Annotated in this window: 47 protein-coding genes (2 of these 47 only partly in view); 30 read left to right on the forward strand and 17 right to left on the reverse strand. The window is 72.6% G+C overall.

The genetic code is table 11. The annotated features are described in order from the left end of the window. On the reverse strand, positions 1–1,058 hold the 5' portion of the coding sequence (locus tag ABZ862_RS02090; protein WP_360950679.1) for an Rv2578c family radical SAM protein. It extends 22 nt beyond the left edge of the window; the window shows 1,058 of its 1,080 coding nt (coding positions 1–1,058); it begins with the start codon at positions 1,056–1,058; its stop codon lies off the left edge, out of view. A gap of 179 nt (positions 1,059–1,237) precedes the next feature. Here ABZ862_RS02090 and ABZ862_RS02095 point away from each other — a divergent pair, with 179 nt between their 5' ends. The 9 genes from ABZ862_RS02095 to ABZ862_RS02135 all read left to right on the forward strand — a co-directional run bounded on the left by ABZ862_RS02095 (position 1,238) and on the right by ABZ862_RS02135 (position 11,509). Then, positions 1,238–1,681: an SRPBCC family protein gene (locus tag ABZ862_RS02095; RefSeq protein ID WP_360950682.1), complete on the forward strand. Its 444-nt coding sequence runs from the start codon at positions 1,238–1,240 to the stop codon at positions 1,679–1,681. Between the two features lie 144 nt (positions 1,682–1,825). Next, positions 1,826–4,321, forward strand: a complete 2,496-nt coding sequence (locus ABZ862_RS02100) for a SpoIIE family protein phosphatase (RefSeq protein ID WP_360950685.1) — start codon at positions 1,826–1,828, stop codon at positions 4,319–4,321. Positions 4,322–4,547: 226 nt separating this feature from the next. Next, entirely contained in the window at positions 4,548–5,273 is a 726-nt protein-coding gene (locus ABZ862_RS02105) for a class I SAM-dependent methyltransferase (protein WP_360950688.1), read from the forward strand. Between the two features lie 186 nt (positions 5,274–5,459). Then, positions 5,460–6,293 (forward strand): M55 family metallopeptidase, encoded by an 834-nt coding sequence (locus ABZ862_RS02110; RefSeq protein WP_360950691.1) that lies wholly within the window; start codon positions 5,460–5,462, stop codon positions 6,291–6,293. Next, a complete protein-coding gene (locus tag ABZ862_RS02115) occupies positions 6,286–7,590 on the forward strand; it encodes a M20/M25/M40 family metallo-hydrolase (protein WP_360950694.1) in 1,305 nt (434 codons plus the stop codon). Before ABZ862_RS02110 ends, ABZ862_RS02115 begins: the two co-directional genes overlap by 8 nt. A 17-nt stretch (positions 7,591–7,607) precedes the next feature. Beyond that, the gene (locus ABZ862_RS02120) at positions 7,608–9,605 is read left to right on the forward strand and encodes a prolyl oligopeptidase family serine peptidase (RefSeq protein WP_360950697.1); all 1,998 of its coding nucleotides are present in this window, start codon (positions 7,608–7,610) and stop codon (positions 9,603–9,605) included. Further along, complete coding sequence (locus ABZ862_RS02125; RefSeq protein WP_360950700.1) at positions 9,602–10,552, forward strand: LD-carboxypeptidase; 951 nt, start codon at positions 9,602–9,604, stop codon at positions 10,550–10,552. The genes ABZ862_RS02120 and ABZ862_RS02125 overlap by 4 nt, the downstream gene beginning before the upstream one ends. Before the next feature lie 127 nt (positions 10,553–10,679). Then, the gene (locus ABZ862_RS02130) at positions 10,680–10,931 is read left to right on the forward strand and encodes a DUF1049 domain-containing protein (protein ID WP_360950703.1); all 252 of its coding nucleotides are present in this window, start codon (positions 10,680–10,682) and stop codon (positions 10,929–10,931) included. 23 nt (positions 10,932–10,954) lie between these two features. After that, positions 10,955–11,509, forward strand: a complete 555-nt coding sequence (locus ABZ862_RS02135; RefSeq protein ID WP_360950706.1) for a GNAT family protein — start codon at positions 10,955–10,957, stop codon at positions 11,507–11,509. Between the two features lie 37 nt (positions 11,510–11,546). Here ABZ862_RS02135 and ABZ862_RS02140 read toward each other — a convergent pair whose 3' ends face one another. After that, positions 11,547–11,894 (reverse strand): VOC family protein, encoded by a 348-nt coding sequence (locus ABZ862_RS02140; protein ID WP_360950709.1) that lies wholly within the window; start codon positions 11,892–11,894, stop codon positions 11,547–11,549. Positions 11,895–12,164: 270 nt separating this feature from the next. Between ABZ862_RS02140 and ABZ862_RS02145 the strand changes: the two genes are divergently transcribed. Further along, on the forward strand, positions 12,165–12,884 hold the full coding sequence (locus tag ABZ862_RS02145) for a GvpL/GvpF family gas vesicle protein (RefSeq protein ID WP_360950712.1): 720 nt from the start codon (positions 12,165–12,167) through the stop codon (positions 12,882–12,884). A 52-nt stretch (positions 12,885–12,936) separates the two neighbouring features. On the opposite strand, the gene ABZ862_RS02150 is transcribed toward ABZ862_RS02145, so the two are convergent. Next, positions 12,937–13,758, reverse strand: coding sequence for a methyltransferase domain-containing protein (locus ABZ862_RS02150; RefSeq protein WP_360950715.1), 822 nt, complete (start codon positions 13,756–13,758; stop codon positions 12,937–12,939). A 125-nt stretch (positions 13,759–13,883) separates the two neighbouring features. Next, positions 13,884–15,389, reverse strand: a complete 1,506-nt coding sequence (locus tag ABZ862_RS02155) for a phosphatase PAP2 family protein (protein WP_360950718.1) — start codon at positions 15,387–15,389, stop codon at positions 13,884–13,886. A gap of 98 nt (positions 15,390–15,487) precedes the next feature. On the opposite strand from ABZ862_RS02155, the gene ABZ862_RS02160 reads away from it, so the two are divergent. The 3 genes from ABZ862_RS02160 (at position 15,488) to ABZ862_RS02170 (ending at position 18,303) form a co-directional block, all read left to right on the forward strand. Further along, a complete protein-coding gene (locus ABZ862_RS02160) occupies positions 15,488–16,180 on the forward strand; it encodes a histidine phosphatase family protein (RefSeq protein ID WP_360950721.1) in 693 nt (230 codons plus the stop codon). A 147-nt stretch (positions 16,181–16,327) separates the two neighbouring features. Next, positions 16,328–17,950, forward strand: coding sequence for an ATP-binding cassette domain-containing protein (locus ABZ862_RS02165; RefSeq protein ID WP_360950724.1), 1,623 nt, complete (start codon positions 16,328–16,330; stop codon positions 17,948–17,950). Positions 17,951–18,054: 104 nt separating this feature from the next. Continuing rightward, positions 18,055–18,303: a DUF6158 family protein gene (locus ABZ862_RS02170; protein WP_360950727.1), complete on the forward strand. Its 249-nt coding sequence runs from the start codon at positions 18,055–18,057 to the stop codon at positions 18,301–18,303. Positions 18,304–18,432: 129 nt separating this feature from the next. Here the strand turns inward: ABZ862_RS02170 and ABZ862_RS02175 are convergent, their stop codons facing one another. After that, positions 18,433–18,819 (reverse strand): DUF2795 domain-containing protein, encoded by a 387-nt coding sequence (locus ABZ862_RS02175; RefSeq protein WP_360950730.1) that lies wholly within the window; start codon positions 18,817–18,819, stop codon positions 18,433–18,435. Positions 18,820–19,024: 205 nt separating this feature from the next. Between ABZ862_RS02175 and ABZ862_RS02180 the strand changes: the two genes are divergently transcribed. From ABZ862_RS02180 to ABZ862_RS02200, 5 genes are all read left to right on the forward strand, one after another. Then, a complete protein-coding gene (locus ABZ862_RS02180; RefSeq protein ID WP_360950733.1) occupies positions 19,025–19,162 on the forward strand; it encodes a hypothetical protein in 138 nt (45 codons plus the stop codon). Between the two features lie 228 nt (positions 19,163–19,390). Then, on the forward strand, positions 19,391–20,194 hold the full coding sequence (locus ABZ862_RS02185; RefSeq protein WP_360950736.1) for an RNA polymerase sigma factor SigF: 804 nt from the start codon (positions 19,391–19,393) through the stop codon (positions 20,192–20,194). A 166-nt stretch (positions 20,195–20,360) separates the two neighbouring features. Further along, positions 20,361–21,488 carry a hypothetical protein gene (locus ABZ862_RS02190; protein ID WP_360950739.1) on the forward strand — a complete coding sequence of 376 codons (1,128 nt, stop codon included), beginning with the start codon at positions 20,361–20,363 and terminating at the stop codon, positions 21,486–21,488. A gap of 114 nt (positions 21,489–21,602) precedes the next feature. Then, on the forward strand, positions 21,603–22,850 hold the full coding sequence (locus tag ABZ862_RS02195; protein ID WP_360950742.1) for an aminotransferase class I/II-fold pyridoxal phosphate-dependent enzyme: 1,248 nt from the start codon (positions 21,603–21,605) through the stop codon (positions 22,848–22,850). Beyond that, entirely contained in the window at positions 22,847–24,031 is a 1,185-nt protein-coding gene (locus ABZ862_RS02200) for an MBL fold metallo-hydrolase (RefSeq protein ID WP_360950745.1), read from the forward strand. The genes ABZ862_RS02195 and ABZ862_RS02200 overlap by 4 nt, the downstream gene beginning before the upstream one ends. Before the next feature lie 44 nt (positions 24,032–24,075). Here the strand turns inward: ABZ862_RS02200 and ABZ862_RS02205 are convergent, their stop codons facing one another. Together ABZ862_RS02205 and ABZ862_RS02210 are read right to left on the reverse strand one after the other, a co-directional pair. Continuing rightward, positions 24,076–24,702 carry a VTT domain-containing protein gene (locus tag ABZ862_RS02205; protein WP_360951410.1) on the reverse strand — a complete coding sequence of 209 codons (627 nt, stop codon included), beginning with the start codon at positions 24,700–24,702 and terminating at the stop codon, positions 24,076–24,078. Positions 24,703–24,716: 14 nt separating this feature from the next. Further along, positions 24,717–25,490 carry an MBL fold metallo-hydrolase gene (locus ABZ862_RS02210; RefSeq protein WP_360950748.1) on the reverse strand — a complete coding sequence of 258 codons (774 nt, stop codon included), beginning with the start codon at positions 25,488–25,490 and terminating at the stop codon, positions 24,717–24,719. An 84-nt stretch (positions 25,491–25,574) separates the two neighbouring features. Between ABZ862_RS02210 and ABZ862_RS02215 the strand changes: the two genes are divergently transcribed. The 6 genes from ABZ862_RS02215 (at position 25,575) to dnaK (ending at position 33,773) form a co-directional block, all read left to right on the forward strand. Continuing rightward, on the forward strand, positions 25,575–26,021 hold the full coding sequence (locus ABZ862_RS02215) for a hypothetical protein (protein WP_360950751.1): 447 nt from the start codon (positions 25,575–25,577) through the stop codon (positions 26,019–26,021). 186 nt (positions 26,022–26,207) lie between these two features. Beyond that, positions 26,208–28,259 (forward strand): phage holin family protein, encoded by a 2,052-nt coding sequence (locus ABZ862_RS02220; protein ID WP_360950754.1) that lies wholly within the window; start codon positions 26,208–26,210, stop codon positions 28,257–28,259. Positions 28,260–28,364: 105 nt separating this feature from the next. Continuing rightward, complete coding sequence (locus ABZ862_RS02225) at positions 28,365–29,426, forward strand: MoxR family ATPase (protein WP_360950757.1); 1,062 nt, start codon at positions 28,365–28,367, stop codon at positions 29,424–29,426. Next, a complete protein-coding gene (locus tag ABZ862_RS02230) occupies positions 29,423–31,234 on the forward strand; it encodes a hypothetical protein (protein WP_360950760.1) in 1,812 nt (603 codons plus the stop codon). The genes ABZ862_RS02225 and ABZ862_RS02230 overlap by 4 nt, the downstream gene beginning before the upstream one ends. A 76-nt stretch (positions 31,235–31,310) precedes the next feature. After that, the gene (locus ABZ862_RS02235) at positions 31,311–31,736 is read left to right on the forward strand and encodes an OsmC family protein (protein ID WP_360950763.1); all 426 of its coding nucleotides are present in this window, start codon (positions 31,311–31,313) and stop codon (positions 31,734–31,736) included. Positions 31,737–31,880: 144 nt separating this feature from the next. Then, entirely contained in the window at positions 31,881–33,773 is a 1,893-nt protein-coding gene (dnaK, locus tag ABZ862_RS02240) for a molecular chaperone DnaK (RefSeq protein WP_360950766.1), read from the forward strand. A 104-nt stretch (positions 33,774–33,877) separates the two neighbouring features. On the opposite strand, the gene narI is transcribed toward dnaK, so the two are convergent. The 6 genes from narI to ABZ862_RS02270 all read right to left on the reverse strand — a co-directional run bounded on the left by narI (position 33,878) and on the right by ABZ862_RS02270 (position 42,344). Next, positions 33,878–34,600 (reverse strand): respiratory nitrate reductase subunit gamma, encoded by a 723-nt coding sequence (gene narI, locus ABZ862_RS02245; RefSeq protein ID WP_360950769.1) that lies wholly within the window; start codon positions 34,598–34,600, stop codon positions 33,878–33,880. Then, complete coding sequence (gene narJ, locus ABZ862_RS02250; protein WP_360950772.1) at positions 34,597–35,094, reverse strand: nitrate reductase molybdenum cofactor assembly chaperone; 498 nt, start codon at positions 35,092–35,094, stop codon at positions 34,597–34,599. Before narJ ends, narI begins: the two co-directional genes overlap by 4 nt. Next, entirely contained in the window at positions 35,094–36,689 is a 1,596-nt protein-coding gene (gene narH / locus ABZ862_RS02255) for a nitrate reductase subunit beta (RefSeq protein ID WP_360950774.1), read from the reverse strand. Before narH ends, narJ begins: the two co-directional genes overlap by 1 nt. Then, entirely contained in the window at positions 36,689–40,372 is a 3,684-nt protein-coding gene (locus ABZ862_RS02260) for a nitrate reductase subunit alpha (RefSeq protein WP_360950777.1), read from the reverse strand. The genes narH and ABZ862_RS02260 overlap by 1 nt, the downstream gene beginning before the upstream one ends. 169 nt (positions 40,373–40,541) lie before the next feature. Next, a complete protein-coding gene (locus tag ABZ862_RS02265; RefSeq protein ID WP_360950780.1) occupies positions 40,542–41,357 on the reverse strand; it encodes an SAM-dependent methyltransferase in 816 nt (271 codons plus the stop codon). Positions 41,358–41,480: 123 nt separating this feature from the next. Continuing rightward, the gene (locus tag ABZ862_RS02270; protein WP_360950783.1) at positions 41,481–42,344 is read right to left on the reverse strand and encodes a helix-turn-helix transcriptional regulator; all 864 of its coding nucleotides are present in this window, start codon (positions 42,342–42,344) and stop codon (positions 41,481–41,483) included. A gap of 289 nt (positions 42,345–42,633) precedes the next feature. On the opposite strand from ABZ862_RS02270, the gene ABZ862_RS02275 reads away from it, so the two are divergent. The 3 genes from ABZ862_RS02275 to ABZ862_RS02285 all read left to right on the forward strand — a co-directional run bounded on the left by ABZ862_RS02275 (position 42,634) and on the right by ABZ862_RS02285 (position 45,813). Next, on the forward strand, positions 42,634–42,939 hold the full coding sequence (locus tag ABZ862_RS02275) for a 4a-hydroxytetrahydrobiopterin dehydratase (protein ID WP_360950786.1): 306 nt from the start codon (positions 42,634–42,636) through the stop codon (positions 42,937–42,939). Between the two features lie 88 nt (positions 42,940–43,027). Beyond that, the gene (locus ABZ862_RS02280) at positions 43,028–43,840 is read left to right on the forward strand and encodes a class I SAM-dependent methyltransferase (protein ID WP_360950789.1); all 813 of its coding nucleotides are present in this window, start codon (positions 43,028–43,030) and stop codon (positions 43,838–43,840) included. A 149-nt stretch (positions 43,841–43,989) separates the two neighbouring features. Further along, positions 43,990–45,813, forward strand: coding sequence for a rhamnogalacturonan lyase (locus ABZ862_RS02285; protein WP_360951413.1), 1,824 nt, complete (start codon positions 43,990–43,992; stop codon positions 45,811–45,813). Between the two features lie 69 nt (positions 45,814–45,882). On the opposite strand, the gene ABZ862_RS02290 is transcribed toward ABZ862_RS02285, so the two are convergent. Further along, a complete protein-coding gene (locus ABZ862_RS02290; RefSeq protein WP_360950792.1) occupies positions 45,883–48,576 on the reverse strand; it encodes a cellulose binding domain-containing protein in 2,694 nt (897 codons plus the stop codon). A gap of 203 nt (positions 48,577–48,779) precedes the next feature. Continuing rightward, on the reverse strand, positions 48,780–51,704 hold the full coding sequence (locus ABZ862_RS02295) for a glycoside hydrolase family 48 protein (protein ID WP_360950795.1): 2,925 nt from the start codon (positions 51,702–51,704) through the stop codon (positions 48,780–48,782). Positions 51,705–51,978: 274 nt separating this feature from the next. Between ABZ862_RS02295 and ABZ862_RS02300 the strand changes: the two genes are divergently transcribed. From ABZ862_RS02300 to ABZ862_RS02310, 3 genes are all read left to right on the forward strand, one after another. After that, a complete protein-coding gene (locus tag ABZ862_RS02300) occupies positions 51,979–53,460 on the forward strand; it encodes a cellulase family glycosylhydrolase (RefSeq protein ID WP_360950798.1) in 1,482 nt (493 codons plus the stop codon). A 123-nt stretch (positions 53,461–53,583) separates the two neighbouring features. Beyond that, a complete protein-coding gene (locus ABZ862_RS02305) occupies positions 53,584–55,302 on the forward strand; it encodes a glycoside hydrolase family 6 protein (protein ID WP_360950801.1) in 1,719 nt (572 codons plus the stop codon). 198 nt (positions 55,303–55,500) lie between these two features. Then, entirely contained in the window at positions 55,501–56,433 is a 933-nt protein-coding gene (locus ABZ862_RS02310) for a class I SAM-dependent methyltransferase (RefSeq protein WP_360950804.1), read from the forward strand. Between the two features lie 158 nt (positions 56,434–56,591). On the opposite strand, the gene ABZ862_RS02315 is transcribed toward ABZ862_RS02310, so the two are convergent. Together ABZ862_RS02315 and ABZ862_RS02320 are read right to left on the reverse strand one after the other, a co-directional pair. Further along, positions 56,592–57,428, reverse strand: coding sequence for an aldo/keto reductase (locus ABZ862_RS02315; RefSeq protein WP_360950807.1), 837 nt, complete (start codon positions 57,426–57,428; stop codon positions 56,592–56,594). 136 nt (positions 57,429–57,564) lie between these two features. After that, a protein-coding gene (locus ABZ862_RS02320; RefSeq protein ID WP_360950809.1) for an AMP-dependent synthetase/ligase crosses the window boundary here: on the reverse strand, positions 57,565–57,671 show its final stretch. Its footprint extends 1,720 nt past the window's final position; the window shows 107 of its 1,827 coding nt (coding positions 1,721–1,827); its start codon lies beyond the right edge, outside the window; its stop codon occupies positions 57,565–57,567.

A 57,671-nucleotide genomic window follows, 5' to 3' on the forward strand; every position in this document is an offset into this window, starting at 1 on the left:
GATTCGGGCTTATCGGTTCCGTGGGACGCCGTGGGTGCCACGGGTCCCACCGGGTCGTCCGGCACCGGCCGCCGGGGCCGGCGGTGCAGTCCCGGGTGCGCGGGGCCGATGCCGTACTCCCGGGCCAGTTCGTGGACCTGACGGGTGATCCGGCGCTGGTACCACTTCGGGGCGTACGCGCCCTCCGCGTACAGCCGCTCGTAACGGCGCACCAGATGCGGGTGCTCCCGGTCCAGCCAGGCCGTGAACCACTCGCGCGCGCCGGGCCGCAGATGCAGTACCAGCGGGGTCACGGAGGTCGCGCCCGCCGCGGCGATCGCCCTCACCGTGGACCGCAGTTGCGCCGGGTCGTCGCCGAGGAAGGGGATCACCGGTGCCATCAGCACCCCGCAGCCGATGCCGTGCTCGCCCAGGGCCCGCACCACGTCCAGGCGGCGTTCGGGTGCGGGCGTGCCCGGTTCGACCGTGCGCCACAGCCGTTCGTCGGTGAAACCCACGGAGACCGAGATGCCGACGTCGGTGACGCGGGACGCCTGCACCAGCAGGTCCAGGTCGCGCAGGATCAGAGTGCCCTTGGTGAGGATCGAGAAGGGGTTCGCGTGGTCGCGCAGCGCGGCCAGGACGCCCGGCATCAGCCGGTAGCGGCCCTCCGCGCGCTGGTAGCAGTCGACATGGGTGCCCATCGCGATGTGCTCGCCCTGCCAGCGCGCCGAACCGAGCTGACGGCGCAGCAGCTCCGGCGCGTTCACCTTGACCACGATCTGGCTGTCGAAGCCGAGTCCGGTGTCGAGGTCGAGATAGCTGTGCGATCTGCGTGCGAAACAGTAGACGCACGCGTGCGTGCAGCCCCGGTAGGGGTTGACGGTCCACTCGAACGGCATACGGGAGGCGCCCGGCACCCGGTTGATGATCGAACGGGCCCGGATCTCGTGGAACGTGATCCCGTGGAACTCGGGCGTGTCGATCGTCCGGACGGTCACCGCGTCGGCGCCGAACAGTGCGGGATCGGCCGCCCTGCGGTGGTCGCCGGAGTCCGCTGTGAGGTTCTCCCAGCGCATGAGGCCTCCTCGGTAGCACTGCCCCGAGAATAGAACATTTGTTCCCTTGATCGTGCGCGTCCGTTTCCGACCGCCTCCGCGACCCGGTTCCGATCGCTTCGCGCACCCCGATTTGGGCCGCCGGGCACGGGGGTGATTGGCTTGACCGGCCCCCCGTAATCCAGCCGCAGGAGGAAGCGATGGCGCAGGTCGAGGCCACCACGGAACGGGTCGTCACGGCGGACGCGGAGAGCGTGTTCGACGCCCTGGCCGACTACAGCGGCACCCGCGCGAAACTGCTCCCCGAGCAGTTCAGCGAGTACGAGGTCCGCGAGGGCGGCGACGGCGAGGGCACCCTCGTCCACTGGCGGCTCCAGGCCACCAGCAAGCGGGTGCGCGACTGCCTCCTCGAGGTCAGCGAGCCCACCGACGGCGAACTCGTGGAGAAGGACCGCAACTCCTCCATGGTCACCACCTGGGTCGTCACCCCGGCCGGGGAGGGCCGGGCGCGGGTCGTGGTCACCACCACCTGGCAGGGCGCGGGCGGCATCGGCGGCTTCTTCGAGAGGACCTTCGCGCCCAAGGGCCTCGGCCGCATCTACGACGCCGTGCTCGGCAGGCTGGCCGCCGAGGTCGAGAAGTGACATCGTCCCCGGCCTGACGCGGGTGCGCTCCGGCGTGTGCGGCGGCATCAATTCCCGGATTGCCGCACATCGCGACCGGACGCACCCGTACGGTGGTGAGGACGGCAGATCTTGGGGCCGTCGTGGGGAGAGAGGGCCTGGGCCATGGACCGTGGCACCGAGCGGGACAGGTCTCCCGGCCGCCCGGCCGGTGACCGCGCTCCGGCGGGTGCCGTCGCGTCCGGCCGCATCCCGCTCGCCGTGGCCGTGGTCGACCGCGAGGGCCTCGTCTCCCACTGGAGCAGCGGCGCGGCCAGACTGTTCGGCGCGGGCAAGGAGGACGCCCTCGGCCGCCCCGTCGGTGATCTGCTGCCCGTGGTGGGAGCGCTCCCCGACGACGGGTTCACCCCCTACGGCACGTTCACCGCGTACGACGGACTCGGCCCCGATCTCGAGTCCTCCCTCGGCGGGCGGCTGTCCTACCCCTCCGCGGGCCGCGCCCGCCTCACCGTGCCCGGCCGGGGCCGTCTGGACGTGCTGTGGTGGGCGTACCCGCTGGTGGGTCCCGGCAGCGAACGGCTGCTCGTGCTCGCCGCCGACGCGGCCGCGCTGCGCCCCGCGGAATCCGGCGGGGCCACCCCGTACGAGCGCATCGCACCCGGCTTCGCCCTGCACACCGACTTCCCCGGCGCCGAGGACCTCGCCCGCAGACTGCCCGACATCCTGCCCAGCATGAGCGTCGGAGAGGCCGCCCGCATCGTCTCGCAGGTCCTCGAACTCGGCTATCCGGTACTGGAGTTCAGCCAGAACGACCGGGTGCCCGTCACTCCCGACTGGGGCGTGACCCGGCGCGTCGAACGCGCGGCGCGCCGCGCCCGCGCCGCCGCCCGGGGCCTTCCGCCGGCCGGGAACACCGCGGAGGCCGGAGACGGTGGGCACGGCGAGTACGGCGACCGGTACGACGACGCGGAGGACCTCGAGTTCGTCGCCGTCCGCGAACGCCTGGAGTTCCTCAACGAGGTCAGCGGCCGTATCGGCACCTCCCTGGACCTGTCGCGCACCATCGCCGAGGTCTGCCGGGCCGTCGTACCGCGGTTCACCGACGTCGCCGGCACCTATCTGCGCGAACAGGTGGTCGCCGGTGAGGGTTTCCCCGACGGCGTCCCCGACACCACCACCCTGTGGCACCGGGTGGCCGTCGAGCACACCGACGAACCCGGCCGCTGGGACGACGTCATCCCGGTCGGCGAGGCCATGCCGTTCCCCGCGCACACCCCGTTCTTCCGGTGCATGACCACCGGGGAGCCCGTCCTGGTGCCGCGGATCAGCGAACCGATGGCCCACGCCATCGCCTCGCAGTTCGAGAAACGCGACATCCGGCCGCTCATCAACGGCCGTTCGCTGCTGGTCGTCCCGCTCAAGGCACGTACCGTGGTGCTCGGCTTCATGGTGCTGCTGCGCCACCCGGGCCGTGTCGAGTTCAACGACATGGACCGCGTCACGGGCGCCGAACTCGCCGCCCGCGCGGGCCTCGTCCTCGACAACGCGCGCATGTACACCTACCAGGAGAGCGTCGCGGAGACCCTCCAGGACAGCATGCTGCCGCACATCCCGCCGCGCATGGCGGGCTGCGACATCGCCACCCGCTATCTGCCCGGCACGCTGCTCGGCCGGATCGGCGGCGACTGGTTCGACTCGGTGAAACTGCCCGGCGCCCGCACCGCCCTCGTCGTCGGCGACGTCATGGGTCACGGCCTCAACTCCGCTGCGATGATGGGCCAGTTGCGTACCGCCGTGCAGACCATGGCCGGGCTCGACCTGCCGCCCGCACAACTGCTGCGCAACCTCGACGACCTCGCCCAGCGCCTCGGCGACACCTACCTCGCCACCTGCCTCTACGCGGTCTACGACCCCATCGCCGGTGAACTCGTCATCGCCAACGCCGGGCACATCCCGCCGGTGCTGGTACGGGCCGCGGACGGCCGCAGCGAGCTGCTCGACCTGCCCACCGGCGCCCCGATCGGCGTCGGCGGAGTGCCCTTCGAGGCGGTACGGGTGCCGGTGGCGGCCGGTGACCGGCTGGTGATGTGCACCGACGGTCTGGTGGAGGTGCGCGGCGAGGACATCGGCGTCGGCCTCGCCACCCTCTGCGAGTCCGCGGCGCACCCGGCCGCCTCCATGGACGACGCCTGCGACACCATCATCCGCGCCCTGGGCACCCGCGGCGGCCGCAAGGACGACGTGGCGCTGCTGATGACCCGCCTCGGCGGCATCGACCCCGGCGACGTCGCCGAATGGCGTTTTCCCCTCGACCCCGCCGAGAGCCGGCGGGCCCGTGCCGTCGTCCGCGAACAGCTCCACGCCTGGCACCTCGCCCCGCTCGCCGACACCGCCGCACTGATGGTCAGCGAGCTCGTCACCAACGCCGTACGGCACTCCCACCGCCGCCCGGTCCAGCTGCGCCTGGTCCTCGCCGACACGCTGCTGTGCGAGGTGGACGACGACGACCACGAACTGCCCACCCTGCTCAGCGCCGGACCCGGTGACGAGGCCGGACGCGGGCTGCGCGTGGTCAGCACCCTGGCCCGCGAGTGGGGCAGCAGCAGGACCGGGGCGGGCAAGACCGTCTGGTTCGAGATGACACGGCCGCCGCGCCGCTGACACCCCGGGGCGGTCCGGGCAGCCCGGGGCGGTCCGGGGCAGCGCCGTGCGTTCGCGGCGCGTTCGCGGTGGGGCAGCGGGGCGCGCGGAGGGCGCAGGGAGCGTACACGTGTCGAATACGGCGTGAAGGTATGCGCCGCCTGCTTGTGAGTGTGCCCCGGGGCGCGATACACCGTACTGACCCGTCGTCTTTGACGGATCGGCGCCGCACCTGGGGGAGTTGGGCATGAGCGTGACGAGTCGGTACCGGGCCGCCTGGGAGGGGTTCTGGAGCGAGGCCCCCGAGGAGCAGGGGGCCGTCTTCTGGGACGCGGAGCCCACCCTCACCGCCGGACGCCATCTCGCCCTCTTCGAGCCGTACCTGACCCACCCCAACCTCCCGATGGTGGACCTGGGCTGCGGCAACGGCACCCAGACCCGCTTCCTCGCCGACCGTTTCCCGCACGTCGTCGGCGCCGACATCGCCGAGGCGGCCCTCGACCGCGCCCGCCGCGCCGACCCCGCCGCCCTGGCGGCGTACCGGACGCTGGACGCCGTGGACAAGGCGGCCGCCCAGAACCTCCACGCGGAACTCGGCGACTCCAACGTCTATATGCGCGGGGTGCTCCACCAGGCCGAGCCCGACGACCGCCAGCCCCTGATCGACACCGTCGCCACCCTGCTGGGCGACCGCGGCCGTGCTTTCCTGCTGGAGCTGTCCGAGCACGCCCGACCGGTCCTCGGCGACCTCGCCCGGCGCCCCGGCGGGCCCCCGTCCAAGATCGAACCGGTCTTCCGGCACGGCATAGCCCCCGGCGAGGTCACCGACGACGCCGTGCCCGAGTTCCTGCACTCCGCGGGGCTCGCCATTCTGGCCTCCGGCGAACTCTCCCTCATCACCACCGAGCGGGCGGCCGACGGCACCCGTGTCGAACTCCCGTCGAACTGGTGGGTCGCGGGGCGCACGGCCTGACGGAGGAGGCGCGCGTCCTGACGAAGGGGGCGCGCGGTACGACGGAGGGGCGCGCGTCCGGCAGCACGGGGCGGACGCGGGGGTGCCGCACTCCGGAGCGCGTGACCCGGTGGGGCGGCGGGGAGGGGCGGAGCGAAGGCTGTGCTTCGTAGCCGGTTGCCCCCGTACCGCGTACCGTGGCGAAGTATGAAGATCCTCATCAGTGCCGACATGGAGGGCGCCACCGGGGTGACCTGGCCCGGCGACGTGCTGCCGGGCACACCCCAGTGGGAGCGCTGCCGCTCGCTGTTCACCTCGGACGTCGACGCCGCCGTGCGCGGTTTCTTCGACGGCGGCGCGGACGACGTGCTGATCAACGAGGCGCACTGGTCGATGCGGAACCTGTTGCTCGAACGGCTGGACGAGCGGGCGCAGATGCTCACCGGGCGGCACAAGGCCCTGTCGATGGTCGAGGGCGTGCAGCACGGCGACGTGGACGGGGTCGCGTTCATCGGCTATCACGCGGGCGCCGGCATGGAGGGCGTCCTCGCCCACACCTACCTCGCCAACTCGGTCACCGGCGTCTGGGTCAACGGCGTGCGGGCCAGCGAGGGACTGCTCAACGCCCATGTCGTCGCGGAGTACGGGGTGCCCGTCGTCCTCGTCACCGGCGACGACGTGGCCTGCGAGGACGCCCTCGGCTACGCGCCCGGGGCCCGCAAGGTCGCCGTCAAGGACCATGTGTCGCGGTACGCCGCCGTGTGCCGTACGCCCGCCCGTACCGCCGCCGACATCCGGTCCGCCGCCAAGGAGGCCGCCGCGCTCGCCGTGCGGCACGAGCCGGTGCGCGGCGGCCCGTTCACCGTCGCCCTCGAGTTCGACGCCGAACACCTCGCGGACGCCGCCACCGTCGTCCCCGGCGTCGCGAGGACCGGGGAGCGCAAGGTCGCCTACACCAGCGGGACCATGTACGAGGGCATCCGCACCTTCAAAGCGGTCACCACGATCGCCTCGGCCGCCGTGGAGGAGCAGTATGGCTGACGAGCGGGCGCTGGACGAGGTCGTCCGGTTCACCTCCGAGCTGATCCGGATCGACACCACCAACCGCGGCGGCGGTGACTGCCGGGAACGCCCGGCGGCCGAGTACGCGGCCGAACGGCTCGCGGAGACCGGCCTCGAACCCGTCCTGCTGGAGCGCACCGAGGGCCGGACCAACGTCGTCGCGCGCATCGAGGGCAGCGACCCGTCCGCCGACGCGCTCCTGGTGCACGGTCATCTCGACGTGGTGCCCGCGCAGGCCGCCGACTGGACCGTCGACCCCTTCTCCGGGGAGGTCCGCGACGGTGTGGTGTGGGGGCGCGGCGCCGTCGACATGAAGAACATGGACGCGATGATCCTCGCCGTGGTGCGCGGCTGGGCCCGCGAGGGCTTCCGGCCCCGCCGGGACATCGTGGTCGCGTTCACCGCCGACGAGGAGGCCAGCGCCGTCGACGGCTCCGGGTTCCTCGCCGACCGGCACCCCGGGCTGTTCGAGGGCTGCACCGAGGGCATCAGCGAGTCCGGGGCGTTCACCTTCCACGACGGCACCGGACGGCAGCTCTACCCCGTCGCGGCCGGTGAACGCGGCACCGCCTGGCTGAAGCTGACCGCGCGCGGCCGCGCGGGGCACGGCTCCAAGGTCAACGGCGAGAACGCGGTCACCCGGCTCGCCGCCGCCGTCACCCGCATCGGCGAGTACGAGTGGCCGCTCCGGCTCACCCCGACCGTGCGGGCCGCGCTCACCGAACTCGCCGCGCTCTACGGCGTCGAGCCCGACCTGACCGATGTGGACGGCCTGCTGACGAAGCTCGGCCCGGCCGCCGGGCTGGTCGAGGCGACGGTCCGCAACAGCGCCAACCCGACCATGCTGGAAGCGGGTTACAAGGTCAACGTCATTCCCGGCGAGGCCGTCGCCTATGTGGACGGACGGTATCTCGCGGGCCACGAGGAGGAGTTCCGCACCACCCTCGACCGGCTGACCGGACCCGGCGTCGACTGGGAGTTCCACCACCGCGAAGTGGCCCTCCAGGCACCGCTGGACTCGCCGACCTACGCCGGACTGCGGGCCGCCGTCGAGGAGTTCGCACCCGAGGGGCACGTGGTGCCCTACTGCATGTCCGGCGGCACCGACGCCAAGCAGTTCTCCCGGCTCGGCATCACCGGCTACGGATTCGCCCCGCTGAAGCTCCCCGAGGGCTTCGACTACCAGGCCCTGTTCCACGGCGTCGACGAGCGGGTCCCGGTCGAGGCCCTGGAGTTCGGCGTCCGTGTCCTCGACCGGTTCCTGCGGACGGCCTAGACCCACAGGGGGAAGCAGTGCAGCAACTCGCGTACGGTTCCTGGCCCTCACCCATCGACGCGGCCCTCGCCGCCGCACACGACGGGTATCCCGAGTCCGTCGGCTTCGTGGGCGACGAGGTGTGGTGGACCGAGCCGCGCCCCGCCGAGGGCGGCAGACGCACCCTGGTCCGGCGGCACCCCGACGGCACGGAGGAGTCCGTGCTGCCCGCCCCGTGGAACGTGCGCACCCGGGTCGTCGAGTACGGCGGCACCCCCTGGGCCGGGACCGTCCGGGACGGTGAACCGCTCGTGGTGTTCACGAACTTCACCGACCAGCGCCTGTACCGGTTCACCCCGGGCGGCGAACCGGTACCGCTCACCCCCGTGTCGGCGGTGGGCGGCGGACTGCGCTGGGCCGAGCCGCAGATGATGCCGGAGCGCGGCGAGGTGTGGTGCGTGCTGGAGGAGTTCACCGGCGAGGGCCCGAGCGACGTACGGCGCGTGCCGGCCGCCGTACCCCTGGACGGCTCGGCCGCCGACGACCGTACCGCCGTACGCGAACTCGCCCCGCAGCGGCACCGGTTCGTGACCGGGCCACGGCTCTCGCCGGACGGGCGGCGGGCCGTCTGGCTGGGCTGGGACCATCCCCGGATGCCGTGGGACGGCACGGAACTGGTCCTCGCCGAGGTCGGCGAGGGCGGCGTCCTGCACGACCCGCACGTCGTCGCGGGCGGCGCGGAGGAGTCGGTCTGCCAGGCCGACTGGGCCGCCGACGGCGCGCTGCTGTACTCCAGCGACCGCAGCGGCTGGTGGAACCTGTACCGCGACGGCGAGCCCGTCTGCCCGCGCGAGGAGGAGTTCGGCGGGGCGCTCTGGAAGCTCGGCCAGCGCTGGTTCGCGCCGCTGGACAGCGGGCTCGTCGCCGTGGTGCACGGGCGGGGCGCGACCCGGCTCGGCATCCTCGACCCGGAGAACGGTGACGTCGTCGACGCGGCCGGCCCCTGGACCGAGTTCACCGCCACCCTCGCGGTGCGCGGCGAGCGGGTCGTCGGCGTCGGCGCCAGTCCGCGCAGCGGCTTCGAGGTCGTCGAGGTGGCGACCCCGGCGTCCGGGCCCGCGGGCGGCACGCTCGCCGGACCGGCCCGGGTGATCGGCGCCCGGCACACCGACCCCGTGGACCCCGCCCTCTACCCCGAGCCGCAGATCCGTACCTTCACCGGACCGGCCGGCCGGGAGATCCACGCGCACGTCTATCCGCCGCACAACCCCGGATACGTCGCGCCCGGCGGCGAACCGCCCCCGTTCGTGGTGTGGGCCCACGGCGGTCCCACCAGCCGGTCGCCGCTCGTACTCGACCTGGAGATCGCCTACTTCACCTCCCGGGGCATCGGCGTGGCCGAGGTCGACTACGGCGGCTCCACCGGCTACGGGCGGGAGTACCGCAACCGGCTGCGCGAGCAGTGGGGGGTCGTGGACGTCGAGGACTGCGCGGCCGTGGCGCTCGCGCTCGCCGACGAGGGCACCGCGGACCGGGCCCGGCTCGCCGTGCGTGGCGGCAGCGCGGGCGGCTGGACCGCCGCCGCCTCCCTCGTCGCCGGCGGCGTCTACGCCTGCGGGACCATCAGCTACCCCGTCCTGGACCTGGTCTCCTTCGCCTCCGGGGAGACCCACGACTTCGAGTCGCAGTACGTGGAGAGCCTGGTCGGGCCGCTCGACGAGGTCCTCGGCCGGTACGTCGAACGCTCGCCCGTCGAGCACGCCGACCGCGTCACCGTGCCCTTCCTGCTGCTCCAGGGCCTCGACGACGTGATCTGCCCGCCCACGCAGTGCAAGCGGTTCCTCGCCCGCCTCGCCGAAACCGGACGCCCGGTGCCGCACGCCTACCTCACCTTCGAGGGCGAGGGCCACGGCTTCCGCCGCGCGGACACCATGGTCCGCGCCCTGGAAGCCGAACTCTCGCTGTACACACAGGTGTTCGGGCTCAGTCAGCCCGGCCTGCCGGTACTGGAACTGACCGGGGGAAGCATCAGGTGAAGGACCGGACACCGCCCCGTGCACGGCCTCTCGTACGGCCGCCCCGGCTCGCCCCCGGTGCCCGGGTGGCCGTCGTGGCGCCCAGCGGCCCGGTCGCCGAGGAACGCCTGGCCGCCGGGCTCGACATCCTGCGCGGCTGGGACCTCGACCCCGTCGTGGCACCCCATGTGCTCGACCGGCACCCCCGGTTCGGCTATCTCGCGGGCACCGACGCGGACCGCGCCGCCGACCTCCAGAACGCCTGGTGCGACCCGGCGGTGGCCGCCGTCCTGTGCGCCCGGGGCGGCTACGGCGCGCAGCGCATGGCCGACCTGCTGGACTGGGACGCGATGCGGGCGGCCGGACCGAAGGTGTTCACCGGGTTCAGCGACGTCACGGTGCTGCACCAGGCGTTCGCCGCCCGCCTCGGCCTGGTCACCCTGTACGGGCCCGCGGCGGCCGGGGCCGACTTCGTCAAGAACGCCCGCGCCCAGGAACACCTCCGGGCCACCCTCTTCGACCCGGAGTCCGTGCGGGTCCTCACGGCCACCGGCGGCGGCGTCCTGGTACCGGGCCGGGCCAGGGGCGTCACCCTCGGCGGCTGCCTCAGCCTGCTCGCCGCCGAGATCGGCACCCCCTGCGGGACCGGCCCCGCCCGGGGCGGACTGCTGATGCTGGAGGACGTCCACGAGGCGCCCTACCGTCTGGACCGGACGATCACCCAGCTGCTGCGCGCGGGGCGCCTCGACGGCGTGAGCGGCATCGTCCTCGGTTCCTGGGACCGCTGCGGGCCCTACGAGGAACTCCGCCCGCTGCTGGCCGACCGGCTCGGCGGCCTCGGCGTGCCCGTCGCCGAGGAGTTCGGCTTCGGCCACTGCGAGGGCGCGCTGACCGTGCCGCTCGGGGCGGACGCCGTACTGGACGCGGAGGCGGGGACGCTGACCCTGGAGGAGCCCGCGCTGAGCTGAGGGCGCCCTCGGCGTGGCCCGGTCGCTTGCCCGGGTCGCGCCGTCCCGTGGCGTCACCCGGTCCCGTCGTCACCCGTTCGGAGCAGTACGCGGCGCGGAACGGGTCGGCACGGCTCATGCTGGGCGCATGAGCCCGAAGACCTCCGAGAGCCGCCGCACGGCAGGCGGGCAGGGCGGCGCGTGGCGGCGGGCGATGACGCCGGGCCGCGTCACCGTGCTCGTGCTCGCCGTCCTCGGCCTGATCTTCATCTTCGAGAACACCCAGAGCACCCGCATCCGGCTGCTGATCCCCGAGGTCACCATGCCGCTGTGGGCCGCGCTGCTCGCCACCGCGCTCATCGGCTTCCTGTGCGGCGGATATCTCATGAGGAGACGCTGACCGCGTCGGCGTAGGGTGATCCGATGCCGCACGTCACCGACCGTCATCTCGCCGAGGGACCCCGGGTGGGGATCCGGCCCATCACCTACGAGGACGGCGCCGAGTTCACCGCGCGCGCCCGGGAGAGCGAGGACCTGCACCGTCCCTGGCTGTTCCCGCCCCTGAGCTCCGACGCCTATCTGGCCTACGCCGGCCGGCTCATCGAGGACCGGACCAAGGCCGGCTTCCTGGTGTGCGAGAAGGACGACGGGGCCGTCGCCGGATTCATCAACATCAACAACATCGTCGAGGGCGCCTTCCGGTGCGGCGCGCTCGGCTACGGCGCCTTCGCGCACGCCGCCGGGCGCGGGCTGATGCGCGAGGGGCTGGACCTCGTCGTCGGGCACGCCTTCGGGCCGATGCGGCTGCACCGGCTGGAGATCAACGTGCAGCCGCTCAACACCGCGTCGATCGCCCTGGCCCGCGGCTGCGGCTTCCGGCTCGAGGGCTACTCGCCGGACATGCTCCACATCGACGGCGCCTGGCGCGACCACGAACGGTGGGCCCTCACCACGGAGATGCGGGCCACCGCGCGGTGACGTGCCGCGGGCCGCCCCGCACGGCGCGACCCGCGTGTCACACCTTCCGGTCCACGTACTCGTAGACCGTCCCGTCCGGGTGCATCGCCAGCAGATTGCGGCCCGCCGGGGTCCCGACCGGACCCGCGAGGACACGCGCGCCGAGTCCGGTGAGCACCCGGTGGGTCTCCTCGACGTCCTTCACGGCGATCGTCGCGGCCACCTTCCGCAGCACCTCCAGCTCCGCCTCCGGGCCGCTCATCAGCAGGAAGCAGCCGACGGCGGCCGCCTGCACCCCGCCGCGCTCGAAACGGAGGGCCGCGGTGCCCGCGAGCCGTTCGTAGAAGGAGACCGCGGTCTCCAGGTCCTCGACGCAGATCCGCAGCGTGGTTCCCAGAATCTCCATGCGGGCAAGCCTAGTGCCGCGGCAGGCAGCGTTTGCCCGTGAAGGAGCGGCGTCCGGTGCGTGCTCTCTGGGGGTCCCCCCTGCTCGAAGAGCTTGGGGGAGTGCCGGGCGTCGCGACGGGGCGAACGTTGCCTGCTGCGGCACTAGTTCGCATGCCGGGGCCGTGTGATCGTTTCGGCTGTCGGGGGCGGGGCACACGGCACGGGTGTCGTCCACCGGTGGACGGGTGTCCACTGGTGGGGGAGCGGACGCGGTGACGAGGAGGCGACGATGATCGGACTGCGGTACGTCTACGCGGTCTGCCGCCCGTTCGGCACGCCCCTCCAGGCCCAGCTGACCGGCCTGGCGGGCGCCCCGGCCGGGCTGCTGACCCATCACGGGCTGGTGGCCGTCGTCAGTACGGTGCCGGAGGCCGACTTCGCCGCCCGTCCGCTGCGCGCCCACCTCGCCGACCCGGCGTGGCGCGCCGCCGCCGAACGGGCCCACCGGGGCGTGATCGGCGCGCTCACCACCGTCACCACACCGCTGCCGCTGCGGCTCGGCACCGTCTTCCAGGACGACAGCGGCGTACGCACCATGATCGAGGCGCGCGAGGACGACTTCCGGCGCACGCTCGACCGGCTCGACGGACGGGTGGAGTGGGGTGTGAGGGCGTACGCCTGCCGGGCCGCGGACGGTCCCGGGGCCGCGCGGTCGTCCGCCGCCCGGCTGCACGAGGTGCTGTCCGCGCACGCCGAGGACGCCCGGCTGCGCCCCTGCGGGGCGGGAGACGTGCCCGGCCGGGACGGCAGGAGCGGTGCGCGCGTGCTCGACGCCGCCTATCTGGTCTCCCGCGCGCACGCCGAGGAGTTCGTGGAGCTCGTGGAGCGGGCCGGCGACGCCGTACCGGGACCGCCGGGGCAGGCGGGGCGGGCCGTGCTCGCGGCCGGGCTCCAGGTCGAGCTCAGCGGGCCCTCGGCGGCCTACTCCTTCGCCGGGGACTACCTGTGACCCGCCCGGCCCGCCCGGCCGGGCGCCCCCGGACTCCGCCGGGCCGGGCCGCTCAGCGGGGCTTGCGGCACAGCAGCTCGGCGTGCAGGACGCCGAACCAGCCGTCCGGCCGCTTCCCCCACTCCTGCCAGGCCTCCGCGATCGCCGCCAGCCGCTCCGGGGTCGTGTGCCCCGCCTCCGTGGCCCGCTCGGCGTACGACGAGGCCACCGTGCGCTCCGCCCACAGCCCGCTCCACCACTCCCGTTCCTCCCCGGTCGAGAAGGTCCAGGTGCTGGAGGTCGCCGTGATGTCGGTGAACCCCGCCGCCAGCGCCCAGGACTTCAGACGCCGGCCCGCGTCCGGCTCGCCGCCGTTGGCACGGGCCACCCGCCGGTACAGGTCCAGCCACTCGTCCATCCCGGGCACCTCGGGGTACCAGGTCATCGCCGCGTAGTCCGAGTCCCGTACGGCGACGAAGCCGCCCGGCCTGGTGACGCGCAGCATCTCGCGCAGCGCCTGCACGGGATCGCCGACGTGCTGGAGCACCTGATGGGCGTGGACCACGCAGAACGTGTCGTCCGGGAAGTCCAGGGCGTGCACGTCGGCGACCGCGAGATCGACGTTCTCCAGGCCCCGCTCGGCGGCCACGGCCCGCGCCTTCTCCAGCACGCCGGGCGCCCGGTCGACGCCGGTGACACGGCCCTCGGGTACCAGGGCCGCCAGATCGGCGGTGATGGTCCCCGGACCGCAGCCGATGTCCAGGATCTTCATGTGCGGCTTGAGCGAACCGAGCAGGTACGCGGCCGAGTTGGCGGCGGTGCGCCAGGTGTGCGACCGCAGCACCGACGCGTGGTGCCCGTGTGTGTAGACGGCGGTCTCCCGTGCTTCCGGCATGGCCGTGCCCCTTCTCGTCAGCCCCGCTGCGCGCCGCTCGCTGCCCGCGGCGTCGTCCGGGGACGACGCTACGCGCGAATGCCGGATGGTGAGACCCGTGTTCTGCCATCTGGACTGACGGCGTGTCAGCTCCGGTCTGCGGCGCCGGGCAGCGGACGGTAGACGGGCAGGGCCTCCGGTAGTTTGTCCAGCGTCACCTCGCCCTCCACCTCGGTGACCTCGCCGTCGTAGGCCAGCAGCGTGCCCGGCTCCACACCCTCCATGCGCAGCCGGCCGACCTGCACGGCGGCGTGCGCGGGGGAGCGGGTCAGCGGGCCCGCCAGGGCGGCGGCCAGCAGACGCAGCGCGGGCCGGCGTCCACCGTGCACCACCCGCACGTCGAGCACACCGTCCGCGAGATCGACCCGGCGGCCCGGCGCGAGACCCATCCGGTGGTAGGTGCCGTTGCCCGCGAACAGCAGCCACAACGGATGCCTGCGTCCCCCGAGTTCGGCCGTCAGCGGATGCCGGTCCGAGCGCACCACGCGCTGCACCGCCAGCAGCCCGGCGGGCCAGCCGCCGATCCGCGGCGACCAGCGGTCCCGCACCCGCACCAGTTCCGGATACACGCCCAGGCTGAGCGTGTTGAGGAACACGCCCTGCCGTCCACCGCTGCGGAACCGCCCCACGTCGACCCGTACCCCCTGCCCGTTCCGGACCGCCTCGGCGAGGCCGCGCGCGTCCTCGACGCCGAGGTCGTAGGCGAAGTGGTTGAACGTGCCGCCCGGCAGCACCGCCAGCGGCAGCCCGTGCCGCAGGGCCGCCGCGGCGGCCGCGTTCACCGTGCCGTCGCCGCCGCACACGCCGAGGACCACGGCGCGGGCGGCCGCCTTCTCGAGCGCGGCGCCCACCTCCTCGGCCGCGCACTCCACGATCTCCGCCCCGGGCAGCGCGTCGGCCAGCGCGCGGACCCGCTCGGAGGTGCCCGCGGCGGTGTTGGCGACCAGCACCAGACCCGTGCCGTCCGGCAGCGCCGGCAGCCCGGTACGGGGCCGGGCGGGCGGCGCCACCGGCTCCCGGGGCGGCACCAGGCCCCGTACGGCGAAGGCGGCGCCCACCCCCAGGGCCGCGCCGGCGATCACGTCGCTCGGGAAGTGCACGCCGGTGTAGACCCGGGACGCCGCCACCGAGAACGCCACCGGCGCCACCGCCGCGCCCCACGCCGGCGACTCCAGCGCGACCCCGGCCGCGAAGGCCGCCGCGGACGCGGCGTGACCGGAGGGGAACGACGTGGTCACGGGCCGGCGCGACAGGTGCCGGGCGGCCGGCACGTGATGCAGCAGCGGCCGGGGACGCCGTACGGAACGCTTGCCGAGCGTGTTGACGGTGAGGGAGGCCAGCCCCAGGGAGACGAGCCCGCGGGCGGCCGCCCGCCGGGCCCGCGGGGTGCGGGCCGCCGCCATCACGGCCGCCGTGGCGAACCACAGCTTCCCGTGGTTGGCGCTGCGGCTCAGGCGCGGCAGCACGGGACCGGCGCCGGGCCAGTGGCGCTCGGCGGCCAGCTGGAACAGCCGGCGGTCCAGGGCGAGCAGCCGGTCGCGCAGCGCGTGCCGGCCGGGCTTCGGGGCGGTGAGGTCGACGTCTGGGCTCATGCCGGGACGGGTACCCTGAACTCGCCGTGTCCCGACCTGCGGACCGGGTGAACGGCCCGACCGGTCCGACCCGCCCGACCGAAAGGAAGACCAGCCGCGTGCGCCTGCTCCTCATCCGCCACGGCCAGACCCCCGCGAACGTGGCGGGCCTGCTCGACACCGCCATACCCGGCGCCGGTCTGACCGAACTCGGCGAACGCCAGGCCGAGGCCCTGCCCGAGGCCCTGGCCGGCGAGGACATCGAGGCCGTCTACGCCTCCGTCCTCGTCCGCACCCGGCTCACCGCCGCCCCGCTGGCCGTCGCCCGCGGCCTCGACGTGATCGTGCGCGACGGCCTCCGCGAACTGTCCGCGGGCGACCTGGAGATGCTGCCCGGCGACTCGCCGCGCGGCGAGGAGTACATGCGCGTGGTGTTCGCCTGGGCGGCCGGGGACACCGAACTCAGGATGCCGGGCGGCGAGAGCGGCGCGGAGGCGCTGGCCCGCTACGACGCCGTGGTCGCCGAAGCCGCGGCGAGCGGGGCGGGGACGGTGGCGATGGTCAGCCACGGCGCGGCCATCCGGATGTGGACGGCGGTCCGCGCCGTCAACGTGGACGTGCCGTTCGCCGCGGGGCATCCCCTGCGGAACACCGGGGTGGTGGTCCTGGAGGGCTCGCCGTCCGACGGCTGGAAGGCCCTGAGCTGGGCGGACCAGACGGTCACCCCGTCCGGGGCCGGCGGTCCGACCGGTATGCCGCTGCCGGACTCGTCCCTCCGCCTCACCGGCTCCGCCGGGGACGACCCGAAGTAGCACCACCGGCCCGCGGCCCGCACCCGGGCGACGGCACACGGGAGGCATCTCCCGCCTCCACCCCCTTTCCCCCGGGGCCTCCGCTCCCCGCGCCCCGCCGGATAAGCGTTTGCCCTCGTCGGGCGTCTCGTCGCAGAATGCCTCGGCATGGGACATCTGGAAGCCGCGCACCTCGAGTACGACCTTCCCGACGGGAGGCCCCTGCTCGGGGACGTGTCCTTCCGGGTGGGGGAAGGTGCCGTCGTGGCGCTCGTCGGGCCCAACGGGGCGGGCAAGACGACCTTGCTGCGCCTGCTGGCCGGCGAGCTCAAGCCGCACGGCGGCACCGTCGCCGTGAGTGGCGGGCTCGGTGTGATGCGCCAGTTCGTGGGCTCCGTGCGCGACGAGACGACGACCGTGCGCGACCTGCTGGTCTCCGTCGCCCCGCCCCGCATCCGGGAGGCCGCCCTCGCCGTCGACCGGGCCGAGCACGGCATCATGACCGTCGACGACGAGGCCGCCCAGCTGCGCTACGCCCAGGCCCTCTCCGACTGGGCCGAGGCACGCGGCTACGAGGCCGAGACCCTGTGGGACATGTGCACCATGGCCGCGCTCGGCGTCCCCTATGAACGAGCCCAGTGGCGCGAGGTGCGCACCCTCTCCGGCGGCGAGCAGAAACGGCTGGTGCTGGAGGCCCTGCTGCGCGGCACCGACGCGGTCCTGCTGCTCGACGAGCCCGACAACTACCTCGACGTACCCGGCAAACGCTGGCTCGAGGAACGGCTGCGGGAGACCCGCAAGACCGTGCTGTTCGTCTCCCACGACCGTGAACTCCTCGCCCGCGCCGCCCAGAAGATCGTCTCCGTCGAGCCCTCACCGGCCGGCGCCGACGCCTGGGTGCACGGCGGCGGCTTCGCCACCTACCACGAGGCCCGCCGTGAACGCTTCGCCCGCTTCGAGGAGCTGCGCAGGCGCTGGGACGAGAAGCACGCCCAGCTGAAGAAGCTGGTGCTGACCCTCCGCCAGGCCGCGGAGAACAGCCCCGACATGGCCTCCCGCTACCGCGCCGCCCAGACCAGGCTCCGCAAGTTCGAGGAGGCCGGGCCGCCGCCCGAGCCGCCGCGTGAGCAGGACATCAGGATGCGGCTGAAGGGCGGCCGTACCGGCGTGCGCGCCGTCACCTGCGAGGCACTCGAACTCACCGGCCTGATGAAGCCGTTCGACCTGGAGGTCTTCTACGGCGAACGGGTCGCCGTGCTCGGCTCCAACGGCTCCGGCAAGTCGCACTTCCTGCGGCTGCTCGCCGGTGACGACGTGGCCCACACCGGACGCTGGAAGCTCGGCGCGCGGGTGGTGCCCGGCCACTTCGCGCAGACCCACGCGCACCCCGAACTCACCGGCCGCCCCCTCCTCGACATCCTCTGGAAGGAGCACGCCCAGGACCGCGGTGCCGCCATGTCCCGGCTGCGCCGCTACGAGCTGACCCAGCAGGCCGAGCAGACCTTCGAGCGGCTGTCCGGCGGCCAGCAGGCCCGTTTCCAGATCCTGCTGCTCGAACTCCAGGGCGTCACCGCGCTGCTGCTCGACGAGCCGACCGACAACCTCGACCTGGAGTCCGCGGAAGCCCTCCAGGACGGTCTGGAGGCGTTCGAGGGCACGGTCCTCGCGGTCACCCACGACCGCTGGTTCGCCCGCTCCTTCGACCGCTACCTGGTGTTCGGCACCGACGGCCGGGTGCGTGAGACCCCGGAGCCGGTCTGGGACGAACGCCGCGTCGAACGCGTCCGCTGAGCGGGGCCGCCGTACAGGCCGCCGCACACGGAGCCCGGACGGCGGATTGTTCGTACAGTGGAGGCGGAAGGGCACGGAACGGACACGACGAGCGGGGCACCACCATGACCGGAGTCGACCCCAGCCGGCTGGACGACCAGCAGCTCATGAAGGAGCTGGAGACCATCCACCGCACGCGCCACGACACGCTGCTCTACGGCTCGAACGAAGCCCTGCGCACCCACAACGAGCGCATGGCCGAGCTGGAGGGCGAGTATCTGCGGCGCAACCCGCGCCGTCTCGTCGCCGCGTCCCGTACCCGTGAGGGCGCCCGGGAACGCCGCCCGGGGGACTCGGTGGGCCCCCGGACCTAGCGCCGCGGCAGGCGATGTCCGCCCCGTCGCGACGTCCGGCGCGCTTCCCCGGGCTGTTCGGGCAGGGGCCCGCGGAGTACGCACCGGACGCCGCCCCTTCACGGGCGGACACCGCCCCCGGCGGCACCGTCAGGGCCGGCCGGCCCTGAGCACCGCCTCGGCCAGCTCCTGCGCGTTGCCGTAGCGGGCGCGGCTCGGCAACGGCTCCAGAAGTTCCACCAGACGGTCCGGAGCGTTCTCGCGGCGCAGGACCCGGATCAGATCCGCGGGGCCCGCCGGGAAGGCCCCGCGGCCCAGGACGCGCGCCAGATCCAGCCGTATCTCCTCCAGCGACGCCCGGCTCGACCGGCCCGGCAGCGCCGGTCCGCGCCACACCTCCGGGTCGTCGTCGGCGGCCGGTTCCGGATCGTGCCATTCCTCGGTACGCGTGGGGTGGCCCGTCCTCATCAGCTCTTTCAGCTCGTGCTTCATCTCGTCGTCCCGGTGGACGCTCAGCCGGTCGCTGCCTCGCTGCATGCCCTGTACCTCCGGTCTTCCGGTGGGTTCTGCCGTATCGACCGCGATCGTCCGTCCGCTTCCCGGCACGGCGTCCGTCGCGCCCCGGCCGCGTACCCGGGGACCGGTCACCGACACCGGATCCGCCGGGTTTGCGCACCGGATCCCGGGAGACCCGGCCCCTCACCCCACCCCCCACGCTCCGTGACCGGGGAAGGACACACCCATGGCGCTGTTCGCTCCGCTGATCCCGTTCGTGCTGCTCGGCGTGGTGCCGGCGCTCGGCCGCTACGAGGACGCCGTGCTCCCGAGCGTGCCGGAGGCCGAGCCCGAGCTGCCCGAGGGGGCGGTGCCGGGACGGTGAGCCCGGTGCCCGGCGAGTCCGGAACCCGGATTCCGGAAAAATCCGTCGGGATGTGTTTGCCCCGTACCGGCCCGGGCAGGCGGGAGATCAGTGCTTCGGACCGGAGGCACGTCCGTGGGAACGCCGTGAGGCCATTCCTGCCGTACGCGTGAGTCTCCGGGGTCTCCGGAGCGCGCTCCCACGGTGACCGTTCCAGCCAGAGCACCTGCCAGGGAGCCACGACGCATCATGCCCGAGCACTCGACTGCCACGCGCAGCACCCATCACCCGCACGACGACGCCCCCGACACCGCGGCGGACTTCCGCAGGCTCGCCGCCCTCCCCGAAGGGCGGGAGCGCGACGCCCTTCGTGACGCACTCGTCCGTGCGTGGCTGCCCATGGCCGAGCGGCTCGCGGGCCGCTTCCGCAGCCGCGGCGAGAGCTACGAGGACCTGCGCCAGGTGGCGTCCCTCGGACTCGTCAAGGCCGTCGACCGGTACGACCCCGAGCGCGGCAACGCCTTCGAGAGCTATGCCGTCCCCACCATCACCGGAGAGATCAAGCGGCACTTCCGGGACCACATGTGGACCCTGCACGTGCCCCGGCGGGTGCAGGACCTGCGCAACCGGGTGCGGTTCGCCTGCCAGGAACTGTCCGCCTCCACCCCGGGGCGGCGGCCCGCCGTGGCCGAGATAGCCGCGCACGCCGGTATGAGCGAGGACGACGTCCGGGCCGGTCTCGAGGCGCTCGACAGCTTCAGCGCGCTGTCGCTGGACGCCGAGCTGCCGGGCAGCGAGGACGGGTACTCCCTCAGCGACGCCCTCGGCTCGCCCGACCCGGCCCTCGACGTCGTCGTCGACCGCGAGGCGGTCAAGCCCCGGCTCGCCGCCCTGCCCGAACGGGAGCGGACCATCCTCTACATGCGGTTCTTCGGAGACATGACACAGAGCCGGATAGCCGAGCAGCTGGGCATCTCGCAGATGCACGTCTCCCGGCTGATCAGCCGCTGCTGCGACCGGCTGCGCGACCAGGTGATGCGGGACGGGGACTGACCCGGCCCCGTCCACGGGTCACCCGATGGGACGCCGGATGTCCCGCGAATGGGGTCCGGCCGCGCGCGGCGCGCGGCCGGACGGGCTGTGATGGGCCAGGGAGCACGTCGATGCGCCCACCGCCTTCCGACCGTCGGCGGTCCGTCCGTCCGAGGAGTCCTTGCCCATGCGCCGCACCGCCCGTGCCCTGTCCATGGCCGTTCTGGCCGGTGCCGTGCTCGGCGGTGGCGCCCCGTCCGCGTTCGCGGATCCCTCGGCGGAGGTCAGTCCGGGGACCGTCCAGCCGGGCGGTGACGTCTCCGTCTCCGTGTCCTGCGATCCCGTCGGCGCCGGGGCGCCGGACACGGTCGAGGCCACCTCCCCGGCCTTCGACCGGGGCAGCGTCCGGCTGGCGCATGTGGCCGCGGCCGACGACGACGTCTCCGGACCCGAGTACCGGGGCACCGCCCGGCTCACGGCCACGGCCGGCGAGGCCGCCGGAGGCACCGGCACCCCGCCGGGTGCGGGTGCGGGTGCGGGCGCCGGTGACCGCGGCGCGGCCGGTGCCCAAGCGGACGCGGTCGGACCGGACGCGGTCGGACCGGACGCGGTCGGACCCGATGCGGTCGGACCCGATGCGGTCGGACCGGACGCGGTGCCGGAGCCGGCCGGTGCGGACATGGCCGGTGCGGACACGGCCGTCCCGGACGCCGTCACCGGCACCGACCGGGCCGCCGCTGTTCCCACCGCTACGGACGGAGCGGCCCCGGACGCGGTCGGCGGCCCCGCGTGGACGGTCGGCGGCACCTGCCCCGGGGCGCCCGGTGAGCAGGGGCAGCCGTGGAACACGACGTTCACCGTCGCCGACGACGACCACCGCGCCGCCGGTGACGCCGGCGAAGCCGGGGTGACCGGATCGCCCGGGGTGCCGGAAGCGACGGGAGCGACCGTCGCGACCGGCCCGGCCGGTGGCACCGACGCCTCCTGCCCGAAGCCCCAGCCCCCGCCCCAGCCGAAGCCGAAGTCCGAGCCCAGGGCGGACGACGCGGTGCCCCCGCCCACCTGGACCCCCGGCCCCGGCCAGGCCTCCTGCGCCCCGGCCACCGCACCCGTACCCGCGCCTTCCACGGCCCCCGGTCACCGTTCCACCGACACCGACACACCCGCGCCGGTCCAGCGCGGTGTACAGGCGGGCGGAGGCGGCGTCTTCACCCCGTCCGTCCCCGCCCTCGCCACCGGCGCGGCGCTCATCGCGGCGGCGCTCGGCGGTGCCGTCTACCGGCTGCGCGGCAGGGGGATGCGCCGCCACCGCTGACGTGCGTCTTCCCCCGGCCACCGGCCACCGGCCACCGGCCCCCGGCCTCACCGGAGCCGCACCGCCCGGCAGGGCACGGCACGGCACGGCACCCAGGACTGTGCGGAGGTTTCCATGCGGCGGACGGACCCGGAAGGCCACGGCCCCGTCCGTTACGGGCCGGAGCTCCCCGGCGACGGACTTCCCGTCCTCGCCGAGACGGCCGAGGTCCTCGCCGAGGCCGCGCACCGGGCCGGGGAACAGCCGGCCGGCGGCGGCACCGCGCTGCGCGAGGCGGCGTGCGGCTACTGGGAGCGGCGCGGGCTGCCCGTCACACCCGGCGCCGTCGCGGCCGGGCCCGGCGCCGCCGCCCTGCTGGTCGCGGTGACCGCGGCCGTCGGCGGTGACGTCCTGGTGCCCCGGCCGTGCGCCGCCTGGTGGGCGCCGTACGCGCGGCTGCTGGGCAGACCCGTGTTCCATGTGGCGACACCCGCCGAGTCCGGCGGGGTCCCGGACCCGTACGCGCTGCTGGAGACCGTGCGCCGGGTGCGTGCCGAGGGCGGCGACCCGCGGCTGCTCGTGCTGTCCGTGGCCGACGACCCGACCGGCACCGTCGCACCGCCCGAACTGCTGCACGAGACGGTGGAGGCCGCCACCGGCGCGGGGCTGCGCCTCGTCAGCGACGAGACCTGGCGCGACACGGTGCACCGGCCCCACGGCACGGTGCTGCTGAGCCCCGCGGAGATGCTGCCCGACCGGGTCACCGTGGTCGCCGACCTGGCGGGGGCCCTGCTGCCGCCCGGCTGGCCGGCCGCCGTGGCGCGTTTCCCGGCGGGCGCGGCGGGAGACGACCTGCACGCGCGGGTGCTCGACGTGCTCACCGCGCTCGGCGCGCGTGTCGCGGAACCGGTCGCCAGGGCCGCCGGGTACGTGCTCGGCGAGCCCGCGCCGGTGACCTGGCGCCGTACGGCGGCCGTACGCCTGCACGCGCGGGTGGCCGCCGCCGTGCACACCGCCGTCGTCGGCGCGGGCGCGCTCGCCCGGCCGCCGCAGGCGGGGCGTCACCTCTACGCCGACCTCGGCCCGTTGCGCTCCGCGCTCGCCGCGCACGGCGTCGGCGACGCGCAGGAGCTCGAGGACTTCCTCTCCGCCCGCCTGGGCATGCCCGCGCCGGGCGGCCACCGCTTCGGCGACGGCCTCGCGGAACTGCGCGTACGACTCGCCACGGGGCCGCTGCTCGGCGGTACGGACCAGGAGCGCACGGAATGCCTCACCTCACCCTCGCCGTTGGAACTGCCACACGTGCAACGCGCGTTGAGTCATCTGAGGTCGGTCTTCGACGATCTCCGTGACGACGCTCAGCGACGGGAGTCTCCTCGATGACGCAACAGTCCGAGTCGACCACCACCACGACCACCACGGCCACCCCTCCCTCGGCACCGACCACGACGGTCACGGAGGCCGGCCCCGCCCCGGTCCCGACCGCCACCACCGCCACGGCCACTACCGCCGCCACGACTGCCAAGACCGCCACGACTGCCGCCACATCGACCCGGACGCCCTCCGCCCCGCCGCTCGCCGAACCCCGCCCCCTGGGCGAACGGCGTTTCTGGCCAAGGGCGTTCCACGACCGGCTGACCGCCCCGCTGCCCGGCCTCAAGGCGTTCGCCCGGTTCGCCCGCGAGGGCTCCGTGCGCCCCGGCCGCGACGGTCTCGCCGACGTCCCGCTGCTGCCCTGCGAGCCCGCCCCGCTGCCCCGCGTCGACGCCCGCACGGTCGCCGTCTCCTGGGCGGGGCACGCCAGTTGGGTGGTGCGCATAGGCGGCCTCACCGTCCTCACCGACCCCGTGTGGTCCCGCCGCATCCTCGGCACCCCCGCCCGTGTCACGCCCGTCGGCATCGCCTGGAGCGACCTGCCCCGGATCGACGCCGTCGTCATCAGCCACAACCACTACGACCACCTCGACGCCCCCACCCTCCGCCTGCTCCCGCGCGGCACACCGGTGTTCGTGCCCGCCGGGCTCGCCGGCTGGTTCCGGCGCCGCCGGTTCACCCTGGTCACCGAGCTGGACTGGTGGGAGGCGGCCGAACTCGACGGCGTGCGCTTCGACTTCGTGCCCGCCCATCACTGGTCCAAGCGCACCCTCACCGACACCTGCCGCAGTCTGTGGGGCGGCTGGGTGCTCACCGCCCCGGACGGCCGGCGTGTCTACTTCGCCGGCGACACGGGCTACGGCCACTGGTTCGCGGGCATCGGCGGCCGTTACCCCGGCATCGACCTCGCCCTGCTGCCCATCGGCGCGTACGACCCGCGCTGGTGGCTCAGCGACGTCCACTGCGACCCGGAGGAAGCGGTGCGGGCGCTGTGCGACCTCGGCGCGCGGCGGATGGCGCCCATGCACTGGGGCACGTTCGTGCTGTCCGCCGAGCCCGTCCTGGAACCGCTGTTCAGGGTCCGGGCCGCCTGGGAGCGGGCGGGACTGGACCGCGACGACCTGTGGGACCTGCCGGTGGGCGGATCACGGGTGCTCGACGAGGAATCCGCCGACAGGGCGCCCCAGTGACCAGGGACTGGTGCCGCGACGGGGCGACATTGCCTGCCGCGGCACTAGACCCGTTCCGTCCCCCGTACCCGACGCCACACGCCCGGGGCCGCGCTGATCAGCAGGGTCAGCGCGACCGCGGCCACCACACCCTCCCAGGGCTCGTCGAACAGCGAGCCGCCGAGGATCCCGATGAGCTCGTACGTCGCCGCCCACGCCAGACAGGCCGGCAGATTGCCGCGCATGAAGCGGCGCATCGGCCAGCGGGCCATCAGACAGGCCAGCATCACCGGGATCCGTCCGGCCGGCACCAGCCGGGACAGCACCAGCACCGCCACCCCGTGCCCGGTCAGCTTGTCCTGCGCCTGTGCCAGCCGGTCCTCCGGCGCCCGTGACCGGATCGCGGCCAGCCAGCGGGAGCCGTTGCGCGAGCGCATCCCGCGCTGTCCCAGCCAGTACAGCGCCGTGTCGCCCAGGAACGCCGCCACCGACGCCGTCACCAGCACCATCGCCATGGAGAACGGCGCCGTCTGATGGAACGCCACCACCGCCGCCGTACTCACCAGCGCGCCGGTCGGTACCACCGGCACCAGCGCGCCGATCAGCACCAGCAGGAACAGCGACGGATAGCCGATCGCCCGCTGGGTGGACTCCGGCGGCACCGTCGTCGCGGTGGCGGCCAGCCATGTCACGGGGTGGCCCCAGCTCACCGGGCGACCTCCGGGCGCACGCTCTCCCCGTGGCCGAGCCGGTGCACCGCCACCCCGGGCGCGTGCTTCGCGGCCAGGCGCACGAACTCGTCGCCCGGCGCATGGAACTCATGGGGGCGCACGGAGTCCATGCCGATGGGCCAGTAGGTGCCGTAGTGCACCGGCACCGCGCTGCGCGGTGCCAGCCGGGCCAGTGCCTGCGCCGCGCGCCCCGCGTCCAGATGCCCCTCCCCGAGGTACGGGCCCCAGCCGCCGACCGGCAGCAGCGCCACGTCGACCGGACCGACCTCCTCCTCCATCGCGTCGAACAGCCCGGTGTCCCCGGCGAAATACGTCCGTGCCTGGCCCTCGATCACATAGCCGAGCGCGGGGGAGCGGTGCGGGCCGAGCGGCAGCCGGCGGCCGTCGTGCCGTGCCGGCACCGCGCGGACGACCAGGTCGCCGACCGGGAGCTCGTCACCCGGCGCCATCTCGGCCAGCCGCAGATGCGCCAGCCGGCGCAGGCCCGGCACCGCCTGCGGGGCGCCCCGGGGCACCAGCAGGCGGGTGCCCGGTGCCAGCCGGGCCAGGCTCGGCACGTGCAGATGATCGGCGTGCAGATGCGACACCAGGACCACGTCCGCGCGCAGGGCGCCCGACGGCGGCAGCGCGCCCCGGCGGCGGCGCAGATGCGCGAGCCGGCGTGCGAACAGAGGATCGGTCAGGACGCGTATGTGCGAATCCACGACCGTGCAGGTGGCGTGACCCCACCAGGTGATCTCCACCGGCACCTCTTTGCCTCCTTCGTGCGCCTCCCCCGAAGCCTACGGGCAGGAGTAGGGTCGGCGGCGAAACCCGGAGGTGAGGGGGACGCCATGGGACGGGGTGGCTCCGCCGGTTCGGCTGTGGCTCCGGCCAGGACCGCCGGCGCGGTGCGTGTCACGGCTATCGCCAGTCTCACGCCGCTCGAGGAACTGGAGGCGGATCCCTTCCTGGTGGATTCGCGCAGCCAGCACGCGGTGTGTGCCCGCTGGGCGGCCGAGCGGGGATACGCGGTCAGCCGCGAGCTGGTGGTGCGGGGGCTGCGGGCCGATCACTGTGTGCTCTGGGACGGGGTGCGGGCGGGTGATCTGTTCGTCGCGCCCAGCAGGCGGGTGCTCGACAGCGCGCTGTCGTCCGCCGACGCGTTCGTCGCCGAGTGCGGGCGGCGGGGGGTGCGGGTGGAAGTGGTCGGGGACGCCGAGCCGCGCTACGACGCGCAGATGAAGGCCCGGGTGCACCGGCGGCTGTCGATGCCTACGGCGGGGTACGACGGCCGGTAGGGCGGCAGGCTGGCAGGCCGGTGGGGGGTGCGTCGCGGGGCGCAGCCGTGGGGCGGTGCGGCAGGGCGGTGCAGGTCCCGGGACGCTTTCGGGCAGAGGTGTGTGACAAGGTTGAGGAAGGCCCGCCGGGAAGCGGGCGGGACGTGAGGTGTGCGGGGCGTGCGGTGGCGGCGGGCTGCGAGTCAGATGGGGCGGAGCGTCACCGTGTGGGCCGTGTCCACGCTCACCATGCTGGTGCTCGCCGGTGTCCTGCCGGACTTCCGGTTGCAGTCCGCCGGCGGTGACAGCGCGACCAGTATCGCCGTCACCGCCGCGCTGGGAGCCGGTGCCTTCGGTCTGCTGTCGGCCCTCGTCTGGCCCCTGCTGGTACGGCTGCTGCTGCTGGTGCCCGCCCTCGTGCTCGGTCTGCTGGTGTTCTTCCTCAACGGTTCCCTGCTGCTCGTCGCGCTGCGGATCAACCCCTCCGGCAGCAGCGAGGCCGCTCCCGAGACCGCCGTGATCGTCGCCGCCGTGATGTCCGCCGTCGCCTCCGCCACCGGCGGCGCCCTCGCCGTACGGGACGACGACGCCTACCGGCGGCGGCTGTACCGGCTCTCCGCCCGGCGCAGACGCAGGCTCCCGCCGGGGCCGTCCACTCCCGGCACCGTGTTCCTCCAGCTCGACGGGGTCGGGCACGACGTCCTGCGGGACGCCGTCGACACCGGGCTGATGCCCACCGTCGGCCGGTGGCTCGGCGGCGGGGCCGCGGACCCCGCCAGCCACCGGCTCACCCCGTGGCGCACCGACTGGTCCAGCCAGACCGGCGCCAGCCAGCTCGGCATCCTGCACGGCTCCAACCACGACGTGCCCGCGTTCCGCTGGTACGAGAAGGACAGCCGCGAGGTGATGGTCTGCAACCGCCCCACCAGCGCGGCCGAGCTCCAGCGCCGGGCCGTCGAGCACAGCGGTGACGGCGGGCTGCTGGAGCTGGACGGAGCGAGCCGCGGCAACCTGTTCAGCGGCGGCGCCGGGGAACAGGCCCTCGTGCTGTCCATCGCCGCCCGGCGGCGCGGCCGGGACAACCGTTCGCGCGCCGGGTACTTCGCCTACTTCTCCGACCCCGCCAACGCCGTGCGCACCGCGCTGTCCTTCGTCGCCGAGGCCGGCCGGGAGATCGGCCAGGCCACCCGGGCACGGCTGCGGCGGCAGCGGCCCCGGGTGTCGCGCGGCGGGCTGTATCCCCTGGTGCGCGCCTTCGCGACCGTCGTCGAGCGGGACGTCGTCATCGCCGCGGTGATGGGCGACCTGCTCGCCGGGCGCACCGCCGTCTACGCCGACCTGGTGGCGTACGACGAGGTGGCGCACCACTCCGGGCCGTTCGGCCGGGACGCCGAGAAGGTGCTGCAACGGCTCGACCGGGCGCTCGCGCTGATCGAGAAGGCCGCCGAGCACTCCCCGCGGCCGTACCGGATCGTCGTCCTGTCCGACCACGGGCAGAGCCCCGGGGAGACGTTCCGGGCCCGCTACGGCCTCACCCTGGGCGATCTGGTGCGGGCGGGCTGCGGACTGCCCGTACCGCGCAGGGCGCAGCGCACCCGCAGCGGCGCCGAGGCCCGCGCCGCCGTCCGGGCCGCACTGCGCAGGCCCGTCGAGGAGGGCGGCGAGCAGCACCGCCCCGTCCGCCGCTCCGAGCCGATCGTGCTGGCCTCCGGCAACCTCGGCCTGATCTCCTTCCCGGACGTGCCGCACCGGATGACCAGGGAGGAGATCGACGCCCGGCACCCGGCGCTGCTCACCACCCTCGCCAACCATCCCGGTGTCGGCTTCCTGCTGGTGCGCAGCGAGCGGCACGGCGGCCTGGTGCTCGGCCCGTACGGGGCGGAGATCCCGCTGGACGACCTGGACGCGGACCCGGGCCCGCTGGCCGAGTTCGGCGCCGGGGCCGCCGACGCCGTACGCCGGACGCACGGGTTCCCGCACACCGCCGACATCATGGTCAACTCGTCGTACGACCCGAGCACCGGCGAAGTGCTCTCCTTCGAGGAGCAGATCGGCTCCCACGGCGGTCTCGGCGGCGCCCAGACCCGGCCGTTCCTGCTGTCCCCGCTGGTCCTGTCCCACCCGGCCGGCGACGGCGCGGAGCTCTCCGGCGCCGAGCACGTCCACCGGGTGCTGCGCCGCTGGCTGGGCGAGTCCGACGGCCCCCAGGTACCGCTCCCGGCCGGCACGGAGACGGACGCGGACCGCCGGGCCGCCTGAGCCCCCGGACGGGTCCGGCGCCCGGAAAACCAGCTGCGTCCGCGGCGGCGCGGGACCAGACTGTGCGGGACACGTCTTCCGGCCATTTCCCCAGGAGCTGCACCCTTGCAGGCTGCCGTCACCGTCACTCCCGCCCGTCTCCCCGAGCTGCTGCTCGGCCTCGCGACCGTGCGGCCGGTGTTCCTCTGGGGCGCCCCCGGCATCGGAAAGTCCTCCCTGGTCAGGCAGTTCGCCGAGTCGCTCGGACTGGAGTGCGTGAGCCTGCTCGGCACGCAGCTCGCGCCCGAGGACCTCATCGGCGTACCGCAGATCCGGAACGGCCGCTCGGTGTTCTGCCCGCCGGAGGCGATCGCCCGCGACGAGCCGTACTGTCTCTTCCTCGACGAGCTGAACGCGGCCACGCCGGACGTGCAGAAGGCGTTCTACTCGCTGATTCTCGACCGCCGCATCGGCGACTACGAGCTGCCCGGGGGGTCCATCGTCATCGGCGCCGGGAACCGTGCCACCGACAACGCCCTCGCCCGCCCGATCGCGTCCGCGCTGGTCAACCGGCTCACCCATGTGCATCTGGAGGCGTCCCCCCGGGACTGGCTGGGCTGGGCGGCGGCCCACGGAATCCACCCCTGGATCCTCGACCACCTCACCGACCGCCCCGACCACCTCTGGTCCAGGCCGCCGAAGACCGAGGAGCCGTTCTCCACGCCCCGCTCCTGGCACATGCTCTCCGACGCCCTGCACTCCTTCGGCCCCGGTCTGGACGAGGCCACCCTCCAGGTGATCGCGCACGGCACGCTGACGCCGGCGCACGCCGTCGCCTTCTGCGGCTACGTCAAGATCGTGCGCAGCCGCTACGGCATCGAGGCCATCCTCAAGGGCGACGCGGGCTGGCCGCACCGCGTGGAGGACCGCGACCTGCTGTACTACCTCGCCGAGTCGTTCCGCGGGCGTCTGGTCAAGGAGCTCCCGGTCAGCCGTGAGCACCTCTCCGGCAACGGGCGGCAGACCGCGCACCGCGCCAAGTCGCTGCTGGTGCAGCTCGCCGAGATCTCCGTCGAGGTCGCCCAGGCGGTCATCGCCCCCGACCCCGACGGCAATCCAGTGCTGCCCGCCTGGTTCCTCGTCGAGGCGGCCCGCGACATGCCGCGTCTGGTGGAGGCCCGGCAGTGAGCCGCACCCGGCAGGGCGGCAAGGGCGGCAAGCCGAAGAAGGACCTCGCCCAGGAGGCCTTCGAGGCGGGCCTCAGGCTGGTACGCGCCAACCGGGCGCTCGCCGCCGTCGGGTTCAGCGTGTGCCGTGCGGAGAAGTGCCCCGAGTCGCCCGCCGCGGGCCTGGTCCGCGTCGACTCCGGCGGTGTCCTGCACGTCCATCCCACCCGCCTCGCCGAACCCGAGGACTGGGCCTGGGCGCTGGCCCACGCCGTCATCCACCTCGGCTTCGGACACGTCCCGGCGGCGGCGGGGAAGCGCGTCCAGCCCGACCGTCACGAGCTGGCCGCCCGCTGCGCGGTCGTCAACCGCTTCCTGCTCGGCTTCCCCGTCGGCCGCACCCCCGACGACCTGCCCGCCGTCTACCCGGACGGCGACGAGGAGCAGCTCACCGCCCGCTGGCGCCGTGACGGCGTCCCCGCCGCCTACGAACGCTGCGGCACCGCGGGCGGCGAGGCCGACCTGCTGCTGGTGCCGTGGGACACCTGGCTGGGCGGCGCCCCCAAGGACTGGCAGCTCGAGTTCGCACACGCCCTGATCCGCACCGTCGGCACCGCCATGGACCTCGCCGGGGGCCGCCGCGCCTCCATGCGGGGCGGCCCCACCCCGCGCCGCCCCTGGGAGCGGGCGCTCAGCTGGTTCGTCTCCTCCTACCCGCTGCTCGGCGGTATCGCGGCCGGCATCACCCTGGTCGCCGACGCCGAACTCGCCCGCGCCCACGGCATCGCGATCGCCGCCGTCGACGCCTCCGCCGGGGAGATCTACGTCAACCCGCTGTGCACCTTCGACGACGAGGAATGGCGCTTCGTCCTCGCCCACGAGATGCTGCACGCCGCCCTGCGCCACGGCGACCGCACCGGCACCCGCGACCCCTACCTCTTCAACGTCGCCTGCGACTACGTCATCAACGGCTGGCTGCGCGACATGGGCATCGGCACGATGCCCGAGGGACTGCTGTACGACCGTGAGCTGGCCGGACTGTCGGCCGAGGAGGTCTACGACCGCATCGCCCGCGACCTGCGCCGCGCCCGCCGTCTGGCCACCCTGCGCGGCAAGGGCGCGGGCGACATCCTCGGTGGCCCGTTGGGCGCGCCCCGCGACTACGTCGACCTCGACGAGTTCTACCGCCGCGGTCTGTGCCAGGGCCTGGACCTGCACCAGAACCAGGGGCGCGGCTTCCTGCCCGCGGGCCTGGTCGAGGAGATCCGCGCGCTCAGCCACCCGCCGCTGCCGTGGGACGCACAGCTCGCCCGCTGGTTCGACGAGTTCGTGCCCCGCCCGGAGGCCGTACGGACCTACGCCCGCCCCTCGCGCCGCCAGGCCGCCACCCCGGACATCCCGCGCGCGGGCCGGTACTTCCCGCCCGAGGAGATCACCCGCTGCACCTTCGGCGTCGTCCTGGACACCTCCGGCTCCATGAGCCGCACCCTGCTCGGCAAGGCGCTCGGCGCGATCGCCTCCTACGCGGAGGCCCGTGACGTGCCCGCGGCCCGGGTGGTGTTCTGCGACGCCGCACCCTACGACGCCGGATACCTGCCGGTGACCGGGATCGCCGGGCGGGTCAGGGTGCGCGGGCGCGGCGGCACGGTGCTGCAGCCCGGGATCGATCTGCTGCACCGGGCGGACGACTTCCCGCCGGGCGCCCCGGTGCTGGTGATCACGGACGCCTGGTGCGACGTGCTGCGGGTGCGGCGCGAGCACGCCTATCTGATCCCCGAGGGCGGCCGCCTTCCGTTCACCCCGCGTGGGCCCGTCTTCAAGGTGCGGTGAGGACGGATGTGATCGGATGGGCCCACGGGCCCCGAAGAAGGGGATCCGATCCGCTCCACCTGCGAAAGGAAGAACCGTGGCCACCACGCGCACCGCTCACACCGTCTGGGAAGGCAACCTGCTCGAGGGCAACGGCGTCGTCACCTTCGACTCCTCCGGCATCGGCGAGCAGCCGGTGTCGTGGCCGTCGCGCGCCGAGAAGGCGAACGGGAAGACCAGCCCCGAGGAGCTGATCGCCGCGGCCCACTCCAGCTGCTTCTCCATGGCGCTCTCCCACGGCCTGGCCGGCGCCGGCACCCCGCCCACCAAGATCGTCACCTCCGCCGACGTCACCTTCCAGCCGGGCACGGGCATCACCGGCATCCACCTCACCGTGGAGGGCACCGTCCCCGGCCTGGACGAGGACGCGTTCGTCGCCGCCGCCGAGGACGCCAAGAAGAACTGCCCGGTCAGCCAGGCCCTCACCGGTACGACGATCACCCTGTCGGCCAAGCTCGCCTGACGTTCCCGCGCGGCGTTCCGCCGTACGGCCCCGTATACCGCGCCTCCGCCGTCCTGCCGGCCGGAGGCGCGGTATCGCCGTATTGACAACGGCCTGCTCGAGTTCTGTGCTGGAGTCGGGGAGCCGTGGCGGAAGGGGATGGACATGGCACGTGCGGTCGGGATCGATCTCGGGACGACGAACTCGGTGGTGGCCCTGCTGGAGGGCGGCGAGCCCACCGTCGTGGCGAACGCCGAGGGGGCACGGACCACACCGTCCGTGGTGGCCTTCGCCAAGAACGGCGACGTGCTGGTCGGCGAGGTGGCCAAACGGCAGGCCGTGACCAACGTGGACCGCACCGCGCGCTCCGTGAAGCGGTACATGGGCGACGCCTCCTGGCGCTTCCCGGACCGGGGCAGCGTCGACGGCAACCGCTACCGCGCCCAGGAACTGTCCGCGCGGGTGCTGCAGAAGCTGAAGCGGGACGCCGAGTCCTACCTCGGCGAGGACGTCACCGACGCCGTCGTCACCGTGCCCGCCTACTTCGACGACGCGCAGCGGCAGGCCACCAAGGAGGCAGGGGAGATCGCCGGCCTGAAGGTGCTCCGGATCATCAACGAGCCCACCGCCGCCGCCCTCGCCTACGGCCTCGACCGCGGCGAGGAACAGACCGTCCTCGTCTTCGACCTCGGCGGCGGCACCTTCGACGTCTCCCTGCTGGAGATCGGCGACGGAGTCATCGAGGTCAAGGCCACCAACGGCGACACGCGCCTCGGCGGCGACGACTGGGACCAGCGGATCGTCGAGCACCTCGTCAAGCGGTTCAAGGGGCAGCACGGCGTCGACCTCGGCAACGACAGGATGGCCGTGCAACGGCTGCGGGAGGCCGCCGAGAAGGCCAAGATCGAACTGTCCTCGTCCACCGAGACGTCGATCAACCTGCCCTACATCACCGCCTCCGCCGAGGGCCCCCTGCACCTGGAGGAGAAACTGACGCGCGCCCAGTTCCAGGAGCTCACCGCCGACCTGCTGGAACGCTGCAAGACGCCGTTCCACCAGGCCGTCAAGGACGCCGGGATCAAGCTCGCGGCGATCGACCACGTCATCCTGGTCGGCGGCTCCACACGGATGCCCGCCGTGACCGACCTGGTGCGCGAACTCACCGGCAAGGACCCGCACAAGGGCGTCAACCCCGACGAGGTCGTCGCCGTCGGCGCGGCGCTCCAGGCCGGCGTCATCCGCGGCGACGTCAAGGACGTGCTGCTCCTCGACGTCACCCCGCTGTCCCTCGGCATCGAGACCAAGGGCGGCATCATGACGAAGCTCATCGAGCGCAACACCACGATCCCGACCCGGCGTTCGGAGATCTTCACCACCGCCACCGACAACCAGCCCTCGGTCGGCATCCAGGTCTACCAGGGCGAACGTGAGATCGCGTCGTACAACAAGAAGCTCGGCGTCTTCGACCTCACCGGGCTGCCGCCCGCCCCGCGCGGGGTGCCGCAGATCGAGGTCGCCTTCGACATCGACGCCAACGGGATCATGCATGTCTCCGCGAAGGACCTCGCCACCGGGCGTGAGCAGAAGATGACCGTGACCGGGGGCTCCGCGCTGCCCAAGGACGACATCGACCGGATGATGCGGGAGGCCGAGCAGTACGCGGAGGAGGACCGGCGCCGCCGGGAGACGGCGGAGACCCGGAACCAGGCGGAGCAACTCGTCTACCAGACCGAGAAGTTCATCCGGGAGAACGAGTCGCGGATCCCCGCGGAGACCCGGACCGAGGTGGAGGCGGCGGCTTCCGGGCTGAAGACCCTGTTGCAGGAGAACGCGGACACCGCTGCGCTGCGGGCGGGGGTGGAGAAGCTCGGCTCGGTGAGCCAGAAGATGGGGCAGGCCATGTATGCGCAGGCCTCTGCGGGAGCCTCTGCCGAGGAGGGCGGTGCCTCTGCCGAGGGGGGCGGGGGAACAGGGCATTCCGGCTCGCCGGAGGAGGAGGGTGTCGTGGACGCGGAGATCGTCGATGACGAGCGGGACGCGCGTGGGGGAGCGGCGTAGTCCGTCGGCTGCGGGTGCGTGGGGGCTGGTCGCGCCCACGCGGCGGAGCCGCATGTCCGATGCAGCCCCGCGCCCCTCAGGAGGTTGACCGCGCCGCGTGCTTTTTACGAACCGATGCGTTCCCAGCCTCGCCTCTCCGGGCGGGGGCCCAGTTCGCGGGGGTCCCTCGTGCGGTACACGATGTACGGGCGGAAGAGGAACTGGACGGGGGCGCTGAACATGTGGACCAGGCGGGTGTACGGGACCATGGCGATCAGGATCATGCCCACCACCGCGTGGACCTTGTAGAGGACCGGCACGTCCGTCATGCGGCCGGTGTCGGGGGAGAGGGTGAAGAGACTGCGGGCCCAGGGGCCGATCGTCTCACGGTAGTTGTAGCCGTCGCCGGAGGTGTGCTGGAGCTTGGCGATCATGCCGAGCAGGATGGCGCCGAGCAGGAAGACGTACATCGCCTTGTCGTTGACCGTCGTCGCCCGGAACACCGGGGCGTTGGTGCGGCGCCGGAAGATCAGCAGCAGGATCCCGAGGACCGTGACGACTCCGGCCGCGGTGCCGCCGTAGAGGGAGAAGAGGTGGTAGGTGTGCTCGTCGACGCCGAGCGAGTTCGTCCAGGACATGGGGACGAACAGGCCGACCAGATGGCCGACGAGCACGAAGAGGATGCCGTAGTGGAAGGCCGGTGAGGCCCAGCTCAGCAGCTTGGACTCGTACACCTGCGACGAGCGGGTGGTCCAGCCGAACTTGTCGTAGCGGTGGCGCCAGATCAGGCCGGCGACCAGCAGGGCGAAGGCGATGTAGGGCAGGGCGCCCCAGAGCAGGACGGTCATCGGCGGGCTCCGGTGGGGACGGACGGCAGGGTCGCGCACACCGCGTCCAGGACGGCGGCGTACGGGGTGCCGGCGGCGGTGAGCCGGGAGCGCAGCTGCCCGAGGGCGTCGTGGTGCGCGGTGAGCAGCCGCGTGTCGCCGGTGCGGGCGGTGAACTCCAGGACGGCCGGCAGGAAGTCGGGCAGTTCCTCGCCGGTGGGCTCCAGGCCGTGGGCGCGGTAGACGTCCTTGAAGCGGACCAGCGACATACCGCGCCGCCGGGTGTCGCCGTCGGTCCACCAGCTCAGATACAGACTGTGCCGGTTCTTGAAGTCGAAGACCTGGACGTAGTGGGCGGCCAGGTCGCCGGGCGGGGTGGCGGCGGCGTGGTCGGTGAACTCCGCGAGCTGCGGCGCGGCTTCACGGATCAGGGGGAGGAGACGCGGGTGGAAGTCGTCGTCCGGGTACGTCAGGCAGAGCGCGGCCGCCTGGTGGAGCACGGCGTCGGAGGACATCAGGTCTCCTTCGCGTCGTCGGTGGTCTGGCGCCGGCGCAGGAGGTGGAAGGTCTCCACCGACACCAGCGGCAGCTGCTTGCGGCCGGAGTCCTGGCCGAACGGCCCCTCGCCGCCCATCCCGGGGCCGCCCTCGTAGTCCAGGCTGCACCCCTCGGGCAGGGCCGCCTCCTCCATCCGGCGGGCGTCGCCGACGGCGGCGGTCGGGATGACGTACCGCTCCTCGTACTTGGCGATCGCGAGCAGCCGGTACATCCGCTCGATCTCGTCCGGTGTCATGCCGACCGCCTCGGCGACCGAACCGTCCGGCTCCTCACCGAGGTTGACCGCCCGCATGTGGGAGCGCATGGCGGCGAGCTTCTCCAGCGAGGCCCGCACCGGTCCGGTGTCGCCCGCGGTGAACACCTCCGCCAGATACTCCAGCGGGATGCGCAGGGTGTCGATCGCGCCGAAGAGGTTCTGGGCGTCCTCCCCGTCGTGGCCGGTGCCGGTGAGCGCGTCGACCACCGGGGAGAGCGGCGGGATGTACCAGACCATCGGCATGGTGCGGTACTCCGGGTGCAGCGGCAGCGCCACCCGGTAGGTGTTGATCAGGGCGTGCACGGGGGAGCGCCGGGCGGCCTCGATCCAGTCGTGCGCGATGCCCGCGTCCTCGCAGGCCCGCCGCACCAGCGGATCCTCCGGGTCGAGGAACACGCCCAGCTGCGCCTCGTACAGGTCCTTGTCCGACGGCGTCGACGCGGCCTCGGTGACCTTGTCGGCGTCGTAGAGGAGGACGCCGAGATAGCGCAGGCGGCCCACGCAGGTCTCCGAGCAGACGGTGGGCAGACCGACCTCGACGCGCGGGTAGCACATCGTGCACTTCTCCGCCTTGCCGGTGCGGTGGTTGAAGTACACCTTCTTGTACGGGCATCCCGTCACGCACATCCGCCAGCCCCGGCAGCGGTCCTGGTCGACCAGCACGATGCCGTCCTCGGCCCGCTTGTAGAGCGCGCCGGACGGACAGGAGGCCACACAGGACGGGTTGAGGCAGTGCTCGCAGATCCGCGGCAGATAGAACATGAAGGTCTGCTCGAACTCGAACCGCACCTTCTCCGACGTCTGCCGCCTGGTGCGTTCGACCATCGGGTCGAGGTCGCCGTAGGCGGGGGCGCCGCCGAGGTTGTCGTCCCAGTTGGACGACCACTCGACCTTCAGGGGTTTGCCGTCGAGCTGGGAGACGGGCCTGGCCACCGGGTAGTCGTCGCCGAGCGGGGCGTCGATGAGGTTCTCGTACTCGTAGGTCCAGGGCTCGTAGTAGTCCTTGATCTCGGGGAGCCGGGTGTTGGAGAAGATGCCGGCGAGCTTGCGGAACCGGCCGCCCGCCTTGAGCCTGAGCGCGCCCCGCCGGTTGAGCTCCCAGCCGCCGCGCCAGCGTTCCTGGTCCTCGTAGCGGCGCGGATAGCCCTGCCCCGGCCGGGTCTCCACATTGTTGAACCAGACGTACTCCATGCCGCGCCGGTTGGTCCACGCCTGCTTGCACGTCACCGAACAGGTGTGGCAGCCGATGCACTTGTCGAGGTTCATGACCATCGCGATCTGGGCCATCGGACGCATCAGTACCGCACCTCCTGGCCGCGGCGGCGGATCACCGTCACCTCGTCGCGCTGGTTGCCCGTCGGGCCGAGATAGTTGAACGCCCAGCTCAACTGGGCGTATCCGCCGATGAGATGGGACGGTTTGAGGATCAGCCGGGTGAGGGAGTTGTGGATGCCGCCGCGCATCCCGGTGGTCTCGGTGAGCGGCACGTTCACGGTGCGCTCCTGCGCGTGGTGCATGTAGACCGTGCCGGTCGGCATCCGGTGCGAGACGATCGCGCGGGCCACCACGACACCGTTGCGGTTGACCGCCTCGATCCAGTCGTTGTCGGCCACACCGATGGCGTCCGCGTCGCCGGGGGACATCCAGACGGTCTGGCCGCCGCGCGAGAGGGACAGCATGAACAGGTTGTCCTGGTACTCGGAGTGGATGGACCACTTGTTGTGCGGGGTGAGGTAACGGACCGTCACCTCCTTCTCGCCGTCGGGTCCCAGGCGGGGTTCGCCGAACAGCCGGTGCATGTCCAGCGGCGGCCGGTACACCGGCAGGGCCTCGCCGAGTTCGTGGATCCAGTCGTGGTCGAGGAAGAAGTGCTGGCGCCCGGTGAGGGTGTGCCAGGGCTTCAGGTGCTCGGTGTTGAGGGTGAAGGCGGTGTAGCGGCGCCCGCCGGCCTCGCTGCCGGACCACTCCGGCGAGGTGATCACCGGGACGGGTGCCGCCTGCGTGTCGGCGTAGCTGATCCGCTTGCCCTCGTGCTCGGCCGCCAGATGGGCCATCTCCTGGCCGGTGCGCCGCTCCAGGGTGCGGAAACCCTGGGTGGCGAGCCGGCCGTTGGTGGTGCCGGACAGGGTGAGGATCGCGTTGGCCGCCTTGACCGCGGTGTCCAGGGAGGGGCGGCCCTCGTACCCGGTGCCGCCCAGCTCGCGCAGCCGCCGCACCTCCTCGTCCGGCTTCAGCACGACGCCCTTGGCGGGCAGACCCAGTTCCTCCACCAGCGGACCGAGCGAGGTGAACTTGGCGCCGATCTTCGTGTAGTCGCGCTCCACGACGGTCAGCTGGGGCATCGTCCTGCCCGGCACCGGATCGCACTCCCCGCGCCGCCAGTCCAGGGCGACACCGCCCGGCTGGGCCACCTCGCCCGGGGTGTCGTGCTGCAGCGCCGTCGCCACCAGGTCCCTGCGCACGCCCAGATGCCCGGCTGCCAGCTCGCTCAGCCGCTCGGCGATCGCCTTGAACGTGTCGAAGTCGGTGCGCGCCTGCCACGGCGGGTCCACGGCCGGGGCGAAGGAGTGCACATAGGGGTGCATGTCCGTGCTGGACAGGTCGTGCTTCTCGTACCAGGTGGCGGCGGGCAGCACCACGTCCGACAGCAGTGTCGAGGAGGTGTGCCGGAAGTCCAGCGACAGCAGAAGGTCGAGCTTTCCCTCCGGCGCCTGGTCGTGCCACACCACATCGCGCGGCCGCTCGTCCTCCCCGGCCTCCTCGGCCCGCAACGAGGAGTGCGTGCCCAGCAGATGGCGGGCGAAGTACTCGGTGCCCTTCGCCGACGAGCCCAGCAGATTGGCCCGCCACAGAGTCAGCACCCGCGGCCAGTTCTGCGGCGCGTCCGGGTCCTCGCAGGCGAACTTCAGCTTCCCGGAGCGCAGTTCGGCCACCGCCTTGGCCACCGGGTCACCGAACACCTCGCCCAGCTCCAGCGGGTTGCGGTCGAACGTCGGGTACGACGGCATCCAGCCCGAACGCGCCGACTGCGCCAGGCAGTCCGCGCCCGTCATCCCCGCGAACCGGCCCTCGCCGAGCGGCGAGGCCAGCACGTCGGCCGCGAACCGGTCGTAGCGCCACTGGTCGGTGTGGAGGTACCAGTACGCGGTGCCGATCATCTGGCGCGGCGGACGCGACCAGTCGGAGGCGGCGGCCAGCGTCGCCCAGCCGGTCACCGGGCGGCACTTCTCCTGGCCCACGTAGTGCGCCCAGCCGCCGCCGTTGCGGCCCTGGCAGCCGGTGAGCTGGAGCAGGGCGAGGAAGGCGCGGTAGATCGTCTCGGAGTGGAACCAGTGGTTGGTCCCGGCGCCCATCAGGATCATGCAGCGGCCCTTGGAGCGTTCGGCGGTGTGCGCGAACTCCCGGGCGATCTTGACGCACTTGGCCGCCGGGACCGAGGTGTGGACCTCCTGCCAGGCGGGCGTGCCGGGGGCGTCGGCGTCGTCGTAGGAGTCGGGCCAGTCGCCCGGCAGCGTGGGGCGCCGCACCCCGTACTGGGCGAGCAGCAGGTCGAACACCGTCGTCACCAGCGGTCCGTCCGCCCCGCCGAGCCGGGTCGCGGGCACCCCGCGCCGCAGCACCTCGCCGCGGCCCTGCCCGTGCTCGCCGCCGTCGGTGTCGAAGCGGGGCAGCAGCACCTCCACGCCCACCGCGGCCTCACTGCCGTGCAGGCTCAGCCGCGGCCGGACCGTGCCCAGGTCCAGGTTCCACCTCCCCTCGCCCGACTCGGTCCAGCGGAAGCCCAGGGAACCGTTCGGCACGACCGCGCGGCCGGTCGCCGCGTCCAGCACGACCGTCTTCCACTCCGCGCCCTCACCGTCCTGTCCGACGTCCGTCGCGCGCAGGAACTTCCCCGGCACGAACGCCCCGTCCCGCCCGGTGAGCGTCACCAGGAACGGCAGATCGGTGAACTTCCTTACGTAGTCCGCGAAGAACGGGGTCTCGCGGTCGACGAAGAACTCCTTCAGGACCACATGCCCCATCGCCATCGCCAGCGCCCCGTCCGTGCCGGGATGCGGATGCAGCCACTCGTCGGCGAACTTCGTGTTGTCCGCGTAGTCAGGGGACACCACCACGACCTTCTGGCCCCGGTAGCGCGCCTCCGCCATCCAGTGGGCGTCCGGCGTCCGGGTCACCGGGACGTTCGAGCCCCACATCATCAGATACGCCGCGTCCCACCAGTCGCCCGACTCCGGTACGTCGGTCTGGTCGCCGAACACCTGCGGGGAGGCCACCGGCAGATCGGCGTACCAGTCGTAGAACGACAGCATCGGCGCGCCGATCAGGGAGTGGAAACGGGCGCCCGCCGCGTGCGACACCATCGACATCGCCGGGATGGGGGAGAAACCGGCGACACGGTCGGGGCCGTACTTCTTGATGGTGTGCACATGCGCGGCGGCGACGATCTCCACCGCCTCGTCCCAGCGCGCCCGCACCAGACCGCCCTTGCCGCGCGCCCGCTGGTAACGGCGGCGCCGCTCGGGATCGTCCTGGATCTCCGCCCAGGCCGCCACCGGGTCCCCCAGCCGGAACTTCGCCTCCCGGTACATCTGGAGGAGCACGCCCCGGATGTACGGGTAGCGCACCCGGGTCGGGGAGTACGTGTACCAGGAGAACGCCGCCCCGCGCGGGCAGCCGCGCGGCTCGTACTCGGGGCGGTCGGGGCCGACGGACGGATAGTCGGTCTGCTGGGTCTCCCAGGTGATGATGCCGTCCTTGACGTACACCTTCCAGCGGCACGAACCGGTGCAGTTCACGCCGTGGGTGGAGTTCACGACCTTGTCGTGCGACCAGCGGTCCCGGTAGAAGGAGTCCGCCTGCCGTCCGCCGGTCAGCCGTACGCTGTGCAGATCGGGCGCGGCCGTCCCGGGCCGGAAGAACCGCCCGGCACGCAGCAGCGCGGCGCCCGGCTCGGTGGGTGGTCTGCGCGTCTCGGTCACGTACGCTCCCTTGCTCGCCCCGTGCGTCGACGCGAGGTCTTTTCTCGACGCTAGGGGCGGGCGGGGCAGCGCACCTTCCAGGTGAGCCGTACGGGTGGGGACACGCCGGTGCGGGCGCGGGGCGGGCCGGCGGTGCGGGGTGAGGGGCCGGTGCGGCTCGGGACGGGGGTCAGGGCTTGCGTGCCACCCCCGCGTACACCGGCACGATGCCCTCCGCCTGGGCCGTCACGTCCTCCGCCTCGGGCCGCCAGCCGTAGACCGGGATGATGCCCGGACCCAGCAGCTCCAGCCCGTCGAAGAACCGCGAGAACTCGGCGAGGCTGCGCGGATGGAACGGGGTGCCGCTGCGCCGGAAGGCCGCCGCGGCGGCCTCCATCGCGTCCGGGCTCAGATCGGGCGTGGTCTGCGACAGGATCACATGACTGCCGGGGGCCAGCTCGGAGACGTACCGCCGCAGCAGCCCGTAGACGTCGTCCCCGTCCTCCGCCTCGTCCAGGTAGTGGGTGAGCGCGACCAGCGACAGAGCGACCGGCTGCCCGAGGTCCAGGGTCCGCCCCGCCAGTCCCAGAATGGTGTCCGGGTCACGGACGTCGGCGTGCACGTACTCCGTGCTGCCCTCCGCGCTGCCGCGCAGCAGCGCCTGCGCGTGCCGCAGCACGATGGGGTCGTTGTCGGCGTAGACGACCTTCGACTCCGGGGCCACCGACTGCACCACCTGGTGCAGATTGGGCTCCGTGGGGATGCCCGTGCCGATGTCCAGGAACTGCCGTAAGCCGGCCTCGGCGGCCGTGCGTACCGCGCGCTGCATGAACCGGCGGTTGGCGCGGGCCCCGCGCACCACCGTGGCGTCCACGGAGAGGATCCGCCGGGCCAGTTCCTCGTCCACCGGATAGTTGTCCTTGCCGCCCAGCCACCAGTCGTAGACCCGGGCCGGGTGCGGACGGCTGGTGTCGACGTGGGTGGGGACGCCCTCGGGTGCGGTCATATGGGTTCTGCTCCTAGGAACGGCGCTCGCTCTGCGTGACGTTGGTGATACGTGACGTTCGTGGTGCGTGACGTTCGTGGTACGTGACCTTCGTGGTACGCGGAGTTCGCGGCACCCGAGGTGTCAGAAGTCCGCGCGGCGCTGCCGCAGCAGCTTCCTGGTGCGCTCGGCCGACGCCGCGCGCGCCGTCATGTGGTCCAGCACCTCCAGATGCGCGGAGACCTCCTTGCGGGAGTCCAGATAGAGGGCGCCGGTCAGATACTCGGTGACCACCATGTCGGGCAGCTCCGGTTCGGCGAACCGGAAGAGCGAGAAGGGCGCGCACGTACCCGGGTGCGGACCGGCACGGAACTCGGCCAGTTGCAGCGTGATGTGGTCCCGCTCGCTGAACTCCAGCAGCTTGTCCAGCTGTTCGCGCATCACCCGGCCGTCGATGCTCACCGGGCGGGCCAGCACCGTCTCGTCCATGATCACCCACAGCCGGGGCGGGTCGCCGCGCTCCAGCAGCTGCTGGCGGGCCATGCGCAGCGCGACATGGCGCTCGATCGCCTCCTCGCCGGTCTGCCCGATCGTCCCGGCCTCCAGCACGCCCCGCGCGTAGTCAGCGGTCTGCAACAGGCCGGGCACGAAGTGCGGTTCGTAGGAGCGGATGATGCGGGCCGAGCCCTCCAGACTCACGTACAGGCTGAACCACTCGGGCAGCACATCGTGGAACCGCTGCCACCAGCCGGGCCGGTTGGCCTCCTCGACCAGCTCGACGAAGGCCTCCGCCTCCTCCTCGGGCACCCCGTACGTGGTGAGCAGCACCTGGACGTACGGGATCTTCAGCGCGACCTCGGCCGCCTCCATCCGGCGTACGGTCGCCGGGGCGACCCGCAGCACCTGCGCGGCCTCCTCACGCTTGACGCCCGCCGTCTCCCGCAGCTCCTGCAGCCGTCTGCCCAGCACCACTTGGCCGACGGTGGGCGCGGCCCGTCGCTCACTCACGCCACGCCTCCCTGATGTACGAACACTGCCCGCGGTATGGCACCGCGTGGCGTGATCGTACGCATGCCGAGGGTGAAACCGCGAGTGGCTCCGATGTCAGGTCGGTTGCGGACCGCGGGATTTCACGCCTCCCGTCCCGGAACCGCCCGGTCCGGGGCCCCGCCGGTACACCGGTCCCGGCCATGATCCGGGACCGGTGAACCGGAGACCGGCCCGGCGCGCCGGGTCACGGCCGCCCGGCTGTGGCACGCTGAACGAGGGGGCCGTACCCGCAGGAAGGAACGAGGCCATGGCCGTGGAACCGCTGTCGCCCCAGGAACTGAAGGACGCGCTGGCCGGACTGCCCGGCTGGACCCTCGACGGGGACCGCATCACCCGCGCCTACCGGCTCGGCTCGCACTTCGCGGCCACCGCGATGGTCGTGCACATCGCCCAGGTCCAGGAGGAGCTGAACCACCACTCCGACCTCGCCCTCGGCTACGACACGATCACCCTGGGCATCCACACCCACAGTGCCGGCGGCGCCGTCACCGCGAAGGACGTCGAGCTGGCCCGCCGGGTCGAGACCCTCGCGGCAGGCCACGGCGCCGGCTGACCACGCGCCCGGGTACTCACGCGGCACCGCGCCCACGCGGCACCGCGCGAACCAGGGAGCACCGGGCACCGCGGAACCGGGGGGACATGTGCTCGACTACGAGAAGGAAGCCGCCGCCTACGACACCACCCGCGGCGGCGAACCGCGCGCCGCGGCCGCCGCCGAAGCCGTCCTCGGCCTGCTGCGCGGCCCGCTGCCCGGCGGCCCGTCCCGGCTGCTCGACGTGGCCTGCGGCACCGGCATCGTGACCCGGCGGCTCGCCGCGGCCCTGCCCCGCACCCGGGTGACCGGCGTGGACCTGACCCCCGGGATGGCCGGCCGCGCCGCGTCCCGGCTGCCCGGCGCCGTCCTCGTCGCCGACGTCAGGCGCCTCCCGTTCCCCGACGCCACGTTCGACGCGGTCACCAGCGTCTGGCTGCTGCACCTCCTCGGCACCGCCGCCGAGGTCCGCGCCACCGTCACGGAGTGCGCCCGCGTGCTGCGCCCCGGCGGGGTCTACGTGACCACCGTCGACAAGGCGTCCGCGCACGACGTGGGCAGCGACATCGACGCGGTGCTCGCGGACCGCCCGCGCCGCCCCGCCGCCGACGCGGCACCCGCCGTCGACCTCTGCGCCGCCCTGAGCGGCCTGCTGCTCCCCGCGGCACAGGCCCGCTTCCCCGGCCTCGGCCAGGGGCGCAGCCCGGCCGGCACCATCGCCGACCTGCGGCGTGGCTGGTTCACCAGGCTGCCGCCCGGCGACCCGCTGACCGAGGCGTTCGCCCGGCGGCTCGCCGCCCTGCCCGACCAGGACCGGCCCCGCCCCGACCCGCGGTTCAGCCTGCGTGCCTACCGGAAGGCGGCACAGGGCGGCCGGTTGGCCGAAACCGGCGGCAACGCGCGTGCGGACGGCGGCGACTGAGAGGCGGAACCCTTCCGCCCCCCTCAGGAGGTACCTCCGTGCAGCACCCGCAGCACCCGCAGAACCCGCAGCACCCCGTGCGGAACCCGCAGGACCCGGTGCGGAACCCGCGCGGACACCGCAGGCGGCGCGGCGCCGTCGTCGCGGCCGTGGGCGCCGCCGCCCTGGTCGGCGGTGTGCTGACCGCGCTCACCGGCCCCACCGCCGAGGCCGCCACCGGCCGCCAGGTCGAGAAGCTCGACCGGGGCGTGGTCAGCGTCCACACCGACAGCGGCAACCTGGTCAGCTGGCGCTGGCTCGGCACCGATCCGGACACCGTCTCCTTCAACGTCTACCGCGCCGGTACGAAGGTCAACTCCACCCCGGTCACCGGCTCCACGGACTACTTCCACTCCGGTGCGCCCGCCCAGGCCGACTACACGGTCCGCGCCGTCGTGGGCGGCGTCGAGCAGGCCGACTCGGTGCACGCGGTCCAGCTCCGCACCGGCTACAAGGACGTGCCGATCTCCCCTCCGGCCGGCGGCACCACACCCGACGGCGTCGCCTACACCTACGAGGCCAACGACGCCTCCGTGGGCGACCTCGACGGCGACGGCCAGCTGGAGTTCGTCCTGAAGTGGCAGCCCACCAACGCCAAGGACAACTCGCAGTCCGGCTACACCGGCGACACGATCGTCGACGGCGTCAAGCTGGACGGCACCCGGCTGTGGCGCGTCGACCTGGGCCGCAACATCCGTTCCGGCGCGCACTACACGCAGTTCCAGGTGTACGACTACGACGGTGACGGCAAGGCCGAGGTCGCCATGAAGACCGCCGACGGCACGGTCGACGGCACCGGCACGGTGATCGGCAGCTCGTCGGCCGACTACCGCAACTCCAGCGGCTACGTCCTGTCCGGCCCCGAGTACCTGACCATGTTCAACGGGCAGACCGGCAAGGCGATGGGCACCGTGGACTACGTCCCCGCGCGCGGCACGGTGTCGTCCTGGGGCGACTCCTACGGCAACCGTGTCGACCGCTTCCTCGCCGGCACGGCCTACCTCGACGGCTCCCGGCCCTCGCTGATCGAGGCCCGCGGCTACTACACCCGTACCGTGATCGCGGCCTGGGACTGGCGGAACGGCGCCTTCACCCGGCGCTGGACCTTCGACACCAACTCCTCGACCAACAGCGGCAAGGGCTACGACTCCCAGGGCAACCACCAGCTGTCGGTGGCCGACGTCGACGGGGACGGCAAGGACGAGATCGTGTACGGCTCGATGGCCGTGGACGACAGCGGCGCCGGGCTGTGGACCACCAAGAACGGCCACGGCGACGCGATGCACGTCGGCGACCTCGACCCGTCCCGCGCGGGCCTCGAGGAGTTCAAGGTCGACGAGGACTCGTCCAAGCCGTCGTCCTGGATGGCCGACGCGAAGACCGGACAGGTGCTCTGGTCCACCGCCGCCAACGGCGACAACGGCCGGGGCGTGTCCGGGGACATCTGGGCGGGCAGCGCGGGCGCCGAGTCCTGGTCGTCGGCCGAGAGCGGCATCCGCAACCCGAAGGGCACGGTCGTGGCGAGCCGCAAGCCCTCCAGCACCAACTTCCTGTCCTGGTGGGACGGCGACCCGGTCCGTGAACTGCTCGACGGCACCCATATCGACAAGTACGGCACCTCCGCCGACACCCGCCTGCTGACCGGCGCCGACGTGCACTCGAACAACAGCACCAAGGCCACTCCGTCACTGTCCGGAGACATCCTCGGCGACTGGCGCGAGGAGGTCGTCTGGCCGACGACGGACAACACGGCGCTGAGGATCTACTCGACGCCGATCGAGACGAGCACGAGGATCACCACGCTGCTGCACGACACCCAGTACCGCACCGCGCTGGCCTGGCAGAACACCGCCTACAACCAGCCCCCGCACCCGGGTTTCTTCATCGGTGACGGTATGACCACGGCACCCCGGCCCGTCGTCTGGACGCCGTAGGGCGGCTCCGGGACACAGCAGGAGGGCGCGTGCCGGTCGCGGCACGCGCCCTCGTTCGTGTCGTCGCCGTCAGGCGACCGTGCAGTTCTGGTCGCCCAGCTTGAACGCCGTGGGTTTCGTGTTGGTGCCCGTCCAGGTGCCGGTGAAGCCGAAGGAAACCGAGGAACCCGCCGCCACGGTGCCGTTCCAGCTGACGTTCGTCGCCGTCACCGCCGCGCCCGACTGGGTGAAGCCGGCGTTCCACAGCTGGCCGATCTGCTGCCCGTCGGCGAAGGACCAGCCGAGCGACCAGCCGCTCCACGCCGTGGTCCCGGTGTTGGTGAGCTGGACGTCGGCCTGGAAGCCGCCGGTCCACTGGTTGGTGATCTTGTAGGTGACCGTGCAGGCGCCGGTCGGCGTCGGGTCGCCACCGCCACCGCCACCGCCGGTGCCTCCGCCGCTGGTGTCGGAGGAGTCGCCGTAGATCACGCCCCGCCCGTTGGTCGACACGTACACCCGGCCGTAGACCCGCGGGTCACCGGTGATGGCCGCGCCGGTCCAGCCCCACTGGTGGGCGTCGTCGTTGATCCTCGTCCAGCTCGCCCCGGCGTCCGTGGAGCGGAAGATGCCGCGCACCCCGCCGATCTTCGCGCTGGTGTAGAGGGTCTGGTAGGAGGCCCCGGCCGCGGCCTTGCCGAAGCCGACGGTGTCCGCCTGCTGGACGTTCGCGAGCTTGGTGAAGCCGGCTCCGCCGTTGACGGAGTGCCACAGCCCGTACGCGCCGTCGCTCGCGCCGCCCGCCAGCCACACGTCGCCCTTGGTGCCGGGCAGCGCCTTGAGGCGCACGCTGTCGCCGCTGGGCAGCCCGGTGGCCGCAGACGCCGTGAAGGTCGCGCCGCCGTCCGAACTGACGTAGAAAACACCGGACTTGAAGCCGTAGAAGGTCTTCGGGTCGACCCGGTCCGACTCGACGACCGCGCCCGCCGGGATACCGCTCGACGCCGACCAGGACGAGCCGAACCCGGTGGTGTACTGCACCCCGGTGCCCGCCGGGCTCCATACGAACCGGCTGCCGTCCGAGGCCGCCGCCACCGTACCGCCGCCGCTCACCCCCGAAGGGTCGCTCCCCGCGAACCAGTTGGCCCCGTTGTCCGTCGAGAACGCCACATGCGGGCCGGAGTCGAGATTGCCGACCCGGACGACCGTGCCCGGGTTCGACTCGGCGAAGTCGAGGCTCGTCGTCGTGGTGAAGGTGGGCGAAGTGAACATCATCGAGGGGACCTTGGCGAGGTCGGTGTGCCGGAAGCCGCCGATGTCACCGAGCGCGCTGAAGAGCTGGGCGCCGCCGGAGGACGGCGCGGCGAGGTCGTTCACCGCGGTCTCCTCCAGCCCCTGCACCATGGGCTTCACGGTGAACTGGCCGCCGCTGTCCCAGTTCGTGAGGTTCTCGGTGCCGTAGAGCGTGGCGCCGGTGCCGTACATCATGCGGGCCGAGTCGAACGGGTCGATCTCCAGCGCCTCCGTCATCCACCCGAGTTTCGGGCTCTGTTCGGGCGGTGACGGGTTCGCGCCGAAGGTCAGCCAGGGGGAGGAGGAGACGTCGATGGTGTAGCGGTTCGAGCGGTTGGGGTACGACGTGTAGTCCCACGCCTTCGTCCAGGTCCCGCCACTGTCGGTGGAGCGGAAGATCTGGGTCTCCGGCCACCAGGAGCTGTACGCCGTCGCCATCACCGTGCCCGGGTGCTGCCGGTCGACGGTCAGGCCGCTGAAGCCGTAGTAGGTGTCGGCCTCCGCGACCGGGCTGATGTCCGTCCAGGTGCCGGTGGCCGTCGCGTACCGCCACAGCCGGCCCTTGCCGCCGTCGTAGGGGCCGCCCTTGTCGCTGTAGGCGAGATAGAGGTAGCCGTTCTTCGCGTCGAGCACGCCCTTGTGGGCGAGGTAGCCGGTGGGCTGTCCGGCCAGCCGGGTCCAGGTGGCGCCCGCGTCGGTCGAGCGGTACACCGCGTTGTCCTTGTCGGCGACCCCGACGTAGATCGTCTTCGTCGCCGTGCCGGAGGTCCCCGTGGACTCGTCGAAGGTGACCCAGACGATCCCCTGGTTGTCGCTGGCGTAGCCGGAGGTGTCGGTCGGGTCCTGCTGGTAGTTGCCGGGGTTGGGGAAGGCCGTGACCTGCGACCAGGTCACCCCGGAGTCCGTCGAGCGCCACAGGCCCTTGCCGCTGGGCGCGCCCAGGTACAGGACGCTGTCCTTGTTCGGGTCGATCGCGAGGCGCTCGCCCATGCCGCGGCCGGGCATGTTGCCGCCCAGCTTGAACGGCAGATCGGTCTTCTGCCAGCTCGCGCCCCGGTCCGCGGAGCGCAGCACGGCCCCGTTGCCGGGGTCCCAGCTGTTGGTGTACGTGCCGACGGCCGCGTACACCTTGTCCGGCGCGAGGGAGTCGCTGGCCAGGCTGACCACCCCGGTGTGGCCCCAGTCGTCCCAGCCGACGGAGTCGAGCAGCGGTGTCCAGGTCTTGGTGGACTGCTGCCAGCGGTAGGCGCCTCCGATGTCGGTGCGGGCGTAGACCAGGTTCTTCTCGGAGCGGTTGAAGACGATGCCGGGGACGAAACCGCCGCCGTCGATACGGGCGTTGTGCCAGGTGTAGGTGTCCGCGGCGAGCGGGGCGGCGGCAGCGGTGTGCGGGGCGGCGGCCTTCGCGGTGCCGGCCGCCAGTGCGGGCGGGGTGCCCGCGAGCAGTCCGGCGGCGAGCGCCAGGACGGCCGTGATGACGCGGGTTCTGCGCACGGTGGGGTCCTCTCTGATCGCAGCGCATCGGAGCACATCAAAGCGGGGCGGGTCGTGACATGACGACCGGGCGGTCCCCCGTGCGGGTGGGGGACCGCCCGGTCCGGTGGCCTCGCCGTCCGGTGGCGGGGCCGGGCACGCGGAGCGCCGGCGGGGCGTGGTGACATGCTCCGCGTACGAGCCCGGATGACCCTGCCCGCTGCCTACTCGAGCAGTTCCGCGTACGAGCCCATGGCCAGCGCGATGTCCGCCTGGGCCCAGAAGCGGTGATAGGTGAAGCTGGGCGCGGCGCCGCCCGCCAGATAGGCCGCGATCTTCGACCAGGACGGGTCGTTCTTGTAGAAGGACCGGATCGAGGTGAAGGTCGAGGACGAGTTGACCGTGTCGCCGTTCGGCATCTTCCCGCTCCAGCCGCTCGGGACGTAGACGCTGTCGTCGAAGCGGTTGTAGTCGGCGCGGGTCTCCGGGACGGCGACGCCCAGACCGTCCTGGTAGTTCGCCCACATGCCGTCGAGGAGTGCCTTGGCCGTCGACTTCGCGTTCGCGTCACCGGACCTGGCGCCGTAGTACGTCAGGGTCTTGGCGTACGCGGCGGCCACGCCGACGTCGTCGGTGTAGTCGGCGACCGTGACGTGCAGCCCGCTGTTGGTGCCGGGGCTGGAGGCGTTCCAGGTGTCGGGCTGGCCCGACCACTGGAGGGTGGAGGGGATCAGATAGGTGCCGTCCGGGTTGACCGTGGTCTTGGACAGCGCCCAGGCGACCCACTTGTCGAGAACGGCCTTCGCCGTGGCGTTCCCGGTCTGCTGGTAGTACTCGGCGACCCGCTCCATCGACCACGCCTGGAAGCCGAACCACTGGTTCGACGGCGGGTCGTGGTAGACGGGCTGCCAGTCGTAGTACATGCCGTAGAAGGTCGGTGTGCCGCTCGGGGGAGTGGCGTACCGGCCCTGCCAGCTGTTGGTGGCACCGCCCGCGATGGCGCCCTCGGACGACTGAAGCCACTGGTAGAACTCCAGCTGCCGGGTGAGCGACTTGCCCCAGTCGGCCGCGCCCGTCGCCGACTTGGGCTCCAGGTCGGCGTAGCTGCTCAGCGCGTACGCGGCGAGCGGGTTCTGGTAGCCGCCGTGCACATGGCTGGAACCGATGCGCCAGGCCCAGCCCGCGCTGGTGTCGTTGGCGCCGCCCCAGGCGTAGTACCAGGACAGCAGATAGTGCGAGGCGTCCTTGCCGGTGCCGGCCGCGCAGGTGGACGGTCCGACACAGTTACCGATCTTCTTGAAGTACTTGTCGTACATGGCGTAGCGCAGATAGTCGCCCATCTTGGCCGCCTTGCCGACGGTGGCCGACACGTCCGTGCCCTTGCCCTGCTGCTTGGCCCACACGTCGGCCCAGTACGCGGCCTGCACCGCACGCGCGTCGGCGTCCGGGGCGTCCGTGTACTTCCACTGCTTGGCGTAGGAGGAGTCGCCGGTGAACAGGTCCAGATAACCGTTGGTGCCGCCGTACTTGAAGGCGTCGCAGGTGGGCTGCGGGACGGTCTCCCACACCGACTCCTGCGGGCCGCGCTGGAAGGTGTTGAGGTAGGACGGACCGGTCGCGGTCGGCCCCGCCTCGCACTTGCCGGGCTCGTCACCGTAGCCGTAGACGTTGTCGACGTCCTGGATCCAGTGCATCCCGTAGACGTCGTCGGTGCCGTACGTGCTCTTCAGCTCGCCCGCGATCGGGTCGGAGCCCACCGAGACCCCGGTGTCCAGCTTGGCCGGATACTGGTCGGGGGTGTCCTGCTCGGGGGCGTAGGTGGCCGGTTTCGAGGCGTTGTAGAAGGAGTTGGTCGGCTGGTCGGCGTGGGTCGGGATCATGTACTTCTCCATGAGGTCCCAGGCCCCGTTGAACTTCGTCCAGTCGCCCGTGACCTTGCCGTACATGGCCTGGAGCCACAGGAGGTAGCTGTACGCCTCCGAGGTGGTCTCATGGCCGTAGTCCGGCGCCTCGACGATCAGCGTCTCCACCGAGTGGTACGGGATGCCCTCGGGTGAGAAGTAGCCGTTCGCCGGGTCGGTGATCTTGCCGTAGAGGCCCAGGAAGCGGGCGTCGTACGCCTTGGTGGCACCCAGCTCCGTGACCGTGACCGCGGCACTCGTGTAGCCGGTGGCCGTCGCGGTGAAGGTCGCCGTCCCGGTGCCGGACGCGTCGGCGGCGATCGTCACCGTCTGCGCCGTGCTCCAGTTGGACGGGGTGAAGGTGAGGGAGGAACCGGAGCTGACGGACAGACCGGTGGTGCCGGCCGTGCGGGCGACGCCCACGCTCACGTTCCCGCTCGGCTGCCCGGACAGCTTCAGCGTGAACGTGCCCGTCTTGCCTTGCTGGACGCCCAGTTGGGTGGGCGACGCCACGAGGGCGGGACCCGATGCGACGGTGATGCCCACCGGCGTGGACGGCGCGGACGCGCCCAGGCTGTCGTACGCCTTCGCCACCAGAGAATGACTGCCCACGGTCAAACTTGAGACCGAAAGAGAGTACGGGGCGGTGGTGTCCGTGCCGAGCAGCGTGGTGTCGTCGTAGAACTCCACCTTGCTGATCGTCGCGTTGTCGGCCGCCGCCGCGGTGGCCGCGAGCGGGACCGCCGTGCCCTGGGTGTAGACCGCGCCCGCCGCCGGGCTGGTCAGCACGGTGAGCGGCGGCTGGTGCGCGCCGGCGCAGGTGGTGCCGTTGACCGCGAAGGACGTGGGGGCGGTGTTGGTGCCGCTGTACGTGAACTGCGCGCCGGTGGAGACGGCCGCGCCCGCGGCGATCGTCCCGTTGTACGACGCGTTCTGCACGGTGACCGTCTGGCCCGACTGGGACCACGTGCCGTTCCAGCCGTTGCTGAGCTTCTGGTTGCCCGAGTAGCCGTACGTCAGGGTCCAGCCGCTGATCGCGTCCGTGCCCCGGTTGGTGATCGTGAGGTCGGCGGTGAAACCCGAACCCCAGTCGTTGGTCTTGTAGTCCACGCTGCACTGGACCGTAGCCGCCTGGGCGGTGGTGGTGCCCGCTGCGAGCATCGACAGCGGAAGGGCGAGCGCGGCCACCACGGCGGTCCACAGCCGCCGCACCCTTCCGTGTCTGCGTCCGTGAGGTCCCGGATCCATGTGCTGGTTCCTCCTTGCGGCTCGGCGATGTCAAGGCTTGAACCAGTGGGAGCGCTCCCATAGTGCGGACGGTGCAAGGGTCGGTCAAGGTGCCTGTGCACTCGAAATGATTCGACAACGTTCGGAGCGATCAGCTCCGGCCTTTTGAGGAAAAGTCAAGCGCCACCCCTGTCCATCGCCGTCACTTGGCGCTACCTTCCTTCGCAACCAGTGGGAGCGGTTCCATCAGTCGACGTGCCGGTGAACGGTGCGCCCGAGCTGCGAGGAGTCGCTCATGCGTCACCCCCCGCGTTCAGTACTTTTAGCCGTCACCGGTGCGATCACCCTCCTGGGGACCGCACTGGTGCCGGTCGTCACGGCCCACGGCGCCACGCCCGCCTGCACGGTGGACTACTCCGTCACCAACCAGTGGGACGCCGGCTTCCAGGGTTCCGTGACCATCACCAACAACCAGGCAGCACTGAGCAGCTGGACCCTGACCTTCGACTTCGCGAACGGCCAGAAGGTGACCCAGGGCTGGAACGCCAAATGGTCCCAGTCCGGTACCACCGTGACCGCCGCCAACGAGAGCTGGAACGGCTCGCTGGGCTCAGGGGCCGGTGTGACCGCCGGGTTCATCGGTTCCTGGTCCGGCGGCAACGCCGTACCGACGGCGTTCAAGCTCAACGGCACGACGTGCAACGCGGACAGCCAGCCGTCCCCGTCGCCGACCCCCAGCGACCCGCCCCCGACCGGCGGCGGCAGCGCCCCGGCGCTGCACGTGGCCGGGAACAAGCTCGTCGACGCGTCCGGCGCGACCCGCCGGCTGCTCGGAGTCAACCGCTCCGGCGGTGAGTTCATGTGCGTCCAGGGCTACGGCATCTTCGACGGCCCGGTCGACGACGCCGCCCTCCAGGCGATCGCCGACTGGAAGGCGAACGCCGTGCGCATCCCGCTCAACGAGGAGTGCTGGCTGGGACTTTCCAACATCAAACCGGAGTACGCGGGAGCCAACTACGTCAACGCGATCAAGGACCTGGTGACCCGGGCCGAGGCACACGGCCTGACCCCGATCGTCGAACTCCACTGGTCCTACGGCCAGTACACCGGCAACTCGGCGGGCTGCTCCGACGTCCACGCCACCTGCCAGAAGCCGATGCCGGACGCGCAGTACACACCGTCGTTCTGGTCCTCGGTGGCGAGCACCTTCAAGGACGACCAGTCCGTGGTGTTCGACCTGTTCAACGAGCCCTACCCGGACCGCGCCACCTCCACGACCACCCAGGCGTGGCAGTGCTGGAAGGACGGCGGCACCTGCCCCGGCATCTCCTACGAGGTCGCCGGGATGCAGGACCTGGTCGACTCGATCCGCGGCACCGGGGCGAAGAACGTCATCATGGCCGGCGGCCTCGCCTACTCCAACGACCTCAGCCAGTGGCTGACCTACAAACCGAGCGATCCCACCGGCAATCTCGCCGCCGCCTACCACGTCTACAACTTCAACACCTGCGCGAGCGAGAGCTGCTGGGCCTCCACCCTCGTCCCCGTCGCGGCGCAGGTGCCGCTGGTGGCCGGGGAGATCGGCGAGAACACCTGCTCGCACGGGTTCACCGACCAGGTCATGAAGTGGTTCGACGACCGCGGTCTGTCCTATCTCGGCTGGACCTGGAACACCTGGGACTGCTCCTCGGGCCCCTCGCTGATCTCCAGCTACGACGGCACGCCCACCGCCTACGGCATCGGGCTGCGCGACCATCTGCGCGCCGTCAACCCCTGACCCCCCACCACCCCCACACCGCCACACCGCCACAACCGGCACCGCCGGCGTGTCCGGCAGCGCCCGCACATCCCGCACATCCCGCACTCCCGTAATTCTCACGGAAGAAGGAAACCCGCACTCATGAGTCGTACCAGAACAGCGATATTCGCCGCCCTGGCGCTCGTCGCCGGGGCCACCGGGACGGTCATGACCACCGCCCCGGCCAACGCCGCGGCGACGGCGATCCCCTGCACCGTCGACTACAAGGTGCAGAACCAGTGGGACAGCGGCTTCACCGCCGCCGTGACGATCACCAACAACGCGGCCGCCAAGTCCAGTTGGTCGCTGAAGTGGTCGTACGCCGGGAACCAGAAGGTCACCAGCTACTGGAACAGCAAGATCTCGCAGAGCGGCACGGCCGTCACCGCCGCCAACGAGACCTACAACGGCGGTCTGGCCACCGGGGCCTCGGTCAGCTTCGGCTTCAACGGCTCCTACAGCGGCACCAACGCGGCGCCCACCACGTTCACCCTGGACGGGGTCACCTGCAACGTCGACGACGGCACCGGCACCGGCGGCGGGGGCACCGGCGGTGGCGGCACCGGCACCCGGGTCGACAACCCGTACACCGGCGCCAAGGTCTATGTGAACCCGGAGTGGTCCGCCAAGGCCGCGGCGGAGACCGGCGGCAGCCGTGTCTCCAACCAGCCCACCGGTGTCTGGCTCGACCGCATCGCCGCCATCAACGGCGTCAACGGCGGTATGGGCCTGCGCGCCCACCTCGACGCGGCCCTCGCCCAGAAGGGCACCGGCGAAGAGGTCGTCCAGCTCGTCATCTACGACCTGCCCGGCCGGGACTGCGCGGCCCTCGCCTCCAACGGCGAACTCGGCCCGACGGAGATCGACAAGTACAAGACGCAGTTCATCGACCCGATCGCGGCGATCCTGGGCGACGCCAAGTATGCCTCGCTGCGGATCGTCACCACCGTCGAGATCGACTCGCTGCCCAACCTCGTCACCAACACCGGCAGCCGGGCCACCGCCACGGCCAACTGCGACACCATGCTGGCCAACGGCAACTACGTGAAGGGCGTCGGCTACGCCCTCGCCAAGCTCGGCGCGATCCCCAACGTCTACAACTACCTCGACGCCGGCCACCACGGCTGGCTCGGCTGGGACGACAACTTCGCCCCGTCGGCCACCCTGTTCAAGCAGGCGGCCACCAGCGAGGGCGCGACCGTGGACGACGTGGCCGGATTCATCACCAACACGGCCAACTACAGCGCCCTGAAGGAGAACAACTTCACCATCAACGACACGGTGAACGGCACGTCGGTGCGCCAGTCCAAGTGGGTCGACTGGAACCGGTACGTCGACGAGCTGTCCTTCGCGCAGGCCTTCCGCAACCAACTGGTGTCGGTCGGCTTCAACTCCGGCATCGGCATGCTGATCGACACCTCCCGCAACGGCTGGGGCGGTACCGCGCGCCCGGCCGGCCCCGGCGCGACGACCAGCGTGGACACCTACGTCGACGGCGGCCGCTACGACCGCCGTATCCACGTCGGCAACTGGTGCAACCAGTCCGGAGCGGGCCTCGGTGAACGGCCGCAGGCCAACCCGGCCACCGGGATCGACGCCTACGTGTGGATGAAGCCCCCGGGGGAGTCCGACGGCTCCAGCACCGCCATCGCCAACGACGAGGGCAAGGGCTTCGACCAGATGTGCGACCCGACGTACACCGGCAACGCCCGCAACGGCAACAGCATGTCCGGCGCCCTGCCGAACGCCCCGCTGTCCGGGCACTGGTTCTCCGCCCAGTTCCAGCAGCTGATGCAGAACGCCTACCCGCCGCTGTCATGACCTGACGTCTCCCGCCGTGGCCTGACGGCACCCCGCCGGGGCCGGTCGCCCATGACCGGCCCCGGCGGTCCGCGTCCGTTCCCCGGTTCGCCAGGACTTGCCGAAGTTGTCCGGCTTTTTGCCGCCTCGGCAACGGAAGTGGCCGCCGCCCGGTGTGCCGTCGCACCCTGGCGGTACGCGGACGAAAGGCTGACCAGCATGGCGCACCAGACGGACGAGCACGGCCACCGGCACGGTCACGGTCACGGGGACGGACAGGACGAGGGGCCCGGCCACGGCCACGAGCACTCCGACCTCGACTGGGACGAGATGGGCCCGATGCTCGAGGCACAGGCGGAGGTGTTCACCCCGTTGTACGAGCGGGCGCTGGCCTGGCTCGGGAAGGAGGTGACCGAGCCGGGGCTGATCGTGGACGCGGGCAGCGGGCCCGGCGTGCTGTCCTGCCTGTTCGCCGAGGCGTTCCCCGGCGCCCGGGTGGTCGCCGTGGACGGTGCCGCGCCGCTGCTGGAGCGGGCCGCCGCCCGCGCCGCCCGGCTGGGCGTCGCCGACCGCTTCGGCACGCTGGCCGGCGAGCTGCCGGGTGTGCTCGACGAGCTGGACTACCCGGCCGATGTGCTGTGGGCCAGCCGCAGTCTGCACCACCTCGGTGACCAGCGGGCCGCGCTCGCCTCGTTCGCCGCCCGGCTCGCGCCCGGCGGCACCCTGGCCCTCCTGGAGGGCGGACTGCCGTCCCGTTTCCTGCCGCGTGACATCGGCATGGGCCGGCCCGGCCTACAGGCCCGGCTGGACGCGCTGGAGCAGGACAGGTTCGCCGCGATGCGGTCCGGACTGCCGGGTTCCGTCGCCGAGACCGAGGACTGGCCCGCGCTGCTGGCCTCCGCCGGCCTCAAGCACACCCGCACCCGTACGTTCCTGCTGGACCTGCCCGCCCCGGTCACCGACCGTGTCCGCGGCTATGTCGCCGAGACCCTCGGACGCTTCCGCGACTCCGTCGGCGAGGCCCTCGACGCGGAGGACCGCGCCGTCCTGGACCGGCTGCTCGACCCGGCGGACGAGGCGGGTGTGCACCACCGCCCCGATGTGTTCGTCCTGGCGGCCCACACGGTGTACACGGCGGTCCGCACCGGCTGACGTCGGCCTGCCGCGGGCGGCGGTGGTCCGCAGCGGCTCACAACGGTCCGCACCGGCCGGCGGTGTTCCGCCCCGGCCAGCGGTGGTCCGGGCCCGTTCGGGACGGCGCCCGTGCGGAGCGCACCGGTGCGCTCCGCACGGGCGAGGTGCCGTTCAGGTCAGCCCGCGTTGAACGTGGCCGGGTCGGGGCCGGTGCGGCGGTCCTCGTTGAGGGCGCTGATCGCCGCCAGGTCCTCGATGTCGAGCGTGAAGTCGAACACCTCGATGTTCTCCTTGATCCGCGACGGCGTCACGGACTTCGGGATCACGACGTTGCCCAGCTGGAGGTGCCAGCGCAGCACGATCTGGGCCGGGGAACGGCCGTGCTTCTGCGCGATCGCCACGATCGCCGGGACCTCCAGCAGCCCCTTGCCGGAACCGAGCGGCGACCACGCCTCCGTGGCGATGCCGTGCTCCGCGTGGTACTCGCGGGCCGCGTGCTGCTGGAGATGCGGGTGCAGCTCGATCTGGTCGACGGCGGGTACGACGGGCGTCTCGTCGATCAGCCGCCGCAGGTGCTCCGTCTCGAAGTTGGAGACGCCGATCGCCCGCACCCGGCCGTCGGCGTACAGCTTCTCGAGCGCCTTGTACGTGTCGACGTACAGGTCACGGGCGGGGGTGGGCCAGTGGATCAGGTACAGGTCGACGTAGTCCAGGCCCAGTTTCGCCAGCGAGGCGTCGAAGGCGCGCAGTGCCTTGTCGTACCCGTGGCCGCTGTTCCACAGCTTGGTGGTGACGAAGATGTCCTCGCGGGGCACTCCGGACGCGGCGACGGCGCGCCCGGTGCCCTCCTCGTTGCCGTAGACGGCCGCCGTGTCGATGCTGCGGTACCCGGACTCCAGCGCGGTGGCGACCGCCCGCTGCGCCTCGTCGTCCGGCACCTGCCAGACACCGAAGCCCAGCTGGGGCATCTCGACGCCGTTGTTCAGGATGATCGGGGGGACCTTGCTGCTCACGGGTTCTTGATCCTTCGGTCGGTCGTCGGGTGGTGCTCCGGTACTCCCATGGTCAACGATCACAGGGCGTGATGCATTCCTGACCACGGAACCGGTCGGAGTCGGCCAGGAAGCGTTGTACCCGGCGCACACCCGCTCACGCCTGGTACAGCGCCTCCACCTCGTTCGCGTACGCCTTCTCGATCGCCCGGCGCTTCAGCTTCAGCGACGGGGTGAGCAGCCCGTGCTCCTCGGTGAACGGCT

This window comes from Streptomyces sp. NPDC047000, assembly GCF_040644295.1.
Taxonomy (GTDB): domain Bacteria; phylum Actinomycetota; class Actinomycetes; order Streptomycetales; family Streptomycetaceae; genus Streptomyces.

Excerpts from the sequence above, each read along its gene's own strand:
- ABZ862_RS02165 (WP_360950724.1), top strand. The coding sequence starts at position 16,328 with ATGGGACATCTGGAAGCCGCGCACCTCGAGTACGACCTTCCCGACGGG.
- ABZ862_RS02100 (WP_360950685.1), top strand. The coding sequence starts at position 1,826 with ATGGACCGTGGCACCGAGCGGGACAGGTCTCCCGGCCGCCCGGCCGGT.
- ABZ862_RS02190 (WP_360950739.1), top strand. The coding sequence starts at position 20,361 with ATGCGCCGCACCGCCCGTGCCCTGTCCATGGCCGTTCTGGCCGGTGCC.
- ABZ862_RS02115 (WP_360950694.1), top strand. The coding sequence starts at position 6,286 with ATGGCTGACGAGCGGGCGCTGGACGAGGTCGTCCGGTTCACCTCCGAG.
- ABZ862_RS02195 (WP_360950742.1), top strand. The coding sequence starts at position 21,603 with ATGCGGCGGACGGACCCGGAAGGCCACGGCCCCGTCCGTTACGGGCCG.
- narJ (WP_360950772.1), bottom strand. The coding sequence starts at position 35,094 with ATGTCCTCCGACGCCGTGCTCCACCAGGCGGCCGCGCTCTGCCTGACG.
- ABZ862_RS02110 (WP_360950691.1), top strand. The coding sequence starts at position 5,460 with ATGAAGATCCTCATCAGTGCCGACATGGAGGGCGCCACCGGGGTGACC.
- ABZ862_RS02130 (WP_360950703.1), top strand. The coding sequence starts at position 10,680 with ATGAGCCCGAAGACCTCCGAGAGCCGCCGCACGGCAGGCGGGCAGGGC.
- ABZ862_RS02310 (WP_360950804.1), top strand. The coding sequence starts at position 55,501 with ATGGCGCACCAGACGGACGAGCACGGCCACCGGCACGGTCACGGTCAC.
- ABZ862_RS02215 (WP_360950751.1), top strand. The coding sequence starts at position 25,575 with ATGGGACGGGGTGGCTCCGCCGGTTCGGCTGTGGCTCCGGCCAGGACC.
- ABZ862_RS02220 (WP_360950754.1), top strand. The coding sequence starts at position 26,208 with ATGGGGCGGAGCGTCACCGTGTGGGCCGTGTCCACGCTCACCATGCTG.
- ABZ862_RS02265 (WP_360950780.1), bottom strand. The coding sequence starts at position 41,357 with ATGACCGCACCCGAGGGCGTCCCCACCCACGTCGACACCAGCCGTCCG.
- ABZ862_RS02140 (WP_360950709.1), bottom strand. The coding sequence starts at position 11,894 with ATGGAGATTCTGGGAACCACGCTGCGGATCTGCGTCGAGGACCTGGAG.
- narI (WP_360950769.1), bottom strand. The coding sequence starts at position 34,600 with ATGACCGTCCTGCTCTGGGGCGCCCTGCCCTACATCGCCTTCGCCCTG.
- narH (WP_360950774.1), bottom strand. The coding sequence starts at position 36,689 with ATGCGTCCGATGGCCCAGATCGCGATGGTCATGAACCTCGACAAGTGC.
- dnaK (WP_360950766.1), top strand. The coding sequence starts at position 31,881 with ATGGCACGTGCGGTCGGGATCGATCTCGGGACGACGAACTCGGTGGTG.
- ABZ862_RS02300 (WP_360950798.1), top strand. The coding sequence starts at position 51,979 with ATGCGTCACCCCCCGCGTTCAGTACTTTTAGCCGTCACCGGTGCGATC.
- ABZ862_RS02155 (WP_360950718.1), bottom strand. The coding sequence starts at position 15,389 with ATGAGCCCAGACGTCGACCTCACCGCCCCGAAGCCCGGCCGGCACGCG.
- ABZ862_RS02200 (WP_360950745.1), top strand. The coding sequence starts at position 22,847 with ATGACGCAACAGTCCGAGTCGACCACCACCACGACCACCACGGCCACC.
- ABZ862_RS02170 (WP_360950727.1), top strand. The coding sequence starts at position 18,055 with ATGACCGGAGTCGACCCCAGCCGGCTGGACGACCAGCAGCTCATGAAG.
- ABZ862_RS02175 (WP_360950730.1), bottom strand. The coding sequence starts at position 18,819 with ATGCAGCGAGGCAGCGACCGGCTGAGCGTCCACCGGGACGACGAGATG.
- ABZ862_RS02150 (WP_360950715.1), bottom strand. The coding sequence starts at position 13,758 with ATGCCGGAAGCACGGGAGACCGCCGTCTACACACACGGGCACCACGCG.
- ABZ862_RS02135 (WP_360950706.1), top strand. The coding sequence starts at position 10,955 with ATGCCGCACGTCACCGACCGTCATCTCGCCGAGGGACCCCGGGTGGGG.
- ABZ862_RS02180 (WP_360950733.1), top strand. The coding sequence starts at position 19,025 with ATGGCGCTGTTCGCTCCGCTGATCCCGTTCGTGCTGCTCGGCGTGGTG.
- ABZ862_RS02275 (WP_360950786.1), top strand. The coding sequence starts at position 42,634 with ATGGCCGTGGAACCGCTGTCGCCCCAGGAACTGAAGGACGCGCTGGCC.
- ABZ862_RS02185 (WP_360950736.1), top strand. The coding sequence starts at position 19,391 with ATGCCCGAGCACTCGACTGCCACGCGCAGCACCCATCACCCGCACGAC.
- ABZ862_RS02305 (WP_360950801.1), top strand. The coding sequence starts at position 53,584 with ATGAGTCGTACCAGAACAGCGATATTCGCCGCCCTGGCGCTCGTCGCC.
- ABZ862_RS02295 (WP_360950795.1), bottom strand. The coding sequence starts at position 51,704 with ATGGATCCGGGACCTCACGGACGCAGACACGGAAGGGTGCGGCGGCTG.
- ABZ862_RS02095 (WP_360950682.1), top strand. The coding sequence starts at position 1,238 with ATGGCGCAGGTCGAGGCCACCACGGAACGGGTCGTCACGGCGGACGCG.
- ABZ862_RS02145 (WP_360950712.1), top strand. The coding sequence starts at position 12,165 with ATGATCGGACTGCGGTACGTCTACGCGGTCTGCCGCCCGTTCGGCACG.
- ABZ862_RS02105 (WP_360950688.1), top strand. The coding sequence starts at position 4,548 with ATGAGCGTGACGAGTCGGTACCGGGCCGCCTGGGAGGGGTTCTGGAGC.